Source organism: Pseudomonas sp. UV AK001, assembly GCF_046097675.1.
Lineage (GTDB): Bacteria > Pseudomonadota > Gammaproteobacteria > Pseudomonadales > Pseudomonadaceae > Aquipseudomonas > Aquipseudomonas kribbensis.
The window spans coordinates 398,640-452,245 of sequence record NZ_JBJUVZ010000001.1 but is presented as its reverse complement, the minus strand read 5'-3'; the positions used below and the strand labels follow the sequence as shown (position 1 = coordinate 452,245).

At 60.7% G+C, this 53,606-nt stretch carries 59 protein-coding genes and 1 pseudogene (2 of these 60 cut by a window edge); 34 read left to right on the top strand and 26 right to left on the bottom strand.

The genetic code is table 11. The features are described 5' to 3' along the window. The 3 genes from ACKLNA_RS02100 to ACKLNA_RS02090 all read left to right on the top strand — a co-directional run. On the top strand, positions 1-250 hold the 3' portion of the coding sequence (locus ACKLNA_RS02100; RefSeq protein ID WP_408984699.1) for a DUF3592 domain-containing protein. It extends 236 nt beyond the left edge of the window; the window shows 250 of its 486 coding nt (coding positions 237-486); its start codon lies beyond the left edge, outside the window; the stop codon is at positions 248-250. Positions 251-377: 127 nt separating this feature from the next. Beyond that, complete coding sequence (locus tag ACKLNA_RS02095) at positions 378-704, top strand: YXWGXW repeat-containing protein (RefSeq protein ID WP_085711572.1); 327 nt, start codon at positions 378-380, stop codon at positions 702-704. A 42-nt stretch (positions 705-746) separates the two neighbouring features. Continuing rightward, positions 747-959, top strand: a complete 213-nt coding sequence (locus ACKLNA_RS02090) for a YXWGXW repeat-containing protein (protein ID WP_085711573.1) — start codon at positions 747-749, stop codon at positions 957-959. Between the two features lie 6 nt (positions 960-965). Here the strand turns inward: ACKLNA_RS02090 and ACKLNA_RS02085 are convergent, their stop codons facing one another. Further along, positions 966-1,523, bottom strand: a complete 558-nt coding sequence (locus tag ACKLNA_RS02085) for a YceI family protein (protein ID WP_408984698.1) — start codon at positions 1,521-1,523, stop codon at positions 966-968. Between the two features lie 54 nt (positions 1,524-1,577). Next, complete coding sequence (locus tag ACKLNA_RS02080) at positions 1,578-2,483, bottom strand: LysR substrate-binding domain-containing protein (RefSeq protein ID WP_408984697.1); 906 nt, start codon at positions 2,481-2,483, stop codon at positions 1,578-1,580. Positions 2,484-2,603: 120 nt separating this feature from the next. Between ACKLNA_RS02080 and ACKLNA_RS02075 the strand changes: the two genes are divergently transcribed. After that, the gene (locus ACKLNA_RS02075; protein WP_408984696.1) at positions 2,604-4,034 is read left to right on the top strand and encodes an amidase; all 1,431 of its coding nucleotides are present in this window, start codon (positions 2,604-2,606) and stop codon (positions 4,032-4,034) included. A gap of 54 nt (positions 4,035-4,088) precedes the next feature. On the opposite strand, the gene ACKLNA_RS02070 is transcribed toward ACKLNA_RS02075, so the two are convergent. Beyond that, positions 4,089-5,444, bottom strand: coding sequence for an MATE family efflux transporter (locus ACKLNA_RS02070; protein ID WP_408984695.1), 1,356 nt, complete (start codon positions 5,442-5,444; stop codon positions 4,089-4,091). A 128-nt stretch (positions 5,445-5,572) separates the two neighbouring features. On the opposite strand from ACKLNA_RS02070, the gene ACKLNA_RS02065 reads away from it, so the two are divergent. From ACKLNA_RS02065 to ACKLNA_RS02055, 3 genes are all read left to right on the top strand, one after another. Beyond that, positions 5,573-6,139, top strand: coding sequence for a chorismate mutase (locus ACKLNA_RS02065; RefSeq protein WP_408984694.1), 567 nt, complete (start codon positions 5,573-5,575; stop codon positions 6,137-6,139). A gap of 124 nt (positions 6,140-6,263) precedes the next feature. Then, the gene (locus tag ACKLNA_RS02060; protein WP_408984693.1) at positions 6,264-6,743 is read left to right on the top strand and encodes a phage infection protein; all 480 of its coding nucleotides are present in this window, start codon (positions 6,264-6,266) and stop codon (positions 6,741-6,743) included. A gap of 119 nt (positions 6,744-6,862) precedes the next feature. Beyond that, the gene (locus ACKLNA_RS02055; protein WP_408984692.1) at positions 6,863-7,264 is read left to right on the top strand and encodes a hypothetical protein; all 402 of its coding nucleotides are present in this window, start codon (positions 6,863-6,865) and stop codon (positions 7,262-7,264) included. Between the two features lie 87 nt (positions 7,265-7,351). Here the strand turns inward: ACKLNA_RS02055 and ACKLNA_RS02050 are convergent, their stop codons facing one another. The 3 genes from ACKLNA_RS02050 to ACKLNA_RS02040 form a co-directional block, all read right to left on the bottom strand. Next, positions 7,352-7,687, bottom strand: coding sequence for a hypothetical protein (locus ACKLNA_RS02050; protein WP_114883948.1), 336 nt, complete (start codon positions 7,685-7,687; stop codon positions 7,352-7,354). A gap of 149 nt (positions 7,688-7,836) precedes the next feature. After that, positions 7,837-8,226, bottom strand: a complete 390-nt coding sequence (locus ACKLNA_RS02045; RefSeq protein ID WP_408984691.1) for a c-type cytochrome — start codon at positions 8,224-8,226, stop codon at positions 7,837-7,839. A 55-nt stretch (positions 8,227-8,281) separates the two neighbouring features. Continuing rightward, complete coding sequence (locus tag ACKLNA_RS02040; RefSeq protein WP_408984690.1) at positions 8,282-9,613, bottom strand: PLP-dependent aminotransferase family protein; 1,332 nt, start codon at positions 9,611-9,613, stop codon at positions 8,282-8,284. Positions 9,614-9,703: 90 nt separating this feature from the next. On the opposite strand from ACKLNA_RS02040, the gene ACKLNA_RS02035 reads away from it, so the two are divergent. After that, complete coding sequence (locus ACKLNA_RS02035) at positions 9,704-10,597, top strand: DMT family transporter (protein ID WP_408984689.1); 894 nt, start codon at positions 9,704-9,706, stop codon at positions 10,595-10,597. A 3-nt stretch (positions 10,598-10,600) separates the two neighbouring features. On the opposite strand, the gene ACKLNA_RS02030 is transcribed toward ACKLNA_RS02035, so the two are convergent. Further along, complete coding sequence (locus ACKLNA_RS02030; RefSeq protein WP_408984688.1) at positions 10,601-11,422, bottom strand: cupin domain-containing protein; 822 nt, start codon at positions 11,420-11,422, stop codon at positions 10,601-10,603. A gap of 133 nt (positions 11,423-11,555) precedes the next feature. Between ACKLNA_RS02030 and ACKLNA_RS02025 the strand changes: the two genes are divergently transcribed. After that, on the top strand, positions 11,556-12,074 hold the full coding sequence (locus ACKLNA_RS02025) for a carboxymuconolactone decarboxylase family protein (protein ID WP_408984687.1): 519 nt from the start codon (positions 11,556-11,558) through the stop codon (positions 12,072-12,074). Between the two features lie 19 nt (positions 12,075-12,093). Here the strand turns inward: ACKLNA_RS02025 and ACKLNA_RS02020 are convergent, their stop codons facing one another. After that, positions 12,094-13,539: a SulP family inorganic anion transporter gene (locus ACKLNA_RS02020; RefSeq protein ID WP_248740747.1), complete on the bottom strand. Its 1,446-nt coding sequence runs from the start codon at positions 13,537-13,539 to the stop codon at positions 12,094-12,096. A 158-nt stretch (positions 13,540-13,697) separates the two neighbouring features. Between ACKLNA_RS02020 and ACKLNA_RS02015 the strand changes: the two genes are divergently transcribed. Next, positions 13,698-13,997, top strand: coding sequence for a hypothetical protein (locus ACKLNA_RS02015; protein WP_408984686.1), 300 nt, complete (start codon positions 13,698-13,700; stop codon positions 13,995-13,997). Positions 13,998-14,002: 5 nt separating this feature from the next. Here the strand turns inward: ACKLNA_RS02015 and ACKLNA_RS02010 are convergent, their stop codons facing one another. Next, on the bottom strand, positions 14,003-14,461 hold the full coding sequence (locus ACKLNA_RS02010; RefSeq protein ID WP_408984685.1) for a GNAT family N-acetyltransferase: 459 nt from the start codon (positions 14,459-14,461) through the stop codon (positions 14,003-14,005). A 124-nt stretch (positions 14,462-14,585) separates the two neighbouring features. Here ACKLNA_RS02010 and ACKLNA_RS02005 point away from each other — a divergent pair, with 124 nt between their 5' ends. After that, on the top strand, positions 14,586-15,227 hold the full coding sequence (locus ACKLNA_RS02005; RefSeq protein ID WP_265813974.1) for a TetR/AcrR family transcriptional regulator: 642 nt from the start codon (positions 14,586-14,588) through the stop codon (positions 15,225-15,227). A gap of 9 nt (positions 15,228-15,236) precedes the next feature. Here ACKLNA_RS02005 and ACKLNA_RS02000 read toward each other — a convergent pair whose 3' ends face one another. The 3 genes from ACKLNA_RS02000 to ggt form a co-directional block, all read right to left on the bottom strand. Then, positions 15,237-16,256 carry a lysozyme inhibitor LprI family protein gene (locus ACKLNA_RS02000; protein WP_408984684.1) on the bottom strand — a complete coding sequence of 340 codons (1,020 nt, stop codon included), beginning with the start codon at positions 16,254-16,256 and terminating at the stop codon, positions 15,237-15,239. Positions 16,257-16,365: 109 nt separating this feature from the next. Beyond that, complete coding sequence (locus tag ACKLNA_RS01995) at positions 16,366-16,899, bottom strand: cysteine hydrolase family protein (RefSeq protein ID WP_408984683.1); 534 nt, start codon at positions 16,897-16,899, stop codon at positions 16,366-16,368. Positions 16,900-16,965: 66 nt separating this feature from the next. Next, on the bottom strand, positions 16,966-18,693 hold the full coding sequence (ggt, locus tag ACKLNA_RS01990) for a gamma-glutamyltransferase (protein WP_085711597.1): 1,728 nt from the start codon (positions 18,691-18,693) through the stop codon (positions 16,966-16,968). Between the two features lie 135 nt (positions 18,694-18,828). On the opposite strand from ggt, the gene ACKLNA_RS01985 reads away from it, so the two are divergent. Next, the gene (locus ACKLNA_RS01985) at positions 18,829-19,344 is read left to right on the top strand and encodes a methylated-DNA--[protein]-cysteine S-methyltransferase (protein ID WP_119427051.1); all 516 of its coding nucleotides are present in this window, start codon (positions 18,829-18,831) and stop codon (positions 19,342-19,344) included. On the opposite strand, the gene ACKLNA_RS01980 is transcribed toward ACKLNA_RS01985, so the two are convergent. The 4 genes and pseudogenes from ACKLNA_RS01980 to ACKLNA_RS01965 all read right to left on the bottom strand — a co-directional run bounded on the left by ACKLNA_RS01980 (position 19,341) and on the right by ACKLNA_RS01965 (position 22,417). Further along, positions 19,341-19,931 carry an NUDIX domain-containing protein gene (locus ACKLNA_RS01980; protein ID WP_408984682.1) on the bottom strand — a complete coding sequence of 197 codons (591 nt, stop codon included), beginning with the start codon at positions 19,929-19,931 and terminating at the stop codon, positions 19,341-19,343. The two genes, ACKLNA_RS01985 and ACKLNA_RS01980, sit on opposite strands and share 4 nt — an antisense overlap. A gap of 121 nt (positions 19,932-20,052) precedes the next feature. Continuing rightward, positions 20,053-21,081: pseudogene (locus tag ACKLNA_RS01975) on the bottom strand (chitinase); the annotation flags it as partial. Positions 21,082-21,120: 39 nt separating this feature from the next. Beyond that, positions 21,121-21,756: a lytic polysaccharide monooxygenase auxiliary activity family 9 protein gene (locus ACKLNA_RS01970; protein ID WP_408984681.1), complete on the bottom strand. Its 636-nt coding sequence runs from the start codon at positions 21,754-21,756 to the stop codon at positions 21,121-21,123. A gap of 223 nt (positions 21,757-21,979) precedes the next feature. Further along, positions 21,980-22,417 carry a hemerythrin domain-containing protein gene (locus tag ACKLNA_RS01965; RefSeq protein ID WP_085712365.1) on the bottom strand — a complete coding sequence of 146 codons (438 nt, stop codon included), beginning with the start codon at positions 22,415-22,417 and terminating at the stop codon, positions 21,980-21,982. A gap of 137 nt (positions 22,418-22,554) precedes the next feature. Between ACKLNA_RS01965 and ACKLNA_RS01960 the strand changes: the two genes are divergently transcribed. Beyond that, entirely contained in the window at positions 22,555-22,980 is a 426-nt protein-coding gene (locus ACKLNA_RS01960) for an N-acetyltransferase (protein ID WP_085712366.1), read from the top strand. A 64-nt stretch (positions 22,981-23,044) separates the two neighbouring features. Here the strand turns inward: ACKLNA_RS01960 and ACKLNA_RS01955 are convergent, their stop codons facing one another. Continuing rightward, positions 23,045-23,395, bottom strand: coding sequence for a hypothetical protein (locus ACKLNA_RS01955; RefSeq protein WP_085712367.1), 351 nt, complete (start codon positions 23,393-23,395; stop codon positions 23,045-23,047). 134 nt (positions 23,396-23,529) lie between these two features. Between ACKLNA_RS01955 and ACKLNA_RS01950 the strand changes: the two genes are divergently transcribed. From ACKLNA_RS01950 to ACKLNA_RS01915, 8 genes are all read left to right on the top strand, one after another. Continuing rightward, complete coding sequence (locus ACKLNA_RS01950; RefSeq protein WP_408984680.1) at positions 23,530-23,859, top strand: DUF6388 family protein; 330 nt, start codon at positions 23,530-23,532, stop codon at positions 23,857-23,859. Between the two features lie 25 nt (positions 23,860-23,884). Beyond that, complete coding sequence (locus ACKLNA_RS01945; protein ID WP_119427043.1) at positions 23,885-24,589, top strand: YoaK family protein; 705 nt, start codon at positions 23,885-23,887, stop codon at positions 24,587-24,589. A 77-nt stretch (positions 24,590-24,666) separates the two neighbouring features. After that, positions 24,667-25,059, top strand: coding sequence for a sulfurtransferase complex subunit TusD (gene tusD / locus ACKLNA_RS01940; protein WP_408985542.1), 393 nt, complete (start codon positions 24,667-24,669; stop codon positions 25,057-25,059). A 1-nt stretch (position 25,060) separates the two neighbouring features. Continuing rightward, complete coding sequence (tusC, locus tag ACKLNA_RS01935) at positions 25,061-25,417, top strand: sulfurtransferase complex subunit TusC (RefSeq protein WP_408984679.1); 357 nt, start codon at positions 25,061-25,063, stop codon at positions 25,415-25,417. Beyond that, entirely contained in the window at positions 25,417-25,710 is a 294-nt protein-coding gene (tusB, locus tag ACKLNA_RS01930; protein ID WP_408984678.1) for a sulfurtransferase complex subunit TusB, read from the top strand. The genes tusC and tusB overlap by 1 nt, the downstream gene beginning before the upstream one ends. After that, complete coding sequence (locus ACKLNA_RS01925; protein ID WP_408984677.1) at positions 25,707-26,042, top strand: TusE/DsrC/DsvC family sulfur relay protein; 336 nt, start codon at positions 25,707-25,709, stop codon at positions 26,040-26,042. Before tusB ends, ACKLNA_RS01925 begins: the two co-directional genes overlap by 4 nt. After that, positions 26,039-27,040 carry a glycosyl transferase family protein gene (locus ACKLNA_RS01920; RefSeq protein ID WP_408984676.1) on the top strand — a complete coding sequence of 334 codons (1,002 nt, stop codon included), beginning with the start codon at positions 26,039-26,041 and terminating at the stop codon, positions 27,038-27,040. Before ACKLNA_RS01925 ends, ACKLNA_RS01920 begins: the two co-directional genes overlap by 4 nt. Before the next feature lie 91 nt (positions 27,041-27,131). Further along, positions 27,132-28,133: a glutathione S-transferase family protein gene (locus ACKLNA_RS01915; protein ID WP_408984675.1), complete on the top strand. Its 1,002-nt coding sequence runs from the start codon at positions 27,132-27,134 to the stop codon at positions 28,131-28,133. 42 nt (positions 28,134-28,175) lie between these two features. Here ACKLNA_RS01915 and cysG read toward each other — a convergent pair whose 3' ends face one another. The 6 genes from cysG to ACKLNA_RS01885 form a co-directional block, all read right to left on the bottom strand. After that, on the bottom strand, positions 28,176-29,570 hold the full coding sequence (gene cysG, locus ACKLNA_RS01910; RefSeq protein WP_408984674.1) for a siroheme synthase CysG: 1,395 nt from the start codon (positions 29,568-29,570) through the stop codon (positions 28,176-28,178). Next, positions 29,571-30,851, bottom strand: a complete 1,281-nt coding sequence (gene serS / locus ACKLNA_RS01905; RefSeq protein ID WP_114884003.1) for a serine--tRNA ligase — start codon at positions 30,849-30,851, stop codon at positions 29,571-29,573. A gap of 15 nt (positions 30,852-30,866) precedes the next feature. Then, entirely contained in the window at positions 30,867-31,241 is a 375-nt protein-coding gene (gene crcB, locus ACKLNA_RS01900; protein ID WP_085712376.1) for a fluoride efflux transporter CrcB, read from the bottom strand. Then, the gene (locus tag ACKLNA_RS01895; protein WP_114884005.1) at positions 31,241-32,563 is read right to left on the bottom strand and encodes a replication-associated recombination protein A; all 1,323 of its coding nucleotides are present in this window, start codon (positions 32,561-32,563) and stop codon (positions 31,241-31,243) included. The genes crcB and ACKLNA_RS01895 overlap by 1 nt, the downstream gene beginning before the upstream one ends. Before the next feature lie 24 nt (positions 32,564-32,587). Next, the gene (gene lolA / locus ACKLNA_RS01890; RefSeq protein WP_007958184.1) at positions 32,588-33,208 is read right to left on the bottom strand and encodes an outer membrane lipoprotein chaperone LolA; all 621 of its coding nucleotides are present in this window, start codon (positions 33,206-33,208) and stop codon (positions 32,588-32,590) included. Positions 33,209-33,273: 65 nt separating this feature from the next. Further along, positions 33,274-35,682: a DNA translocase FtsK gene (locus ACKLNA_RS01885; protein WP_408984673.1), complete on the bottom strand. Its 2,409-nt coding sequence runs from the start codon at positions 35,680-35,682 to the stop codon at positions 33,274-33,276. Between the two features lie 475 nt (positions 35,683-36,157). Here ACKLNA_RS01885 and aat point away from each other — a divergent pair, with 475 nt between their 5' ends. The 3 genes from aat to infA all read left to right on the top strand — a co-directional run bounded on the left by aat (position 36,158) and on the right by infA (position 37,935). After that, positions 36,158-36,838, top strand: coding sequence for a leucyl/phenylalanyl-tRNA--protein transferase (gene aat / locus ACKLNA_RS01880; protein WP_408984672.1), 681 nt, complete (start codon positions 36,158-36,160; stop codon positions 36,836-36,838). 58 nt (positions 36,839-36,896) lie between these two features. Continuing rightward, positions 36,897-37,604, top strand: coding sequence for an arginyltransferase (locus tag ACKLNA_RS01875; RefSeq protein WP_114884009.1), 708 nt, complete (start codon positions 36,897-36,899; stop codon positions 37,602-37,604). 112 nt (positions 37,605-37,716) lie between these two features. After that, on the top strand, positions 37,717-37,935 hold the full coding sequence (infA, locus tag ACKLNA_RS01870; RefSeq protein WP_002553999.1) for a translation initiation factor IF-1: 219 nt from the start codon (positions 37,717-37,719) through the stop codon (positions 37,933-37,935). Positions 37,936-38,702: 767 nt separating this feature from the next. Here the strand turns inward: infA and clpA are convergent. After that, positions 38,703-40,973 (bottom strand): ATP-dependent Clp protease ATP-binding subunit ClpA, encoded by a 2,271-nt coding sequence (gene clpA, locus ACKLNA_RS01865; protein ID WP_085712381.1) that lies wholly within the window; start codon positions 40,971-40,973, stop codon positions 38,703-38,705. 30 nt (positions 40,974-41,003) lie between these two features. Further along, positions 41,004-41,366 (bottom strand): ATP-dependent Clp protease adapter ClpS, encoded by a 363-nt coding sequence (clpS, locus tag ACKLNA_RS01860; protein WP_015094394.1) that lies wholly within the window; start codon positions 41,364-41,366, stop codon positions 41,004-41,006. A gap of 224 nt (positions 41,367-41,590) precedes the next feature. On the opposite strand from clpS, the gene ACKLNA_RS01855 reads away from it, so the two are divergent. Beyond that, positions 41,591-41,872: a cold shock domain-containing protein gene (locus ACKLNA_RS01855; RefSeq protein WP_114884011.1), complete on the top strand. Its 282-nt coding sequence runs from the start codon at positions 41,591-41,593 to the stop codon at positions 41,870-41,872. A 79-nt stretch (positions 41,873-41,951) separates the two neighbouring features. On the opposite strand, the gene icd is transcribed toward ACKLNA_RS01855, so the two are convergent. Next, the gene (gene icd / locus ACKLNA_RS01850) at positions 41,952-43,208 is read right to left on the bottom strand and encodes an NADP-dependent isocitrate dehydrogenase (RefSeq protein ID WP_408984671.1); all 1,257 of its coding nucleotides are present in this window, start codon (positions 43,206-43,208) and stop codon (positions 41,952-41,954) included. Between the two features lie 481 nt (positions 43,209-43,689). Here icd and ACKLNA_RS01845 point away from each other — a divergent pair, with 481 nt between their 5' ends. From ACKLNA_RS01845 to aceA, 9 genes are all read left to right on the top strand, one after another. Beyond that, on the top strand, positions 43,690-45,915 hold the full coding sequence (locus ACKLNA_RS01845; protein WP_408984670.1) for an NADP-dependent isocitrate dehydrogenase: 2,226 nt from the start codon (positions 43,690-43,692) through the stop codon (positions 45,913-45,915). A 78-nt stretch (positions 45,916-45,993) separates the two neighbouring features. Next, positions 45,994-46,440, top strand: a complete 447-nt coding sequence (locus ACKLNA_RS01840; RefSeq protein ID WP_103386160.1) for an NUDIX hydrolase — start codon at positions 45,994-45,996, stop codon at positions 46,438-46,440. A gap of 59 nt (positions 46,441-46,499) precedes the next feature. After that, positions 46,500-47,624 (top strand): tRNA 2-thiouridine(34) synthase MnmA, encoded by a 1,125-nt coding sequence (gene mnmA / locus ACKLNA_RS01835; protein WP_007951446.1) that lies wholly within the window; start codon positions 46,500-46,502, stop codon positions 47,622-47,624. Further along, on the top strand, positions 47,621-48,244 hold the full coding sequence (hflD, locus tag ACKLNA_RS01830) for a high frequency lysogenization protein HflD (RefSeq protein WP_064380694.1): 624 nt from the start codon (positions 47,621-47,623) through the stop codon (positions 48,242-48,244). Before mnmA ends, hflD begins: the two co-directional genes overlap by 4 nt. Before the next feature lie 127 nt (positions 48,245-48,371). Beyond that, positions 48,372-49,742 carry an adenylosuccinate lyase gene (gene purB / locus ACKLNA_RS01825; protein ID WP_085712387.1) on the top strand — a complete coding sequence of 457 codons (1,371 nt, stop codon included), beginning with the start codon at positions 48,372-48,374 and terminating at the stop codon, positions 49,740-49,742. Positions 49,743-49,828: 86 nt separating this feature from the next. Then, positions 49,829-51,004, top strand: a complete 1,176-nt coding sequence (locus tag ACKLNA_RS01820) for a cupin domain-containing protein (RefSeq protein ID WP_114884016.1) — start codon at positions 49,829-49,831, stop codon at positions 51,002-51,004. Further along, positions 50,997-51,422 carry a GNAT family N-acetyltransferase gene (locus ACKLNA_RS01815; RefSeq protein WP_096822259.1) on the top strand — a complete coding sequence of 142 codons (426 nt, stop codon included), beginning with the start codon at positions 50,997-50,999 and terminating at the stop codon, positions 51,420-51,422. The genes ACKLNA_RS01820 and ACKLNA_RS01815 overlap by 8 nt, the downstream gene beginning before the upstream one ends. 132 nt (positions 51,423-51,554) lie before the next feature. Continuing rightward, a complete protein-coding gene (locus ACKLNA_RS01810; RefSeq protein ID WP_085712390.1) occupies positions 51,555-52,292 on the top strand; it encodes a secretin N-terminal domain-containing protein in 738 nt (245 codons plus the stop codon). A gap of 476 nt (positions 52,293-52,768) precedes the next feature. Beyond that, positions 52,769-53,606: the 5' portion of an isocitrate lyase gene (gene aceA / locus ACKLNA_RS01805; protein ID WP_039767419.1), read on the top strand. It continues 488 nt past the right edge of the window; the window shows 838 of its 1,326 coding nt (coding positions 1-838); it begins with the start codon at positions 52,769-52,771; its stop codon lies off the right edge, out of view.

Sequence of the window (53,606 nt, the reverse complement as noted above, 5' to 3'; positions counted from 1 at the left end):
GAGCCACGAAGATCAGTTCGTCGACGAGCGCTACGCCGAGCACACGCAATATGAAGTGGGCGGGCCGATCCCTCTGCTGGTTTCACGATGGCTGCCGGAGAAGAACGCCATTGCCGCCGAACTGCACAGCTACCGCCCGGGCTTCTACATCATGACCGGCGGCCTTTTGCTCGGGGTTCTGTTCCTGCTGATCTCGGGCAGGACGTTCTGGCAGATCCAGGCCATGAAAGAAGAAGATCGCTTCTACTGATTCATCCTCTTTTTCCGGCGCCGTTCCTGACAAAAATTTCATCCGGCCGGCGTCGGATCTTTCGCCGATTTGGCGTCCAATTCTTCAGCTGCGTTCACTTTCCCGACGCAGGCCCTGAGGAGTTGTCATGAACGTTCTGCGTTCCCTGTTGAAATGGCGAAAAGCCCTGCTGCTGGTGCCAGTGACGCTGGCCGCGCTGGCCAGTTCCCCCGTGTTTGCCCAACCCGAAATGATCATCCGCGAAGCACCGCCACCGATGCGCATGGAACCGATGCCCGGCCCACGGGCAGGTTATGCCTGGGATCGCGGCCATTGGCGCTGGGAAGGTCGTGGTTATGTCTGGATGCCCGGTCACTGGCAACCGGTGCGTCACCGTGGCGCACGCTGGGAACCGGGCCACTGGCAGGCGCGCGGGCCGAACTGGTACTGGATTGAAGGCCATTGGGTGCGTTGATCGCACAACCGTCCGCCAACGTTACCCACCAGGAACATCACCATGTCAAAAACCCTAAAAACCTTGCTCACCGCCACGCTGGTGGCAATCACCCTGTCGGGTTGTGTCGTCGAACCGGCGCGCCCGCACCGACCACCACCGATTGTCGAAGTGGTTCCGGCGATGCCTGCGCCGGGCTATCACTGGGTCGCCGGGCATTACCGCTGGGCCGGCAACCAGTGGCGCTGGGTGCCGGGCCATTGGCGGGCGTATTGAGTCCGGTCACTGGGCCGGCGCCACGACCTTGAACTTGATCGCGATGTCGTTCGAGACCACGGTGTCGGCCCACTCCCCGGCACCGAGGCCGAAAGCATCGCGCTTGAGCACCAGTTCACCGTCGAAGATGCCGATGCTGTTGTCCGGTTTCAGATGCACCGGCACCTGTACTTCATGGGTGATGCCTTTGAGGGTGAGCCGGCCGGCCACCAGGTAATGGTTTTCATCGACACGGCTGAAACCGGTCGATTCGAACACTGCCGTCGGAAACTTTTGCGTGTCGAACCACGCCGGTTTTACCAGTTCGGCATTGGCGTCCTCGCTGCCGGCGTCGATGCTCGTGAGGTCAATGTGCAACGTGGTGCGGGCGTTGCTCAGATTGGCAGTGTCGAAGTCCAGCGTCGCATCGAACTTGCCGAACGTGCCATACATCCGCGAGCCCATCTGGTTGTAAGTGAAGCTGATCTGGCTGGCGGCGGTATTGACCCGGGTGTACTCCACCGCCTGCGCCGTCGGCATGACGATCAGGCAACACACGGCAGCCAACAACAATCGAATCGACATGGGATGCTCCGGCGCCTCGGTGGGCCTCGATTGACTTAAGCAAACAACCGCCGCTTACGCCACTCCGTCCGGCATGTGCGCCTTCAGGTAACCGATCAACGCCGTCACCTTGGGCGATGGCAGATGTTCGCGAGCCGTGACCGCGTGGAGATCCTGCGGCGGGCCGATCCACTCCGGCAACACCCGGATCAGGCGTCCGGCCTGCACATCGGTTTTCATGCTCTGATCCATCGCCAGGCTCAGTCCCTCGCCTGCCAGTAACGCGTCGTGCAACAGCGCCGGGTCGTTGGCGAGGATGGCGGGCTCGACTCGATAGTCTCTCAGCCGCCCCCCTTCCCGACGCAAAGGCCAGACATAACCGACATCGCGCCGAGCCTGATGCAGCGTCAACGTCTGATGGTGAAGCAATTCTTCCGGGGATTGCAGCGTTCCGTGACGGGCGAGATATTCCGGGGCCACGTAAATGCCAGTGGGGAAACTGGCCAGCCGACGGGCGATCAAACTCGAGTCCGGCAAAGCCCCCAGCCGCAGTGCAACATCGATCTCCTCGCCCACCAGATCCATCGGCACATGAGACGCCAGAATCTCCAGACGAATCTCCGGATACGCCTGACGAAACCCGGCCAACAGCGGCGCAAACCAGCTCACCCCGAATGAAAACGGCACCGTCACCCGCAACCAGCCACGGGGCCCGTCACGCAATTGATGCACCGCCCGTTCGGCGTGCTCGAGGGTGTCGGCGATGGATTTGCACTGCTCGTAATACACCGCGCCGGCCTCGGTCAGGCTCAACTGCCGGGTGGTGCGACGCAGCAGTTGCACACCGATGGCCTGCTCCAGCTCGCGCACCCGGCGGCTGACCGTGGTTTTCGGTATCTGCAAGGTATGGGCGGCTGCGGTGAAACTGCCGAGGCGCACCACGCAGACAAACACCAGCGTGTCGTTCAAGTCACGGATCATTTCGGGCCTGCCTGAGGACAATCAACTGTGCCACTCATGGCACATTTCATGCCGTGATTATGGGCTAATCATCTGAAACCCTGCGACCTAATATCGACGCTCCCTCTCGGAGTGCTATCCATGAACCTCAACGAATACGCCGAACATGACGGCATCGGCCTCGCGCAACTGGTTGCCTCAGGCGAAGTCCACGCCAAAGAGCTGACCGCTCTGGCCATCGAAGCGATACGGCAGGTCAACCCATCGATCAACGCCGTCATCGAGCACTGGACACCGACCGCAACCACGGGCAGCGGCCCTTTGGCCGGGGTGCCGTTTCTGATCAAGGACCTGGCGATCACCGCTGCCGGGCGGCGCAATGAACTGGGCAGCCGACTGGCCCAAGGGCTGGTCGCGCAAAGCGATTCCACGCTGATGCAACGCTTCAACGCCGCCGGGCTGATGACGCTGGGGCGCACCACCACCCCGGAAATGGCGTTCAGCACCGAAACCGACTCCCTCCTGCAAGGCCCGACCCGCAACCCGTGGAACCCACAACTTTCCGCCGGAGGCTCAAGCGGTGGTGCCGGGGCTGCCGTCGCGGCGGGCATCGTGCCGATCGCCCATGCCACCGACGCTGCCGGATCGATCCGCGTTCCGGCCGCCTTCAACGGGCTGGTGGGCCTCAAGCCGACGCGCGGCCGCAGCTCCCACGGGCCATTGATGGACGAGGTGTTTGCCGGGCTCGGCGTGCAATTGGGCCTGTCGCGGACGGTGCGCGACAGCGCGGCGCTGATGGATGTGGTGCAGGGCTGTGCGCCGGGAGATCCTTACTACACGGCGGCACCGGCCGAAGGTTTTCTGGCTCAGGTCGGCCGCGATCCGGGACGCTTGCGTATCGGTTTGCTCGATGCGCCGTGGAACGGGGCCAGCGTCGATCCCGAGATCAGTGATGCCACGGCCCGTGTTGCCCGAGAGCTTGAATCCCTCGGCCATCAGGTAGAAACCGTGCGGGCGCCGCTCGGCCTGTCGTGGGACGCGTTCGTCGAGGCCAACGCGCACATCTGGTGTGCAAGTCTGGTGCGCTGGATCGATCATCTCGCCACCGCTATCCGGCGCCCCGTCGATCGCAGCACCCTGGAGCCGGCCACCCTCGCCTGTTACGCCTTCGGCCAACAATCGCGCGGTACGGATTTCGCCGCCGCGCTGGAAGTGCGCAACAGCGTCGCCCGGCAAGTGGCCGCGTGGTTCGAGTCCATCGACATCCTGCTGACCCCGACCCTGCCGCAACTGCCGCAAGCCATCGGTCTCTACAATCGCGGCGCCGAGACTCTGGACGGCCTGCAATGGACGGCGCGAGTTTTCGAGCATTCGCCCTTCACCCCGGTGTTCAACGTTGCGGGAACACCGGCCATCTCCCTGCCATTGGGCATGTCACACAGCGGCCTGCCGATCGGTGTGCAACTGGCCGCTCGCTTCGGGGCTGACGATGTTCTGTTGCGTCTGGCCGCGCAACTGGAGCAGGCGTTGCCGTGGCATCACCAGCGGCCGCTGATTCACGCTGGCCGCTGAAAGCAAAAAGGGCCGTTCCTCCGGGAACGGCCCTGCGTTTTCTGACGGTCAGCCCTACACCAGCCGTTCGATCTTCTGATGCTGCCAGACCAGTTTGTAATACAGCGTCTGCAGTACCAGCATCCCCAGGTACGCCACCGGGAACGCCATCCACACACCCTGCAAACCAAACTGCCCGTCCAGCCAGTACGCCGCCGGCAATTGCACGCCGACCACGCAAATGATCGCGATGGCCACCGGCACCAGCACCGTGCCGCTGGCGCGCATGATGCCGCCGATGATCGCCTGAAAGCCGAAGATCAACAGGCTCCACAGCATGATGTGCAGCAAGTGCTCGGCCATGGCCCGGGTCGAGTCTTCGGTGAGGAACAGCCCCAGCAACCAGTGCGACAACAGGTAACCGAGCACGATCAGGCCACCGGTCAGGCACACGTTGATCCACAACCCGGTGCGCAGGATCGGCCCCATGCGCTCCAGCCGCCCGGCGCCAATCGCCTGGGCACCGAGGATCGATGCGGTGATTGCAATCGACAGCGCCGGAAACTGTACGTAGTTGACGATCTGCGTCACCGCGCCATAGGCCGCCGTCGCCTGGGAGCCGTGCTGATTGACCAGAGTCAGAATCACCAGCTCCGACAGTGACAGCACGATCATCTGCACCCCGGTCGGCAGGCCGATGCGCAACACCTTGCCGAGAATCTCGCCGTCCAGCCGCAACGACGCAAAGAACTCCCGATCCGGCGCCAGCGGATGGCCCTTGCGGATCAGGCTCCACGCCAGCCACGCCATCGCCGCCAGCGTACCGGCCAGACCGGCGAACGCCGCGCTCTGAATGCCCAGTTGCGGCAAGCCGAACCAGCCGCGAATGAACGCTGGGGTCAGCGCCAGACCGACAACGGTCGACAGCAGCAGAGCGAGCATCGGCGACAGCGTGTCGCTCACCCCGCGCAACAGCTGAGTGAACAACACGTACACCAGCACAAACGGCAAGGTCCACATCATCACCCGGGCGTAGGAAACCGCATCATCCAGCACGTCCGCCGGCGTGCCCAACCCCTGCAACGCCTGACGCGCAAACACACTGCCAAACACCGCCGCGACCAGCCCGATCAACACCCCCAGCAACAGCGTCGCCCCGGCAATCGCCTTCACCATATGCGACTCGCGCGCGCCCCACGCCTGACCGATCAACACCCCTGCCCCGGCCCCCAGACCGATGACCAGCGCGATGAAGAAAAAGATGATCGGAAACATCCCCGACACCGCCGCCAGCGCCTGAGTGCCGAGCATCTGGCCGATGTAGATACTGTTGACCGTGCCCGACATCGACTGCAGGAAGTTCGACAGCACCATCGGGGCGAGGAACAGCAGGTAGGTTTTCCAGAGGGGGTTTTGGGCGGGGGTTTGCATTGAGAGTCCGTCTCGGGAGGAGGCAATGTGGGAGAGTCTAAGGTATGCACAGCCGTTCAGGTCGTACCCCTTTGCATTAAAACTTCGTAATCTCCACCACCTGTCTAAAATGGAAGTGAACCGATCCCATGTCCCGCGTCTCGACCCTGCTGACCTCTACCCTTTTTGCCGTTCTGGCGACGACAGCCAACGCCGCCCCGACACCAGCGCCTGAAGCGCTGCAAAGCCTGCTGAGTACCCTGAACGAACGCCTGAACATCGGCGACCTCGTCGCCCTGACCAAATGGGACAGCGGCAAGCCGATCCAGGACAGTCCCCGCGAAGCCCAGGTCATTGCCAATGCCCGGACGCTGGCCACCGAACGCAAGCTCGACCCGGAAGACGTGGCGCAATTGATCGCCGCGCAGATGGAAGCCAACAAACTGGTGCAATACGGTTTGCTCGTGAAGTGGCAGGCGGCCGGCGCTGCGCCGGACACGCCGCGTCCGGATCTGGGCAAACAGATTCGGCCGCGTCTGGATGAGCTGCAAACCCGTCTGTTGCAGCAATACGCCGACTTCACTCCCTACCGGCACGACCCGAATTGCCCGGTATGGCTGGCCAAGGCGCGTAGCGGTTTGACTCATGATGCGTTGCACGAGCTGGCCCTGACCCGTGCCACCGGGGAGCTATGCATTCGGGCGACGGCCCCGTGAATCGGGGTTCAGGCATCCATCGCTGGCGTCGATAGTCACCATCACGCCAATGAAGTTCTCATAAAAAATCCCGGGCGTAACATCTGCTCCATACCAACCCAACAACACCCCGGAGCACACGATCATGAAACGCCAAATCCTTCTCGGCATCGCTTTCTCGGTACTTGCAGTCAACGCTTTTGCAGCCAAACCCGCGCACACCATGATCGCCGAAGGCGGTTCGGATCGACTGATCGAACAGCGTGTAGCTGAAGGTGGTTCGGATCGTCTGCTGGAACGCCGTGTTGCCGAAGGTGGCTCGGATCGTCTGATCGAACGCCGCGTTGCCGAAGGTGGCTCGGATCGTCTGCAAGAACGCCGCGTTGCCGAAGGTGGCTCGGATCGTCTGCAAGAACGCCGCGTTGCCGAAGGTGGTTCGGATCGCCTGCAGGAACGCCGCGTAGCTGAAGGTGGTTCGGATCGTCTGCAAGAACGTCGCGTTGCCGAAGGTGGTTCGGATCGTCTGCAAGAACGTCGCGTTGCCGAAGGTGGTTCGGATCGTCTGCAAGAACGTCGCGTTGCCGAAGGTGGTTCGGATCGTCTGATCGAACGCCGCGTCGCATGACCTGAAAACGCTTTCGCAAGACAAAGAAAAGCCCGGCCTGATCAGCCGGGCTTTTCTTTGCGCGCGTTTCTTGCGACTGCCGGGTAAGCTGCGGTTACCGCGCCGAGATTCAGGTTTCCATGGACATTGAACGACTACTGAAGAAAAAACAGCTCAACGTACAGGAGCAAAACGAAGTCACCGCCCATCGCCTGATGCTGACGGCCCACGAATGGCGCGAGCGTGGTGTGCCTGCCTCACTGCGCCGATTCGGGGAATCTCAAGGCGTCGATTGGTCCAAGTCAATCGTGATCGAACTGGAAATCGACTTTCCAGGCATGCCTCGGCTCTTCGGGCGCCTGTTGAACCAGGATGAGCGCTTCATCGCGTTTGAAATCGATACGGACGCTTCGCACGAGCGCATTGAATCCGTTGATCGCTGGGAAGACATTTCGGCGTTGCAGAATACCTCGGCATCAAATCCTGGAACCGGCAAGAGCTTCGCCTCGATTGCATTGGCGGTGCGACGCAAACTCATTTGACGGCTCTGTGCCTGCATGGAAAGTCTGCCGCCAACTCAATAAAAAGCCCGGCATCATTCGCCGGGCTTTTTCACATCCAACCGTCGCTTACTGAACGGTTTTCAGCTTGACCACGTCACCGGAGACCTTGGTGGTGTAGCCGCTCAGAACCCATGCCCAGAACCAGTTTTCCTGAACCTGGGTGTTGATCATCGCATCGCCGCCCTTGGCCTGGATGGCGGCCTCTTGCGCACGGACGAAACGGCTGTTCTGCCGGATCGGGATCACGCCGAACAGCATCAGGCCGGTGGCGGTCGCTTCGCTGTGGCCGATCACGGTGTACTGATTGCTGTCGTAGTGTTTGCTGTTCATCGGGGTGCCGGTGCAACCTGCCAGAACCACACCGAACAGTGCGGCGGCGACTACTTTGCTGAGGTATTTCACTGCAAGACTCCATGGGTAAACGCCCGGGATCCATCTCTCGGGCGGCGCACACTTTACTGGAGGCAATGGCACATTGGTATCAATCTGGAAATGTTTCATGAAGCGCGTGGAATACCGGCACTGCTCTCCACAACGCCCACGGCCCTTCGTTATTGCTCAGTGAATGACTGAAGATACGCCAACAAATTATCAATCTTCTCCTCATCACTCAGCCCCCAGAAGATCATCCGCGTCCCCGGCACCACGCCTTTCGGATCTTTCAGATACGCCGTCAGCGTTTCGCGGTTCCAGGTGATGCCGGAGTTCTTCATCGCATCGGAGTACACGTAGTTCGCCGACGTCCCTGCCGGGCGACCGATGATGCCGTTGAGTTGCGGGCCAAATCCGGGGCGGGCGGATTCGCCGACCTGGTGGCAGCCGCCGCACAGGCGCGGGAAGATTTTGCCGCCGGCCTCGGCGTCGCCCGCCGCCAGGGCGGGAGTGCCGAGCAGGCCTGCGTTGAGGATCAGGGCGAGGGTCAGTAACGCGGTGTTTTTCATCGGGAGCATCCAGATCTTCGGCGGCGCCAAGGGTAATCCTGCGGGGAGCGTTGCGCTACAGGTAAGCCGCGATCACCTGCCGGACTTTGAGCAAGGCTTGACGCAGGACAAGCATGTCCACCGAGCCCAGCGCCAGCCGGATCGCGTGGGGCACATGGGCCGATACGGTGAACGGCTCGGCGTTGGTGACCGAGATCTGCTCCTTCATCAGCTCGATCACCACCTGATCGGACCTTGCGTCTTCCGGTAGCGGCAGCCACAGGAAATACGAAGACGGATGACCAACCATCGGCAAGCCTTGCAGGATTTCCGCGGCCAGCACCTGACGGGCCCGGGCGTCATCGCGCTTTTGCGCCTCCAACAAAGTAACGGTGCCGTCGTCGAGCCAGCCGCAGGCCATCGCGGTCATCACCCCCGGCGTATTCCAGGTGGTGGCGCGGATGATGCGATCCAGTGCCGGGACGATTTTCAGCGGCGCCGCAATGAAGCCGACGCGCAGGCCCGTAGCGATGTTTTTCGAAAGCCCCGAGACGTACACCGTGCGCTCCGGCGCAAGATCCGCCAGCGGTGGCGGCGGGTTATCGACCAGAAAGGCGTAGGCAGCGTCTTCGATGATCGTCAGATCATGCTGTCGGGCAATCGCTACCAAGTGTTCACGCTGCGCCAGCGGCATCACCCAGCCCAGCGGATTGTGCAGGGTCGGCATGCTGTAGACGGCACGCACCGGGCGACTGCGGCAGAGCCTGTCGAGCGCCGCCAGATCCGGGCCGTTTGCCGTCACAGGAATCGCCACCACTTCAAGGTGCAACGCTTCGGCGAGCACCTTGAAACCTGAATAGGTCAGCGCATCGGCCGCGATCACATCGCCGGGATTGAGCTGTGCCATCAACGTCACCGCCAGACCTTGCTGGGCGCCGTTGACGATCAACACCTGCTCGGCGTCGACACTCAGGCCTCGGGCCTGCAAGTGCCGGGCAACCGATGCCCGCTCATGCTGGCGACCGGCGTGAGGCTGGTAACGCAGCAGCGCTTCGAGGTCGCCGGACAGCGCTAATTGCCGCAAAGCGGTGCGCAGCAGATCGGCCTGTCCCGGCAGCGACGGATAGTTGAAGTTGAGGTCGATCATGCCGACGGCAATGTCTTTCTGATCGATCCCCTGCCCTGGCAATAACGAAGTTTCCCGGACAAACGTGCCCCGCCCGGTTTCGCCGCTGACCAGCCCCATCGCCTCAAGCTCCGCATACACCCGCGACGCTGTGACCAGCGCCAGTCCTTCGCTCGCCGCCAGTTGTCGATGGGTCGGCAAACGCGTGCCGGGCAACAGGCGACCGCTGCGAATGTCGGCGGCATAGGTATCAACGAGGGTCTTGTAACGGGAACGCGGCATGTCGGGATGTATCCATGACAATTCTTTGATTGTGCTGATTCTCAACCCTAGGATGAGCCACAAGCAACCCCACTCTTGAGCGTGACCGACATGGAACAAACCACGAATCTGCCCGCCCCGGCCCTGGAAAAAACCAGCGGCTGGATCAACGGTTTCATCGGCGTCGTGATTTTCAGCGGTTCGCTTCCGGCCACGCGACTGGCGGTGCTGGAATTCGACCCGGTGTTCCTCACCGTCATCCGCGCCACCATCGCCGGGGTCTTGGCGTTGTGCCTGTTGTGGCTGTTTCGCGAACGACGTCCGCCGCGGAATCAGTGGTTTTCGTTGTTGATCGTGGCACTGGGCGTGGTCGTGGGTTTCCCGCTATTGACCGCCCTTGCGCTGCAATACGTGACGTCGGCGCATTCCATTGTGTTTGTAGGATTGCTGCCGCTGGCGACGGCGATTTTCGGCGTGCTGCGCGGCGGTGAACGACCGCGCCCGGTGTTCTGGATCTTTTCGTTACTGGGCAGTTCGCTGGTGGTCGGTTTTGCAATCTCACAAGGGCTGACCGCGTCGCCCACCGGCGATCTGCTGATGCTGGCGGCGATTCTTGCCTGCGGCCTCGGTTACGCCGAAGGCGCCAAACTGTCGCGCAGCCTCGGCGGCTGGCAGGTGATCTGCTGGGCGCTGGTGTTGTCGCTGCCGGTGATGGCCGTGCTCAGCGTATGGCGGGCGCCCGCCTCGTTCAGCGGCATCAGCGTGTCGGCGTGGGTGTGCCTGGCGTACGTTTCGCTGTTCAGCATGCTGATCGGTTTTGTGTTCTGGTATCGCGGCCTGGCGCAGGGCGGGATTGCGGCGGTCGGGCAGTTGCAGTTGCTGCAGCCTTTTTTTGGCCTGGCGCTGGCGGCGACGTTGCTGCATGAACACGTCAGCGTCGGCATGCTGGTGGTCACGTTGGGCGTGATCCTGTGCGTGGCCGGGGCGAAGAAATTCGCGAGATAAGCTTCAGTTCGCTCCCGCTTTCCACTCCCGTGGACTGAGCCCGGTCTTGCGTCGAAACGCCCGGGCCAGCGCCGAAGGACTTTCATAGCCGACTTCTTCGGCGATCAAGGCAATCGGCCGCCCTTCGCGCAGACGTTTCTGCGCGAGGCTGATGCGCCAGCTCACCAGATAATCCACCGGTGTCTGCCCCACCACTCGCCGGAAATGCTCGGCAAAACCGGCACGGGACAAATGCACGGTCGCGGCCAGTTCGGCGACGCTCCAGGCCTTGGCCGGTTGGTCGTGCATCAGGCTCAATGCACGGGAAATCTTTGGGTCTGCCAACCCCGCCATCATGCCCGGCTGCTGATTGCGACTGCTGATCAGATGGCGCAGCAGCAGAATCACCAACAGTTCGAACAGCCGATCCATCACCGCTTCGCGCCCGCAATGACCATCGAATGCCTCCTTGAACAGCCATTCCAGAGTGCTGGTCATTTCCGGCAGGTCGGCGAGTTTCAGCACCAGATAATCCGGCAGCGCCCCCGCCAGCGCATTGCCTGCGCCGCCATCGAAGGTCAGCGAGGCGCACACCAGTTGCGTGTTCATGGCCTCGTCGGCGAACAGTCGGTGAGCAAACGGTCGGGGGAAGAAAATCAGGGTTGGTTCACTGAGGGTGAGTTCGGGGTCATTCCCCGGTTTGAGCAGCACTTGCCCGGCCTGCAACAGATGCACATGGCCGCAGACCTGATCGCCACCATAGGCGCTGATGCCGCAGAAAGTACCGCTGTGGAAGGTGCCGGCATTCACGCCGAAGTGGCTGAGCAACGTGGACAAGCGATCCATGGACGAATCCTCGACGACAGGTTTGGACGATCTGTCGCATATCCTCGACGATTTGCACCCAAGGCACCAGCCTCGCTCAATAACATGACCTCCATCCCCGGCGCACTTCGCACCGGACTTTCGGAGAATCACCATGAGCCGCATTGCCCCGATCACCCTTGAAAACGCCACCGACGCCACCCGCCCGACCCTGGAAGGCGTGCAGAAAAAAATCGGTTTCCTGCCGAACCTGTTCAAGACCCTGGCGGTTGCCCCCGTTGCACTGGATGCCTACGTGCAAGTCTCCGCCACGCTGGGCAAAACGTCCCTGAGCGCCAAGGAAAAAGAGGCGGTTTACCTTGCCACGTCGCAGGTCAACGGCTGTGATTACTGCCTGGCGGCGCACACCTTGTTTGCCAGCAAGACCGGGCTGGCAGCAGAAGAAATCATCGAGGCCCGTCATGGTCGGCTGAATGCCTTCGCCACCCTCGCCCATCAACTGACGGAAACCCGTGGCCATCTGAGCGATGAGCAGATCGCCGCCGCGCGCGCTGCCGGCATCGACGACAAGAAGATCATCGAAGTGATCGCCATCGTCGCCGTGCAGACCCTGACCAACTACCTCAACAACGCCGCACTGACCGACATCGATTTCCCGGCTATCGATGCCTGATCCGTGACCGGGGTCGATCTCAGTCGTGGTCGACCCCGGCGCGTTTCAGCAGTTTTTTGCAGCGCTCGGACAGGTGAAACACCTGCAACTGCTTGCCGGCCTTGGCGTAGCGTTCGCGCAGGGTTTTCAGCGCGGCGATGGCCGAATAGTCGACAAAGCTCAGATGCCGGCAGTCCAGCGTCACGCGCTGTGGATCGTTGGCCGGGTCGAACTGATTGAGGAACGGCGTGGTCGAGGCGAAAAACAGCGTGCCGTGCAGGCGATAGAGTTTGCTGCCATCGGCTTCCAGATGTTCATCGGCGTACAGTTCGCGTGCCTGCTGCCAGGCAAAATTCAGCGCCGCGATGATGATCCCGCACAGCACCGCCGTGGCCAGATCGGTAAACACTGTGATGGTGGTGACCGCGATGATCACCAGCACATCGTTGAGCGGCACTTTGTTCAGCACCCGTAACGAGGCCCAGGCAAACGTCTGCTGCGACACCACGAACATCACGCCCACCAGCGCCGCCAGCGGAATCCGCTCGATCAGCGGCGACAGAAACAGAATGAACAGCAGAATCAGCACGCCCGCTACCACCCCGGACAATCGCCCGCGCCCGCCGGAGCTGAGGTTGATCACGGTCTGGCCGATCATCGCGCAACCGCCCATGCCGCCAAACGCACCGGAGACCATGTTCGCCGCGCCCAGCGCCACACATTCGCGATCCGGGTAGCCACGGGTTTCGGTGATTTCATCGGTGAGGTTGAGGGTCAGCAGGGTTTCCAGCAGGCCGACCAGTGCCATCAGGATCGCGTAGGGCGCGATGATGCGCAGGGTTTCGAGGTTGTACGGGATGTCCGGCAGCGCGAACGTCGGCAGACCGCCAGCGATGTGCGCCATGTCGCCGAGGGTGCGGGTCGGCAGGCCCAGCAGATAGACCAGCGCCCCGACGCCGAGGATCGCCACCAGTGCCGGCGGCACGGCGCGGGTCAGGCGCGGCAGAATGTAGACGATGGCCATGGTCAGCAGCACCAGCCCGGTCATCAGGTACAGCGGGGTGCCGCTGAGCCACTGCTCGCCGCTCTTGAAATGCTCCAGTTGCGCCAGCGCAATGATGATCGCCAGACCGTTGACGAACCCGAGCATCACCGGGTGCGGCACCATGCGCACCAGTTTGCCCAGGCGCAACAGCCCGAACGCCATCATGATCAGGCCGCCGAGCAACACCGTCGCCAGCAGATACTGCACACCGTGCTGCACCACCAACGCGACGATCACCACCGCCATCGAACCGGCCGCACCGGAAACCATGCCCGGCCGCCCGCCGAACAGCGCGGTCAGCGTGCAAATGATGAAGGCGCCGTACAGGCCCATCAGCGGATTGAGGTGGGCCACCAGCGCAAACGCAATGCATTCGGGCAACAGGGCAAACGAGGTGGTGAGTCCGGCCAGGACATCGGCGCGCAGACGAATCGGTTTCATGGCTTACCTGACAGCGCGGCCGCGACTGGCGGCCGCTGTATTCGCGGGAAAAAGAGGGTGCGGATGTTACGCAATTGCCCGGACACGGGCCAGCGATCGCTGACAGGGACGGCCCGGCGCTTTATGCTTGCGCGCTTCGTTGATCGACGGGTTTGAACATGTCACCGCTATCCACCCGCGAAGTCTGCCAGCGCCTGCGCGATGCGGCATTGGGCGTTTGCGCATTACGGCGTATTGCACAGGAATCCGGGGCCGGCCAGATGTCGGTCGAGATCGACGGCTGGTTCCTGTCATTCGACTTTGACGGCCAACGCCTGCACCACTGCCTGCAATGCCGGTCCCCGGAAGGTCGCGTATGGACACTCGACACCACTCAACGTTTCGGCACCGACCCGGTCAGCCTGCTCAGCACCTGGGAACTGGCGCAGATCGAACGATTGCTGGCCCGGGCCGACTGACCGAATCAGCCCTGTCGCAAGTCCAGGTTGTAGGTGTAATAGCCTGTGTCACGCACCCAGCCAAGGGATTCGTACAACCCTTGTGCCGTGAAATTGTCGGTGGCGGTTTCCAGTACCAGGCCCTTGGCGCCGGTTTCCACGGCGAAGTCGCGTGCGGTGTTCATCAGCAATCGCCCGACGCCACGGCCTCTAGCGGCCCGCGTGGTGAACAGGTCGCTGAGCAACCAGGTCCGGTGGGCGTCTATCGAAGAAAACGTCGGGTACAACTGTACGAATCCCAGCGCTTCGCCGTTTTCATCTTCAACCAGAAAAATCGCCGATTCATTGCCGGCCATGCGTTCGGCGATGAAGGCCCGCGATTGCTTGAGATTCGATGGCTGACCGTAAAAGCCGCGATAACCGTCGAACAGTTCGGCCACCGCCTCCAGATGTTCCGCACTGGCGCGTATTGCCTGAAGACTCATATCCCCTCCCCGATCCCGTCAAATGATTGCAGCAGCATAGCGCTGTCCGTCGAGTTCGCTGGCTTAATCGCTATATAGTTTTGTATATTTCGATACCGAAATCGCCAGACTTTCAACGCCTTCCATGAGCAGCATCCGCGAACGCAACCAGCAACAGATTCTCAAGGCCGCCAGCGAAGAGTTCGCCGCCAACGGCTTCGACGCGACCCAGACCCGCGACATCGCCGCCCGCGCCGGGGTGCCCAAGGCCAATCTCTATTACTACTTCCAGAGCAAGGAAAACCTCTACGGCAAAGTGCTGCTCGGCTTCGTCGAGCCGCTGCTGGAAGCCTCGGCGGTGCTGCGCGAAAGTGACGACCCGTTGATCGGCCTGCGTGCCTACGTCGCGGCACGCATCCGCATCGCCCGCGAGCATCCGGCGATTGCCAAGGTGTTCAGTGGTGAACTGCTGCTGGGCGGTCGCCAGCTACCCGATGAATGCCGCGACCTGCTGCACGCCGAAGCCCGGCGCAATGTCGAGTGCCTGCGCAGCTGGATCGAGCGCGGCTTGCTGGCCCCGGTGGATCCCGAGCACCTGATGCTGTTCATCTGGTCGGCGACGCGCACCTACACCAATATCGGCTGGCAGATGGGGCGCATCACCGGGCGCGAAGTGCCGCAGGATGAGGATTATGAAAGGGCGGCGGATACCATCACGCGGCTGGTGCTGGGCGGCGTGGTGTCCGAGCCGGTGAGTGATGTTCGCAGGTTGATGTTTGCGACTTGAACGGGAGGGTCAGGGCATGATGTCCAGAGGTAGTGCGCGGTCACCTTCCATCCGCTCGTACCATGCCTGGAACTGAGCAGGCAGGCGCTTTTTCCATTCCGGTACATTGGTGTAATAACGGGCTCGCGTATGTCCCCCATTCTCAGGCACCAACATCAGCACCCAGAAACGGTTACTGGCCCCACGCATCAGAATGGCCGCGTTCATATTGCCCAGTCCACGCACCCACATCTCGATGACCTCTGCATCAGGCACATCAACCGCCGGGTCGCCGACAGTCATGGTGCTCGTACGGTCCACCAGCTTCTGATAATCACCCTTGAGCAGTTTATGCAGCGCCTGATCCTCTTGCTGCGTACGAGCAAGTCCAAGGCTTAACAGGTTGTAATTCAGCGAAACCGGCTTATCGGACGCCACATAACGACCTGAGTAAAAGACCCCCATACCGCCGCCGCAATCAACGTCATCGCCATTCTGTGTGACGTCCAGAACACCATTGATCGCTCGAAAAACAAGCGTGCAACTACCCTCTTCGAAACGGGCTTCGCCACCGTTCAACACAGCAATACCTTCCAGATCACCAGAGTTGGCGCCCTCCTGTGCTGAAACCTCAAAGCGGATGTGTGTAGCGTCCTGACGCTTGATGATCACTTCAGACCCCGAGTTCACCCCGTGAGGAATCAACTGCCATGTGGCATCCCAGTTGAACGCTCTGGTCGCATATTGCAGCTCAGTCAGGCGCATCAGATATTCACGACGCAAGCACGCCGGTTCAGCGCCACAAAGGCTGCGGTTCTTCAACCATGCTCTTTGATCGGCCTTGAGCGCTTGCGAGTCAGCCACCTGCGCCAACGTTGTCCGCCAAAGCACCCCAAGTTTCTCATCAAGACTCGAGGTATACGGATCCGCACAAATGGCTTTTTCAACCGGGCTGGAAGCGCCGGCGCAGTCGAAACTGGCAGCGTAGGTGTTGGCAGCAAAAACGAGGGACGTCAGCAGCAAGGCGTGACGGAGATTGAAAGCGAGCATCGACAGATTCCATTCCTGAGGCGGCGGCAGTATGCCGCGCTCCGGCTATCGATGCTCTGGAAATTTCACCGGTTGCGCGCAGACAACCGAAGGCTTCGGCAAACGACCATCAGAACGCAATGTCAGCCGCCGGCTTCACATCGATCCGCGCCACCGAACCGGTCAGGTGCGCCCAGTCCTTGTTGTGCTCGGCGATGATGTCTTCGGCGCTCATGTTGCCGTTGTCGACGGTGGAATGCGCGTCGGCCGCCAGCTCCACGTCATAGCCCAGTTGATGGGCCTGACGCACGGTGGCGTTGACGCAGTAATCGGTTTGCAGGCCGCAGATCACCAGGCGGTCGAAGTCTTCCCGGGGGATCAGTTTCTGCAGGTTGGTCTGGTAGAACGAGTCGTTGGCGGTCTTGTCGACGCGCAGATCGCCCGGCGCGGTGGCCAGGCCATCAGCCAGTTGCCAGCCCTCGGCGCCGTGGGCGAGCGGACTGTCTTTTTCGTTGTGCTGGATCAGCACCACCGGAATGCCGGATTTGCGCGCCCGGGCGCTGAGGCCGTTGATGGTGTCGATCACCCGTTTGATGTCGTGGCATTCGTATTCGCCTGTGCACAGGGCGCGCTGGACATCGATGATCAGCAATGCGGTGGTCATGGTGAGCCTTCCTTGATCGGTCCTTGAGACAGGGGCGGACGTGTGCCCGCCCCCTTTTTACCCTTCTCAGTAACCCAAAGACAACCCGGTGTTGCGCCGTGGATCGTTGGCGCCGTAGAAGCGGTTCTTGCCCACCGGTTTACCGCCCAGCGACGGCGCTCCGACCAGAATCGCAGCGATATGGTTGGCGTCCTGCGGGCCCGCAAACTTGTGACCCCAGCTCTCGAGAATTTTCTTGGTGTCGGGGCTGGCGGCGTAGTCCTCGAGGTTGGTCTGCTCCGGCATCCACTGCTGATGGAAGCGCGGCGCATCGACCGCTTCCTGCAGGCCCATGCCGTAGTCGATGACGTTGAGCATGGTCAACAGAGTCGCCGTGATGATGCGACTGCCACCCGGCGTGCCCACCACCATCACTACTTTGCCATCCTTGGTCACGATGGTCGGGCTCATCGACGACAGCGGCGCCTTGCCGGGGGCGATGGCATTGGCTTCACCCTGCACCAGACCGTACATGTTCGGCACGCCGACTTTCGAGGTGAAGTCGTCCATTTCATCGTTGAGGATCACCCCGGTCTTGCTCGCCATCACGCCCGCGCCGAACCAGTCGTTGAGGGTGTAGGTAACCGAAACCGCGTTGCCCCACTTGTCGACGATCGAATAGTGCGTGGTGTTGCTGCCTTCGTGCGGCGCAACGCCAGGTTTCAGCTCAGCCGAGACACCGGCCTTCTGTGGCTGGATCGCATTGCGCAGCTTGGTCGCGTAGTTCTTGTCCAGCAGGTGCTCGATCGGGTTTTTCACGAAATCCGGGTCACCCAGATAGCTGTTGCGATCCACATAAGCGTGGCGCATTGCCTCGATCTGGTAGTGCATGCCCTGGGCCGAATGGAAGCCCAGATCCTTCATCGGATAACCTTCGAGGATGTTCATGATCTGGCAGATCACCACCCCGCCGGAGCTTGGCGGCGGCGCCGACACCACGTGGTAACCGCGATAGTCGCACTCCACCGGGGCCAGTTCGCGGGTCTTGTACTTGTCGAGGTCGGCCTGGGTGATGATGCCCTTGTTGGCCTGGCTGGAGGTAACGATGGCGTCGGCTACCCAGCCTTTATAGAAACCATCGGCGCCTTTCTCGGAAATGGTACGCAGGGTCTTGCCCAGATCCTTCTGCACCAGTTTCTGCCCGACCTGCATCGGCTCGCCGTTATGGAGGAAGATCGAGCCGGAATCTTTCATGTCCTTCTTGAACACGTCGGTGGCGTAGTCCAGCAGATCGACGTCACCCTGCTCCAGCTCGAAGCCTTCTTCCGCCAGTTTGATGGCTGGCGCGATCATGTCCTTGCGCGGCTTGGTGCCGTACTTGGTCAGCGCCAGCTCCATGCCGGAGACCGTGCCCGGAACGCCCACCGCGAGGTGGCCACGGGTACTCAGGTCAGGAATGACGTTGCCATCCTTGTCGAGGTACATATTGGCCGTCGCGGCCAGCGGGGCTTTTTCCCGGAAGTCGAGGAAGGTCTTGCGTCCGTCCGCCAGTTGAATGGTCATGAAACCACCACCACCGAGGTTGCCCGCTGCCGGGTAAACCACCGCCAGTGCGTAGCCCACGGCGACCGCCGCATCCACCGCATTGCCACCACTTTTCAGAACATCGACACCCACGTGGGTGGCCAGGTGCTGGGCGGTGACCACCATGCCGTTTTCGGCGGCGACCGGGGCAACCGAGGCGGCATGGGCCATGAGGCAGCTGAGCGCCAATGAGGTCGCGATCAGCGATTTGGCAAAAGGTTCGTACTTCATGAGTCGGTCTCTTCTTTTTATAAGGTAGGAAAGCGCTTCAAGAGCATCAGCCAGTATGGTCGCGATTGCGGTTTGCGCCTCCCCGATCCGGCAGTATGCTGGGCGCTGTTGCCGACCCGACCCGGAGTTTTCCCCATGGCCTACACGTTCATCACCCTGCCCTCGCCCGTCGGCGAGTTGAAGCTGGTCGCGAACGGTTCACGACTGGCCGCCATCCTCTGGGAAAACGACAAACCAAACCGGGTGCGCCTCGGGCCGATGACCGAAGCACCCGACAACCCGGTATTGGTGAAAACCGCGCGACAGCTGGAAGAATATTTTGCCGGAACGCGAAGTGCGTTCGATCTGGAGCTGGACTTTGCCGGCACCGAGTTCCAGAAAAAGGTCTGGGCCGCGTTGCTGACCATTCCGTTCGGCGAGACCCGCACCTACAGCCAGATTGCCGAACAGATCGGCCATCCCAGCGCGGTACGCGCCGTCGGCGCGGCGAACGGCAGAAACCCGATTTCGATCATCGCGCCCTGTCACCGGGTGATTGGTGCTTCGGGAAAACTGACCGGGTTTGCCGGCGGCCTTGAAGCCAAGGAGCGCTTGCTGACACTGGAAGGTGGCCAGTGGTCAGACATCGGCAAAACCGGTGAGCTGTTTTAAGCGCCGAAGAAGTTATTCATCGCCGCGTACTGCAACAGCATGATGGTCTTGGCATCGCAGATTTCGCCACGTTGAAACGCTGCCATTGCATCGTCGAAGCGCCACTCCAGAACCTCCAGTTCTTCGGTTTCCTCCTCCAGGCCACCACCGTCGCTGACCTTTGACGCCGCGTCGTATTCGGCAACGAAGAAGTGCAGCTTCTCGGTCACCGAGCCCGGACTCATGTACGCCTCGAACACCTTCCTTACATCGTGCACGCGGTAACCGGTTTCTTCCTCGGCCTCGTCGCGGATACGCTGCTCCGGCGCCGCGCCTTCCAGCAGTCCGGCAGCCACCTCGATCAACAGACCGTCATGACCGTTGACGAACACCGGCAAGCGGAACTGACGAGTCAGTACCACCGTGCGCTTATCACGGTTGAACAACAGAATCGCCGCACCATTGCCACGGTCATAGACTTCGCGGGTCTGGCGTTGCCATTCACCGTTATTGCGCAGGTAGTCGAAGGTGATTTTCTTCAGCAGGTACCAGTCGTGGGACAACACCTGAGTGTCGACGATGTTGATCCGCTCGGCGGTGTTGGGCATGACGCTTCATCCTCTGTCTTGACCGGAAAAGCCCCATGTTAGGCGAAAAAAAGCCCGGCAGCGCTACCGGGCTTTTTCATTCGATTTACCGCTGACGGGCCATGTCGGCCATTGCGACATCTGGCACCTGCGTGGCTGCCGCCACGCCGTTGATCAGCGGTCCATAACGCCGGCTGAACTCCCAGTTGTACGGCACACGATCCTTGCTGGTGCCGTTGTCCCAGTTTACCGACCAGGTCATCAGACCCTTGATCGGATGCCCTTTGACCGCCAGGCGTTTCATCGCGTTGCCGACCGCATTCTTGTCGATCACATAACCGGTGGCAGCAGCGTCAACGTTGGCTGGCAGGCCGATGACGAACTTGTCCGCAGGGATCTTCGTGAACCCGCGAGTGCCGGTCACCAGACTTTCGGTCAGGTAATAGAGGAAGTCCTCTTTCATCGCATCGTTGTTCTGCGCGATCCACGCCCCGTTGCCGTTATTGGCCTCGGGGACCCAGACACCGTCACCGCCCTGGTTGTAGAACTGCGGCGCGATGAAGTCGTAATAGCCTTCCAGTGCCTGCAGGTAGCCGACGTATTTGCCGGAGGTGGTCAGGTACGGAAACTCCGGCGCCATGCTGATGATGAAATGCTTGCCCTGGCCTGCGTAGTGATCCTTGACCAGTTTCAGGGCGGCCGGAAGCACGGTCTTGTTGGCAGCGAAATCAATCGCGCTCTGTTCAAGATCGATGTCCAGCCCGTCGAAACCATAGGTTTCCACCAGACGGATGATTTCGTTGGCCAGCGGTTGCTCCTGACCGGCACGCAATTCGATGTGCGCATCGGCGCCGCCGAGGGAAATCAGCACCGCCCGGCCCTGACTGTTGAGTACGCCAACCTGACGGCGGAACTCGGCATCGGAGACGTTGAACGGCTTGAAGGTCGGAATCCCGCTTCCCTTCATGAACGCGACCGCAACCACGTTGTAGTCCTTGGGCACGTTTTCCAGAGCGATGTTGGCGAACTGACCGCGCTGGTAGCCATCGCTCGGGCCCGCGGGCCAGTTGTGCCAGAAGCCCATGAGGATCTTCTTGCCGGCGATGCTCGGCATCAGCGAAGCCGCGTCGCTCGCCTGGTTTTGCATTAACGTGAAGTCGATATTTGACATGTTCTAATCCTTCAGAACGTGTAGGTAGGTGTTGCGGACTTATTTGAAGTCCACATCGAAGGCCTGATAGAAGGCGTTGCCGGTGTTGGCGACGATCCACATCAGGACGATGACGTGACGACCTTGCTTGTTGGCCGGAAGTTTCACCGCGTGATTGACCTTGGCCTTCAGCTCCGCCGAATGACTGTAGTACGGCACTTGCGGATAGAAGTCCTCGGCGAACGGTTTTGTTTCCAGTTGCGCACGAGTGATGCGTTGTTTCGGGTCCCAGCCATCCTTGGTGATCAGCCAGCGGTAACCGCGAGTGGTGTGCGGCGCGGTGTATTCCCATTTCACTTCGAGGGTCTGGCCAGGGGTGACGTTGAGCAGCGGCCAGGTGAACGGGCGACCGAGCTTCTTGCTCATTTCCTCGTCGGTGAAGTTCACACAGTCACGGGCGTCGTCCTTGCCGCCGCTGAGAATGTGACCGTCAGTCGGAGGCACGACACTCGGGTTGTCCGACTCGAAAGGTGCCGGGAACGGGCCGGCCACCAGTGCCGGGAAGTTCTTGCCGCCTTCCATCTCGTTGACCTGCCAGCCACCGAGCAATCCTTGTTCGATGGCCACCGCACCGCGGCTTGCAGGGGAAATGACGCGACCGTGTCGTAGTTGGGTTTGAGCTTGTGGTTGATTCATGTTTTTCACTCCATTGATTTAAGAACTCTCCTTTCCGGGGAGAGGTCTTCAAGCTAACGGAGGGGGATTTTTTGTCCATCGGCGGTTTTGTCGCAGCCTGCCGCAGTGATATCCGTAAAACACCGAAAATACTGGATATAAATACAGTACATTGCGACGACGCTCACCCAACGCATGGCAAAAAGCCTACACGGCGTCATTACAAAAACCTGCATTCAAGCACTCAGGGAAGTTGCGCCTTGAACTCCTTTTCATACTGCCCGGCGAGCTGTTCTTTCTGTTTGTCGTCGAGCAGCTTGCCGGCCATCTGGAAGAACTTCTGCTCCTCTTCCTTCAGGTGGTGATGGACCTTGTCCGAGAGCTTTTTCGCTGTGGCCAGCCAGGCTGGACTGGACATTTCGGTCTCGTCGAGCTCCTCCATCATTTCGTCCATTTCATGGTGTTCGGCGATGGCGTGGCGACTGAGATCGACCCCGTTGTCGAACTCCATCAACGGAATGTAGAAGTGACGCTCTTCAGCGGTCTCGTGGGCTTGCAGCTCGGCCTTCAGTTGCTTGTAGGCTTCGACGCGTTCCGGGGTGTCGCCGCTGGTCTTGATCAAGGTCTTGGCATAGCCGCGCTGGCGGTCGTGGCTCTCGCGAAGGGCTTCGAAAATATTCATGGACTCTCCCAGGCAGACGCATTCGGAATGAACGCCTTCAAGGGCTAGACCCCGGCGCGGGAGCAACGGTTCCGGGCGATTGCTTCAATCGACTGCCGCACGATAGGCTGGGGGTTCATTACTACAAGGAAGACAACATGACGTTGCGGATCGAGCTGTCACAGGACCCCACCGAAGAACAGCGCGCAGCCATCCTGGCGCCCCTGCGTGCCTATAACATCGCCAAGGCCGGGCCTTCGCTGTACGAGCCGGTCGCGCTGCTGGTGCGCGACGATAACGACGCGATCCTCGGTGGCCTTTATGGGCACACGTTCTATCGGTGGCTGTTCATCGAGTTGCTGGCCGTGCCGGAAGAAGGCCGGGGCCAGGGTATCGGCTCGAAACTGATGCAGATGGTCGAGGAATTTGCGCGAGAAAAAGACTGCGTGGGAATCTGGCTCGACACCTTTGAGTTTCAGGCGCCCGGGTTCTACAAGAAGCTTGGCTATGTCGAGTGTGGCGAGATCAAGGATTATCCGCTGGGGCACAAGCGGCATTTTTTCCAGAAGCGCTTGATTGATTGAGTTCAGCGTCCCCCTCGCCAGCTAACTGGCGAGGGTCAGACACTTCAGCGCACTCAACCGCTCGTTACAGACAGGTCGCCAACGCTGCCAACCGGCGCTTGGCGACAAAGTCGTCCTTCTGCGCGTAGTAGTTCAGCACCGTGCCGGACGCATCAGTGGTCAAGTCGACGAACGACTCCGCCGAACGGGTGTAGACCGTCGAGCCGCCCTTCTTGCCCGGTTGCAGGTACGCCGCCGCATCCACGCCGAACACTGCTTCGTCCTGCCAGGCGAACTGCACACATTCGGCCACGACTTTTTCAGGCTTGTCCGAATTCAGGACCTTATAAGGAGTTTGAGTGCGGGCGTCTTCCATCACCGAACCCGCGCAACCGGCCAGCAGGGTTGCCGCCAGTGCCACCATCAGCATTCGCATTGCATTCGCTCATTCGGAAAAAAGCGGACTGTATCACCGCAATGCGCAAAATCGTTCTGCTTTACTGCATTTAGCGCGCGACACCCGCCGACAGCTGCGGCACATTAAGGTCATCAGCCCCACAAGGAACCCCCATGGCGCCTACCGACCAGCGACATGAACATGCTCTGAAACTGTTTCTCGACGCACGCCCCGAGCTGCGCGAAACCCTCGACCATCTCAATCCGTTACTGGCCCAGGCCAAGGGCGAAACCCCGGCACAGTACCGCGAGGAGCGTCTGCACGAGGCCTTTGAAGCCGAGGCCGAAAGCCAGGGCTTGTTCGCCTGGGAACTGACGCTGCAACTGACTGCAGCCACTCCCGAGGAATATCAGGCGCGCCGCCTGGAAGTGCACCGCGAAGTCGCGGAGATGGCCGGGATGGACTGGTTGGAATATTGCGACCTTTATGGCATAGAACCCTGATCTCTACGCAAGGACATCCGCGCCAATGCTGCCAACCGCCTCGACTCACCGCGCCAGCCCCGGCCACTTGCACACGCAAAAATGGCGCGGTCGCATAGGCCTGGCGATGGTGGCCGCGCTTTCGGTGCTGGCGGGGATGACCGATGCCATCGGCTTCATGGCCAGTGGCGACTTCGTTTCATTCATGAGCGGCAACACCACACGGTTGGCAGTAGCGATCAGTGATGGCGATGTAAGTCTGACGCTGCGGCTGGTGATCCTGGTCGCCACGTTCATCGTCGGCAACGCCCTCGGTGTGGTGATCGGTCGCCTCGGCGGGCGCCGCGCACTGCCGTTGCTGCTGTGCATCGCGACGCTGCTCTGCGGGGCCGCCGCCTGGCCGTCCGAGGTGCAATTGCCGGCCCTGCTGGCAGCGATCATCGCCATGGGCATGCTCAATGCTGCGGTGGAGGAAGTGAACGGTCTGGCCGTCGGGCTGACCTATGTAACCGGTGCGCTTTCACGGTTCGGCCGCGGCCTGGGGCGCTGGATCATGGGCGAGCGACGCAACGGCTGGCGTGTGCAACTGGTGCCGTGGAGCGGGATGTTCATCGGCGCCATCCTCGGTGCCGTGCTGGAACATCACCTGGGGCTCAAGGCGCTGTACGCCAGCGGTTTGCTGGCTGCGTTGATTGGCCTGGTCTCGCTGAAAATCCCCCGGCGCTGGCAGTTGGGATACATGCCGCGCTGACGTCTGCGGCAACATCGACTTCGCCGCCCCGCCGAGAAAGCTTTATCATGGCCGCAGTTTTGCTGATCGAGTCCGTCATGAAGTTCGCCATTGCGTTGTTTTCCGCCGCCCATGCGCCCTCCTCGCGCCGCGCCCTGCTGTTCGCGCAGGCTGCTCTGGCCGGCGGGCATGAAATTGTCCGGCTGTTTTTCTATCAGGACGGGGTCTATAACGCGTCCGACGCCGTGGTCACGCCGCAGGACGAACTGGACCTGCCCAAACAGTGGCGCAATTTCATCACTGACCAAAACCTCGACGGCGTGGTGTGCATAGCCGCCGCCCTGCGCCGTGGCGTGTTGAATGCCGAGGAAGCCGGGCGTTATCAGCGTGATGCCGTGGCCGTCAGCGCGCCGTGGGAATTGTCCGGTCTCGGTCAGTTGCATGATGCTGTGCAGGACGCCGACCGCCTCATCTGTTTCGGAGGTGCATGACATGGCCAAATCCCTTCTGATCATCAGCCGTCAATCGCCATGGTCCGGCCCCGGCGCCCGTGAAGCGCTGGACATCGTGTTGGCTGGCGGTGCCTTCGATCTGCCGATCGGCCTGCTGTTTCTCGACGACGGCGTGCTGCAACTGGCCGCCGGGCAGAACGCCAGGGCACTGCAACAAAAAGACCTGAGCGCCAACCTGCAGGCACTGCCGATGTTCGGCGTCGAAGAGCTGTTCTACTGCGCCGACAGCGCCAGTGTTCGCGGCCTCGGCGATCGTTCACTGGACGAAGCTCAACCCTTGAGCGCCGAACAAATCACCGCCCTTATTGACCGTTACGACCAGGTGATCACCCTCTGATGTCGACTTTGCATGTGTTGTCTCATTCCCCGTTCGGCGACGAACGCCTGACCAGTTGCCTGCGCCTGCTCGGCACTGCCGACGCGCTGCTGCTGTGTGGTGATGCCGCTTACGCGCTGCAACCCGGCACTGCGCCGTTCATTGCACTGGAATCCCGCAAGGTGAAATTGTTCGTGCTGGCCGAAGATGCGCAAGCCCGTGCCGTTCAGGTTCCGGACTGGGCCGAGGCTATCGATTACCCGGCCTTCGTCGAACTGTCGATCCACCACGACAAGGTCAACACCTGGCTATGAATGCGCTGACCGTCGGCGCCCGCGCCATCGAACTGGACAAGGACGGCTTCCTGGTCGACCTCAACGACTGGTCGGCAGAAGTCGCCAGCGCCCTCGCCGCCGTCGAAGACATCGAACTGAGCCCGGAACACTGGGAAGTCCTCGAACTGCTGCGCAGCTTCTATGCCGAATTCCAGCTGTCGCCGGCCACCCGGCCGCTGATCAAGTACACCGCGCTCAAGCTCGGCGCGGAGAAAGGCAACAGCCTGCACCTGAACCGACTGTTCAAAGGCACCCCTGCCAAACTCGCCGCGAAACTGGCGGGCCTGCCCAAACCGACGAATTGCCTATGACCGACTATCCAGCGCTGACCCTCGAAACGCCCGCCGAGCATCCGTTCGCCCAGTTCGTGCGCATCCTCGGCAAAGGTAAGCGCGGCGCCCGTGACCTGACCCGTGAAGAAGCCCGAGAAGCCATGGGCATGGTCCTCGACGAAGCCGTCGAAGAAACCCAGCTCGGCGCCTTCCTGATGCTGCTGCGGCACAAGGAAGAAAGCGCCGAGGAAATGGCTGGTTTCACCGAGGCCCTGCGCGAACGCTTGCAGGCGCCAGCACTGAAGGTCGATCTGGACTGGCCGACCTATGCCGGCAAGAAGCGTCACCTGCCGTGGTATCTGCTGGCGGCCAAGTGCCTGGCGCAGAACGGCGTGCGCATCTTCATGCACGGCGGCGGCGCGCACACCGCCGGGCGTTTGTATTCCGAACAACTGCTGGGCGAGCTGAACATCCCGCTGTGCCGCAACTGGCAACAGGTCGGCGCGGCGCTGGACAACGGTGGCCTGGCGTTCATGCCGCTGATGGACTGGGCGCCACAGCTGCAACGGATGATCGACCTGCGCAACACCCTCGGTTTGCGCTCGCCGATCCACTCGCTGGCACGGATTCTCAATCCGTTGGGCGCGCGTTGCGGTTTGCAGAGCATTTTCCACCCCGGCTACCAAGCGGTGCACCGCGATGCCAGCGGTCTGCTCGGCGATACGGCGATCGTGATCAAGGGTGACGGCGGCGAAATCGAGATCAACCCGGATGCCGACAGTCACTTGTACGGCACCACTGGCGGCGAGAGCTGGGACGAGGAATGGCCGCAGTTGTCGGCGCAGCGTCACGTCAAACCCGCGTCGCTGGATGTCGAGCATCTGAAAGCTGTCTGGCGCGGCGATGTAATCGACAGCTACCCGCAAATGGCACTGATTTCGACCATGGCACTGGCGCTGCGTGGTCTTGGCCAAAACCGGGAACAGGCGTTCGAAACCGCCGAGCAATACTGGGCCGCGCGGAACAAATCGATTTAACCGATCATTCACGCCCGATCTTTGCGCTTTTTGTTCGAACTCATCGGAATAGACTCCACTCCAACGATTATTGGTTTCTGGAGTCTTGATCATGGGTTTACTCGTCGACGGCCGCTGGCAGGACAAGTGGTACGAAAGCAGCAAGGACGGCGCGTTCCAGCGCGAACAGGCGCAGCGCCGCAACTGGGTCACTCGCAACGGCGAGCCGGGCCCGAGCGGAGAAGGCGGTTTTGCCGCCGAAGCCGGGCGTTATCACCTCTACGTCTCCCTTGCCTGTCCGTGGGCTCACCGTACGCTGATCCTGCGCAAGCTCAAGGGCCTGGAAAGTCTGATCGACGTTTCCGTCGTCAGCTGGCTGATGCTGGAAAACGGCTGGACCTTCGACCAGAACCTCGGCTCGACCGGCGACAAACTCGACCATTTCGACTTCATGCACCAGCGCTACACCGCTGACACCGCCGACTACACCGGCCGCGTCACCGTGCCGGTGTTGTGGGACAAGAAACTCAAGCGCATCGTCAGCAACGAATCGGCGGAAATCATCCGCATGTTCAACAGCGCCTTCGATGACTTGACCGGCAACGATCTGGACTTCTATCCGGCGCCATTGCGCAGCGAGATCGATGCGCTGAACGAGCGGATCTACCCCGCAGTGAACAACGGCGTATACCGCGCCGGGTTTGCCACCTCGCAGCAGGCCTATGAAGAGGCGTTCGACGATGTGTTTGCCGAACTCGATCATCTGGAGCAGGTACTGGGCGCCAACCGTTATCTGACGGGCGAATACCTGACCGAGGCGGACGTGCGGTTGTTCACCACGCTGATTCGTTTCGACGCGGTGTATCACGGGCACTTCAAATGCAATCTGCGGCGGATCAGCGATTATCCGAATCTGTCGAACTGGCTGCGTGAGATGTACCAGTGGCCGGGCATTGCCGAGACCGTGGATTTCCAGCACATCAAGAACCACTACTACGGCAGCCACAAGACCATCAACCCGACCGGGGTTGTGCCGAAGGGGCCGGAGCAGGACTTTACTGTTGCCCATGACCGGGACCGGTTGGGCGGAAAAGGGGTTTGGCACAGAGGTTGAGAGCAGGATCGTTCCCACCGCGCGGGAACGATCCCTTCAGAGTCAGACCTGACCCTGAGCGCCCTCGAACCACGCCAGTTTCTCGCGCAGTTGCACCACTTCGCCGACGATCACCAGTGTCGGTGCATGCACTTCATGCTCCGCCACCAGACGCGGCAGATCGGCCAGCGTACCGGTGAAGACCCGCTGATTGACCGTGGTGCCTTGCTGGATCAGCGCCGCCGGGGTATCGGCTGCACGACCATGCTTGATCAACTGATCGCAGATGACCGGCAACCCCACCAGACCCATGTAGAACACCAGCGTCTGCGCCGGCGCGACGAGGTCGGCCCACGGCAGATCGGTGGAACCGTCCTTCAGGTGCCCGGTGACGAAACGTACCGACTGCGCGTAATCGCGATGGGTCAGCGGAATCCCGGCGTAGGCCGCACAACCGCTGGCCGCCGTGATGCCCGGCACGACCTGGAACGGGATGCCATGGGCCGCCAGTTCCTCGATCTCCTCGCCGCCACGGCCGAAGATGAACGGATCCCCGCCCTTCAACCGCACCACACGCTTGCCGGCCTTGGCCAGATCCACCAGTTGCTGGTTGATCTGATCCTGCGGCACGGCGTGATCGGCGCGACGCTTGCCGACGTAGACACGCTCGGCATCACGACGGCACAGCTCAAGAATCGCCGGAGCCACCAGGCGGTCATACAGCACCACATCGGCCTGCTGCATCAGGCGCAAGGCACGGAAGGTCAGCAGATCCGGATCGCCCGGCCCTGCGCCGACCAGATACACCTCGCCGGTGGCCACGGTCGCTTCGCCGTCGATCTTCGCCTGTAACAGACGCTCGGCCTCGGCGCCCTGCCCGGCCAGCTGCCGGTCGGCAATCGGCCCCTGAAACACGTCTTCCCAAAAACCGCGACGCTGCTGCACATCGGGGAACAGGCCTTTGACCTGATCGCGAAACCGCGCGGCCAGACCGGCCAGATGGCCGTAGGTCGACGGAATCCAGGTTTCGATCTTGGCGCGGATCAGCCGGGCCAGCACCGGCGCATCGCCGCCGCTGGAGACTGCAATGATCAGCGGCGAACGATCGACGATCGCCGGGAAGATCACGCTGCACAACGCCGGAGCGTCGACTACGTTGACCGGCACGCAACGCCGATGAGCATCAGCGGAGACTTGCGCGTTCAACGCTTCGTCGTCGGTGGCGGCAATGATCAGCCCGCAACCGTCCAGATCCGTTTCGACGTAGCCACGCAACAGGCATTCGCCACCGCTGGTGGCAACCAGTTCGCGCAGTTGCGCTTCGATTTCAGGTGCGACCACCCGCAGCAGCGCACCGGCATCGGCCAGCAGGCGGGATTTGCGCAAGGCAATCTCCCCCCCACCGACAACCAACACACGACTGCCGCGCAGGTTGTGAAACAGCGGCAGATATTTCATTTAGCCGATGACCTCGAGGCCACCCATGTACGGCTTCAGCACGTCCGGTACGCGGATCGAACCGTCGGCCTGCTGGTAGTTTTCCAGCACGGCCACCAGGGTACGACCGACCGCGAGGCCGGAACCGTTCAGGGTGTGCACCAACTCAGGCTTGCCGGTTTCCGGGTTGCGGAAACGCGCCTGCATGCGGCGGGCCTGGAAGTCGCCGCAGTTGGAGCACGACGAGATTTCACGGTATTTGTCCTGGCTCGGGATCCACACTTCCAGGTCGTAAGTCTTGACCGCGCTGAAGCCCATGTCGCCGGTGCACAGCGCCAGGGTACGGTAAGGCAGACCCAGCAGTTGCAGGACTTTCTCGGCGTTGGCGGTCAGGCTTTCCAGCGCGTCCATCGACGTCGACGGCTCGACGATCTGCACCATCTCGACCTTGTCGAACTGGTGCTGGCGGATCATGCCGCGAGTGTCGCGACCCGACGCACCGGCTTCGCTGCGGAAGCACGGGGTGTGGGCGACGAACTTGATCGGCAGTTGTTTCGAGTCGACGATTTCACCGGCCACGATGTTGGTCAGCGACACTTCTGCGGTCGGAATCAGGTACAGATCGGCTTCGCCTTCACGACCGATCTTGAACAGGTCTTCTTCGAACTTCGGCAGTTGACCGGTGCCTTGCAGCGCCGGGGCCTGAACCAGATAAGGCGTGTAGGCCTCTTCGTAGCCGTGCTCGGTGACGTGCAGGTTGATCATGAACTGCGCAAGTGCGCGGTGCAGACGGGCAATCGGGCCACGCAGCAGGGCGAAACGTGCGCCGGACAGCTTGGCGGCGGTTTCGAAGTCGAGCCAGCCGAACTTCTCGCCCAGGGCTACGTGGTCCTGAACCGGGAAGTCGAAGGCAGTCGGGGTGCCCCAGCGGCGGACTTCGACGTTGCCGTCTTCGTCTTCGCCGACCGGTACCGATTCGTGCGGCAGGTTCGGAATACCCAGCAGGATCGAGTCCAGTTCGGTCTGGATCGCGTCCAGCTCGACTTTACCGGCGCTCAGTTCGCCCGCCATGCGCTCGACGTCCGCCATCAGCGGCGCGATGTCTTCGCCGCGCTGCTTGGCCTGACCGATGGATTTGGAACGCGCGTTACGCTCAGCCTGCAGTGCTTCGGTGCGGGTCTGGACGGTCTTGCGCTGTTCTTCCAGCGCTTCGATGCGCGCGACATCCAGGGCAAAGCCACGGGAAGCCAGGCGGTCCGCTACGTCCTGGAGGTTGCTACGTAACAGTTTGGAATCGAGCATGTCGGTTTCTCGTTATCAAAGTTTGGTCAGGGACAGGCCGGCCCACGTCGCGAGCAGCCCGCCGAATACGCTGATAGCCGCATAGCCCAGGGCCAGCGGCACTTGCCCGCTTTCCAGCAGGCGCACCGTATCCAGTGAAAAGGATGAAAAAGTCGTCAGCCCCCCGAGGAAGCCGACCATCAACCCGGCACGTACCTCGATGGGTACTTCCGGGCGTATCAAAAACAGGCCGTACAACACGCCGATCAACAGGCAGCCCACGATATTAACGGCCAGCGTCGCGGTATAGAAGTGCCGCGGCCAATTGGCGTTGACCCAATTGCCGGTGGCGAAGCGCAACAAGGTGCCGGCAACCCCGCCGACGGAGACTGCAACGATCAATGGAACCACTATTTTCTCCGCTGCCGGGGGCTTAAACGATCGAGTTGGGCAAGATGGTTGAGCTTCTCGCCGATCTTCAACTCCAGGCCACGGGGCACGGGCTGATAGAACGGAATCGGGTCGAGTTCTTCCGGGAAATAGTCTTCGCCGGCGGCATAGGCGTCCGGCTCGTCATGGGCGTAGCGGTATTCGTCGCCGTAACCCAGTTGCTTCATCAGTTTGGTCGGTGCGTTGCGCAGGTGCAGCGGCACTTCCAGCGAGCCATGCTCAGCGGCGGCGCGCAGCGCAGTCTTGAAACCCATGTATACCGCGTTGCTTTTCGGCGCGCAGGCCAGGTATGTGATGGCCTGTGCCACGGCGAGTTCGCCTTCGGGGCTGCCGAGGCGCTCCTGCACTTCCCACGCGGCCAGACACAAACTCAGGGCGCGGGGGTCGGCATTGCCGATGTCTTCGCTGGCCATGCGCACTACGCGACGGGCCAGGTACAGCGGATCGCAGCCGCCGTCGATCATTCGCGCAAACCAATACAGCGCGCCGTCCGGATTGGAGCCGCGCACTGATTTGTGCAGCGCGGAAATCTGGTCGTAGAACGCTTCGCCGCCCTTGTCGAATCGTCGGCGAGTGTCGCCGAGCAGACTTTGCAGCAGCTCGGTGCCCATCTCGCTGTTGTCTTCGGCCAGATCCGAGGCGTTTTCCAGCAGGTTGAGCAAACGTCGGCCATCGCCATCGGCGGCGGACAGCAGCATCTGGAAGCCTTCATCGCTGAGGGTCAGATGACGCTTGCCCAGGCCACGGTCTTCGGTGAGGGCGCGGTGCACCAGTTTGCGCAACGCCGCTTCGTCGAGGCTCTTGAGTACGTAGACTCGCGCCCGCGACAGCAATGCGTTGTTCAATTCGAAGGAGGGGTTTTCGGTGGTCGCGCCGATGAAGATCAGCGTGCCGTCTTCAACGTACGGCAGAAACGCATCCTGCTGGGACTTGTTGAAGCGGTGCACTTCATCGACAAACAGGATCGTGCGCTTGCCGTACTGGCCGGCCTGCTGCTTGGCGATTTCCACCGCCTGACGGATCTCTTTGACGCCGGCCAACACCGCCGAGACCGTTTCGAAGTGCGCATCCGAGACTTCCGCCAGCAGCCGAGCCAGGGTGGTCTTGCCCACGCCCGGCGGGCCCCAGAAGATCATCGAATGCAGGGCGCCCTGCTCCAGCGCTTCGCGCAGTGGTTTGCCGCGAGCGAGCACGTGTTCCTGACCGACGTACTCATCCAGATTGGTCGCCCGCAAACGGGCAGCCAGTGGCTGGGCAATCGGTGCACTGCGAAACAGATCCATCACGTACCGTTGAAACCTCTGAGGTTATTCCTGGATCACATCGGCACCCTTCGGGATGTCGAACTTGAACTTCGAGGCCGGGACCGCTTCGTTGGCCTTCACCCCGGTGAACAGGATGTTGGTGCGCTGGCCGACGCTGTCGATCAGTTGCATGTCATTGACCAGACCGTTGCGGAACGACAGGCGCAGGCTGTCGAACAGGGTGTCCTTGGTTTTCGGCTTCAGGGTGAAATCGATCACACCGCCCGCCTCTTTCGCGCTGATGTCGAAGCTCTGGCTGATCTTCGATACGTCACCGGACAGCAACAGGGCTGGAGTCTGGGTCAGGCGCTCATCAAGCTTTTTGATGGTGGCCTGTTCCAGATCCGGGTCCCACAGGGTGACCTTCTTGCCGTCGGACACCATGGTCTGCTCGGCTGGCGCGTTGGTGTGCCAGTAGAACAGGCCCGGACGCTGCAGGGTCATGTCGCCAGTGGTTTCCTGCAACTGGGTGCCGCTGCCGTCGAGGGTCAGCTGGGAAAAATTGGCGGTCAGGGTCTTGGATGTTTCCAGCAATTGGGTCAGGCGAGCCACATCCTTGTCATCGGCGTGAGCCGTGAGGGTGGTCAGAGCCAGTACCGGCAGCAGCATGCGGATAAGACGCATGGGAGTCCTCTTGAATACGCGTGGGAAAGTGGACGGCGCTTCATGCACCGCCCATTGCATTTGAATCAGTCGCGCACCGGGCCCGGGGCCAGGACTTCGCGGGAACCGTTGGTGTTCATGGACGTCACGACCCCGGCCATTTCCATGGCTTCGATCATGCGCGCCGCACGGTTGTAACCGATCTTCAGCTTGCGCTGTACAGCGGAGATGGAGGCGCGGCGGCTTTCCAGTACAAACTGCACGGCTTCGTCGTACAGCGCGTCGGCTTCCGGATCATCGCCGTCACCGCCGCCGCTACTGCCTTCGAAACCACTGCCCGCCTCTTCGACACCGTTGAGGATGTCGTCGTTGTATTCCGGCGCACCGCGCAGCTTCCAGGCTTCCACCACCCGGTGAACTTCATCGTCGGACACGAAGGCGCCGTGAACCCGGATCGGCAGGCTGGTGCCCGGCGGCATGTAGAGCATGTCACCGTGGCCAAGCAGTTGTTCGGCGCCACCCTGGTCGATGATGGTCCGGGAGTCGATCTTGCTCGATACCTGGAACGCCATGCGCGTCGGGATGTTGGCCTTGATCAGACCGGTGATCACGTCAACCGACGGACGCTGGGTCGCGAGGATCAGGTGGATACCGGCAGCCCGCGCTTTCTGGGCGATACGGGCGATCAGCTCTTCAACCTTCTTGCCGACGATCATCATCATGTCGGCGAATTCGTCCACGACCACGACGATGGTCGGCAGCTTCTGCAGCAGCGGCGCTTCGTCGTGGATGCTTTCGCGCTTGTACAGCGGATCGCTCAGGGGCTCGCCGGCGTCCTGGGCTTCCTTGACCTTGGCGTTGAAGCCGGACAGGTTTCGCACGCCCATCTTCGCCATCAGCTTGTAGCGACGCTCCATCTCGGCAACGCTCCAGCGCAGGGCGTTGGCGGCGTCCTTCATGTCGGTCACGACCGGGCACAGCAAGTGCGGAATGCCTTCGTAGATCGACAATTCCAACATCTTCGGGTCGATCATGATCAGCTTGGCGTCTTCCGGGCCGGACTTGAACAGGATCGACAGGATCATCGCGTTCACGCCCACCGACTTACCGGAACCGGTGGTACCGGCCACCAGCAGGTGCGGCATCTTCGCCAGGTCGGTGATGACCGGTTTGCCGCCGATGTCGTGACCCAGGGCCAGAGTGACCGGCGACTTGAAGTTGTCGTACTCGGGGGTCGACAGCACTTCGGAGAAGCGCACGATCTGGCGGTCTTCGTTAGGGATTTCGATACCGACTGTGGTCTTGCCCGGAATCACTTCCACCACCCGCACACTGGTCACGGCCAGCGAACGTGCAAGGTCTTTCGCCAGGTTGGCGATACGGCTGACCTTCACACCGGCAGCCGGCTGGATTTCGTAACGGGTAATGACCGGGCCCGGATGGATCGAGTCCACGGTGACTTCGACGCCGAACTCCTTGAGCTTGATCTCCAGCAAGTGGCCGACCGCAGCCAGGGATTCGGGCGAATAATTGAGTTGTTTCTTTTCCGCAGGATCGAGGATCGAGATCGGCGGCAAGGTGCCTTCCACGGCGCTGTCGACGAACAACGGCACCTGCTTCTCTTTCTGTACGCGCTTGCTCGGCTCCGGCGCCTTGACCGGGGCCGGGGCGATGACCGGCGGAACCTGTTTCTCGCGCTCGGACATGTGTTTGCTCAGGGCCTGCTCGCGCTCGATCAGGCGTTCCTTGACCTTGGCCTGCTCGCGCTTGTCGGTAACGGTCGGCGCGACCACGTCGTGCACCCGGTCATCGACTTCACGCAGTTGCGCCACCAGTTGCTTGCGCTCGGTACGTGCCGACCACCAGCGATTGACCGCGCCCTGGAACAGTTCGAACAGATCGAGGGTGATCTTGCCGGTGACGTCCATCACCTTGAACCACGACAGGTCGGTGAATACGGTCAGGCCGAACAGGAACAGTGCGATGAACAGCAATGTGCTGCCCTGAATGTTCAGGGCATTGCGGGCCAGGTCACCGAGACTTTCGCCCAGCGCGCCACCCGCACCGGCCGGCAGCGCGGTGGCGGCATGGAAATGAATGTGCGCCAGCGCGGCGCCGGACAGCACCAGAAACACCAGGCCGATCAAGCGCCAGGAAAACAGCCAGCCGCTCCACTGCCACGGCTCGTGGCGCTGACGGAAGATCTGATACGCCTTGATCGCCAGCAGCAACGGAAAGATGTACGCGAAGTAACCCAGCACCATGAACAGGATGTCGGCACTGTAGGAACCCGCCGGGCCGCCGAAATTCTGCACGTCGTCGATCTTGCTGTTGTGGCTCCAGCCCGGATCGTCCTTGCCGTAGGTCAGCAAGGCCATCATCAGGAACAGGCACAGAGCGCCGATGGCGATCAACGCACCTTCCTTGAGCCGGTAGTGCAATTGCTGGCGCCAAAGCGGAACGACTGTTTTTGGTGCTTCCGTGGATTTCTTCAAAACGCTTCTTTTCCTGCGCCAGCGGCGCGTCCATCTATTGAATGACGATAAAAAACTGCCCAATCCAGGCAGGTAAAAAATTGACGGGCGCAACTGAGACTACTTTTAACACTGCGCCCGGTCTTTTATAAACACGGCACGCTGCGAATATTCTGTAACAGCCCGGCATTGTACGGGTTTGCGCGTTCGATGCCATGCTTCGAACCCCATGTTCAAGCATAGCCAAGCAGACCAAACCTGCGACGCAATTTGAGCATGCATTGTCTTTTGTGACAAAGGCTTATGAGGTGTATTTGATGAACGTAGCGAAGCATGCGCCCTCAAGCTTGTCGCCCGTCTACGACCGCATCCCGGAAGGCAAGTTGCAGCAGCGTCGACTTCGCGCAGGTTCGGGAGGACATTCGCGCCATTTAACGGCACACTTTGCAACGGGCCCCGCTGCCCACCGCCCTCCCCTTCTGCAAGCCTGGACGCCATGCTGACTTGGTTACAACGCAACTCACTGACTTTCCCGCCACTGGAAAAGGCCATGCGCGATCCCAACGGATTGCTGGCGGCCGGCGGCGATCTGTCCGCCGATCGCCTGATCCAGGCCTATCGCCACGGTTGCTTTCCGTGGTTCTCCGAAGGACAGCCCATCCTCTGGTGGTCACCGGATCCGCGCACCGTATTGTTTCCCGACGAACTGCATGTCTCGCGCAGCCTGGGCAAGTTGCTGCGTCAGCAACGCTATCAAGTGACCTTCGACAAGGACTTCGAAGCGGTTATCCGCGCCTGCGCCGCGCCACGGGATTACGCCGATGGCACCTGGATCACCGAGGCCATGCAGGATGCCTACATTGAACTGCACCAGCGGGGCTTCGCCCACTCGGTGGAAGTTTGGGACCAGGGCGAACTGGTCGGCGGACTGTACGGCCTGGCGATGGGACAACTGTTTTTTGGCGAATCAATGTTCAGTCGTGCCGACAATGCCTCCAAGTACGGCTTCGCCACGCTGGTGCGACACCTCAAAGACTCGGGCTTCGTGCTGATCGACTGCCAGATGCCTACCGATCATCTGCACAGCCTGGGCGCCCGGGCAATTTCGCGCCCCGCATTTGCCGAATATCTGGCTCGACACCTCGACCAACCCAACCTTGCCACCTGGGTTTGCTGAGCGACTTTTGCGCGCGTGGCTTACACTTAATTCACCAGCTTACCCCTGAGGGTTGATCATGACCGAGTTGGCGCGGTTGAAGTTTTATGCCACTCAGCCTCATTCCTGCAGTTATCTGCCCGAGGAACAGGCCACTACCCTGTTTCTCGATCCGAGCCAGCCCATGGATGTGCATGTCTACGCAGACCTGTCGGAAATGGGCTTTCGTCGCAGCGGCGATCATCTGTACCGCCCGCATTGCCAGAACTGCAATGCCTGCGTGCCTGCGCGCATTCCGGTGGCGCAGTTCAACCCGAATCGCCAACAAAAGCGCATTTTCAAACGCAACGCCGACCTGCAGGTGCGCCCGGTCAAACCGGCCTTCAGCGAAGAGTATTTCGATCTTTATCAGCGCTACATCGAACAGCGTCATGCCGATGGCGACATGTACCCGCCAAGCCGTGATCAATTCTCGACTTTTCTGGTTCGCGACCTGCCCTTCTCACGCTTCTACGAGTTTCGGCTCGACGGACGGTTGCTGGCCGTTGCTGTCACCGACCTGCTGCCCAATGGCCTGTCGGCGGTCTACACCTTTTACGAACCGGATGAAGAGCGTCGCAGCCTGGGACGCTACGCCATCCTCTGGCAGATCGGCGAAGCCCAGCGGCTGGGCCTCGAAGCGGTGTACCTGGGTTACTGGATCAAAAACTGCAAAAAGATGAACTACAAGACCCAATATCGGCCTATCGAACTGCTGATTAATCAGCGCTGGGTCATCCTGAACTGAATGCAAGCCCTAAACCCCTTGGCGTAAACCCCATTTTTCGGGCACAATGCACGCCGCTTTTGCCTGGCGCAGTTGCACCGGGCCATTCATTGGATACCGAGGGCTTTACTGCATGTCGAAAGAAGACAGCTTCGAAATGGAAGGCACTGTCGTCGACACCCTGCCCAACACCATGTTTCGTGTGGAGTTGGAAAATGGGCACGTCGTAACCGCGCATATTTCCGGCAAGATGCGCAAGAACTACATTCGTATTCTTACCGGTGACAAAGTGCGCGTCGAGCTGACGCCCTATGACTTGAGCAAAGGGCGTATTACTTACCGCGCTCGCTAATCAAGTCAATACAAGACGCCCGGCTTAATGCCGGGCGTTTTTGTTTGTCTGGGATTTGGTTCTTTGGGTTTGTGCTTGAGTTTTGGGTGTATATCCGTTGCTTCGGGTGCTGCCGCTGGCGGTTTCGCTCTTACAGCGAGTCACTTTTGACAAACGCCTCAAAAGTAACCAAAAAGTCTTGGCCCCGGCGTACGGCACTTCGCTTAGGCTCAGTGTTCCCTCGCTACGGTGTCCATCAGGGGGCATCGCCTACGGTTTGCTTCGCTGCACCTCCTCTCGATGTATGCGGCTTCGCCGCACGGCGCTGCGCGCCTACCCCCTGATGGACACCTCCGTTCGGCCTGCCGAAGGGGCAAAAAATCAAAAGCCAGAGCCAGAGCAAAAGCCAGATCAAGAGCAACTCACCACGATGAGCGTTAGCTCGAGTAAAGCTTTTGATCTCAAGGCCCGTCGGCAGGCTGAGTGGAGGGATTGATCCGGGGGTGGGAGCGCAGCGACCGTTTGGCGAAGCCAAACACATCGAGAGGAGGTGCAGCGAAGCAAACCGTAGGCGATGCGCCCGGATCGATCCCGGAGCGAAGAAACCCGAGCCACAGCGAGGGCCGAACGTCAGGGTAAAGCCTTTTTGGTTACTTTTTCGGCGTTTGGAAAAAGTGACCCGCCGTAAGGGCGGAACCCCAAGAAGCCGTTACCGCAGCAACGGATATTCACACCAAACAAACAGACAACAAAAAGGCGCCCGAAGGCGCCTTTTCATTTACCAGCCATCAGGCCATTTCCGCCGTAGTCTCGAAGTCAAACGTCAGCTCACCATCCTTGATGTCGATGTGCACCACACCGCCATGCTCGGCCAGTTCGCCAAACAGTATCTCCTCCGCCAGCGGACGTTTGATCTTGTCCTGGATCAGACGCGCCATCGGGCGAGCGCCCATTGCCGAGTCGTAGCCACCGGCCGCGAGCCAACTGCGCGCAGCGTCGGTAACTTCCAGCAGCACCCGCTTGTCTTCCAGCTGCGCCTGAAGTTCGGTGAGGAACTTGTCCACCACGCTTTTGATGACCTCATGACTGAGGCGACCAAATTGAATGATGGTGTCCAGGCGGTTGCGGAATTCCGGCGTGAAGCTCTTCTTGATCACTTCCATCGCATCGGACGAGTGGTCCTGATGAGTGAAACCGATCGAAGCACGCGCCGCGGTTTCGGCACCGGCGTTGGTGGTCATGATTACGATCACGTTGCGGAAATCCGCCTTGCGCCCGTTGTTGTCGGTCAGCGTACCGTGATCCATCACCTGCAGCAGCAGGTTGAAGACTTCCGGATGCGCCTTCTCGATCTCATCGAGCAGCAATACGCAATGCGGTTGCTTGGTAATCGCCTCGGTCAGCAGACCGCCCTGGTCGAAACCGACATAACCCGGAGGCGCACCGATCAGACGCGATACGGTGTGGCGCTCCATGTACTCGGACATGTCGAAACGAACCAGCTCGATCCCCAGCGCCTTGGCCAATTGCCGCGCGGCCTCGGTTTTACCGACACCGGTAGGCCCGGCGAACAGGAACGAACCGACTGGCTTGTCCGGCGACTTGAGGCCCGCACGGGACAGCTTGATCGCGGTCGACAGCGAATCGATCGCCGCATCCTGACCAAACACTGTCAGTTTCAGGTCGCGCTCCAGGTTACGCAGCAGCTCCTTGTCGGAACTGGTGACGTGTTTTGGCGGAATCCGTGCGATCTTCGCCACGATGTCCTCGACCTGCGGCACGTCGATGCGCTTCACGCGCTTGTCGACCGGCTGCAGACGCTGGTAGGCGCCCGCCTCGTCGATTACATCGATGGCCTTGTCCGGCATATGCCGGTCATTGATGTAGCGCGAAGCCAGTTCCGCAGCGGCGCGCAACGACTCATCGCTGTACTCGATGTTGTGGTGCTGCTCGAAACGCCCTTTCAGACCACGCAGGATGCCGATGGTGTCTTCCACCGACGGCTCGACCACATCGACCTTCTGGAAACGACGCGCCAGGGCACGGTCTTTTTCGAAGATGCCGCGGAATTCCTGGAACGTGGTCGAACCGATGCAGCGAATGTCACCAGACGACAGCAGCGGCTTGAGCAGGTTCGAGGCATCCATGACGCCACCGGACGCAGCACCCGCACCGATAATGGTGTGGATCTCGTCGATGAACAGGATCGCCTGCGGACGTTTTTTCAGCTCACCGAGCAGCGCCTTGAAGCGCTTCTCGAAATCGCCGCGATATTTGGTGCCTGCGAGCAAGGCGCCCAGATCGAGGGAATAGACGACGCTGTTGGCCAGCAGGTCCGGCACCTGGTTGTCGACAATGCGCTTGGCCAGGCCTTCGGCAATCGCGGTTTTACCCACGCCCGCCTCGCCAACCAGCAGCGGATTGTTCTTGCGCCGACGCGCGAGAATCTGCGCGACACGCTCGACTTCCGTTTCACGCCCGACCAGCGGATCGATCCGGCCCTGGCGTGCGAGTTCGTTGAGGTTGCTGGCATACGCGTCCAGCGGATTGCCTGAAGAAGAAGACTCACCGCCCTCGTCGTCCTGCATATCTTGTTCACCTTCAGAGTGATCGCCATGCCCCGGCACCTTGGAAATGCCATGGGCGATATAGTTGACGACATCGATTCGTGCAACGCTCTGCTGTTTCAGCAGGAACACTGCCTGACTCTCTTGCTCACTGAAGATTGCAACCAGCACATTGGCGCCGGTTACTTCGCGCTTGCCCGAGCTCTGTACATGAAAGACAGCACGTTGCAGCACACGCTGGAAGCCCAGGGTTGGCTGGGTTTCGCGATCTTCGTCATGGACGGGGATCAGCGGCGTGGTGGAGTCGATGAACTCCTGCAGGTCGTGCTTGAGTTTGTCGAGGTTTGCGCCGCAGGCACGCAATACGGTGGCGGCAGCCTCATTGTCCAATAGGGCCAGCAGCAGGTGTTCGACGGTCATGAACTCATGACGCTTCGAACGAGCCTCCTTGAAGGCAAGATTGAGGGTGACTTCGAGCTCGCGGTTTAACATAGCTTCACCTCATACCCAAGTGGTCGGCGATTAACCGTCCTTCTCGATTTCACAGAGTAGCGGATGCTGGCTTTCCCTGGCGTACTGGTTGACCTGCATGGCCTTTGTCTCGGCGATGTCGCGGGTAAACACTCCACATACTGCCCGCCCTTCTGTGTGGACGGCCAGCATGACCTTGGTCGCCAGCTCGCGATTCAGGTTAAAAAACACCTCGAGCACTTCGACGACGAAATCCATCGGTGTGTAGTCATCATTAAACAAAACCACCTTGTACATCGGCGGCGCCTGTAACGCAGGCTTTGCTTCCTGAACAGCAATACCCGCTGAATCGTCGTCGTGTAAATCAGGGCGATCCTGATTGAATGTTAGTCGAATCTGGCTGATTGCATGCATGGAAAGAAAGGTTCGTCAGTTGTGCAAATACAGTGGTGGGGGCGGCTTGACACGTTTTCAACTCCGACTGCCCGGTCACCTTGACTATCGGGAAAACGGTGTTACAACCAATAGAACCCACAGTGGGTAAAAAAGATCCGCGGAGTCAATCTTTTTAACGGATTCGACTGCGGATGAATTGGATGATACTCCAGCGATGGAGACTGTTGCAGAGGGATTTGAGCATGGTTGTCGGCAAGGTGAAATGGTTCAACAATGCCAAGGGGTTCGGTTTCATCAACACCGACGCCCGCGAGGGGAAAGACGAGGACGGCAAGGAAATCGATTTCTTTGCGCACTACTCCGCCATTGAAATGGACGGGTACAAAACCCTCAAAGCCGGGCAAATCGTCAAATTCGAGATCGTGCAAGGGCCCAAAGGCCTGCACGCCACAAAAATTCAGAATGTCGAGGCCGCAAAAGACGCCGTCTCGCCAGCAGCTCATCACCAGTCAGTGACCAGCTGAAGCAACCAGAACACCTGCCAGAAAACAAACCGCCCGGCTCGATCACTCGAGCCGGGCGGTTTCGTTGCAGCAGCCTTTCTTACATGTGCTTGACGATCGCCTCACCGAAGCCCGACGACGACACCAGCGTGGCGCCTTCCATCAGACGTTCGAAGTCGTAGGTCACGGTCTTGGCCTTGATCGCGCCGTTGGTGCCCTTGATGATCAGGTCGGCCGCCTCGGTCCAGCCCAGGTGGCGCAGCATCATCTCGGCCGACAGAATCACCGAACCCGGGTTGACCTGGTCCTTGCCGGCATATTTCGGCGCAGTACCGTGGGTTGCTTCGAACATGGCCACGGTGTCGGACAGGTTGGCACCCGGCGCAATACCGATACCGCCCACTTCCGCCGCCAGGGCGTCGGACAGGTAGTCACCATTAAGGTTCAGGGTAGCGATCACATCGTATTCGGCCGGGCGCAGCAGGATCTGCTGGAGCATGGCGTCGGCGATGGCATCCTTGACGATGACTTCGCGACCGGTTTTCGGGTTCTTGAATTTCATCCACGGGCCGCCATCCAGCAGTTCGGCGCCGAATTCATCACGCGCCACCTCGTAGCCCCAGTCCTTGAAGGCACCCTCGGTGAATTTCATGATGTTGCCCTTGTGCACGATGGTCAGCGACTTGCGGTCGTTGTCCACCACGTATTGCAGGGCCTTGCGCACCAGACGCTTGGTACCTTCTTTCGAAACCGGCTTGATGCCGATACCGCAATCCTGGTCGAAACGGATCTTGGTGACGCCCATTTCTTCTTTCAGGAACTTGATGACCTTGGTGGCCTCGGGGGATCCGGCCTTCCATTCGATACCGGCATAAATGTCTTCGGAGTTCTCGCGGAAGATCACCATGTCGACGTCGCCGGGCTTTTTCACCGGGCTCGGCACGCCTTCGAACCACACAACCGGGCGCAGGCACACATAGAGATCGAGTTGCTGACGCAGGGCAACGTTGAGGGAGCGAATACCGCCACCGACCGGGGTGGTCAGCGGGCCCTTGATGGAAACGACGTAATCTTTGACGGCGTCCAGGGTCTCCTGGGGCAGCCAGGTGTCCTGGTCATAGACTTGAGTTGCTTTTTCGCCAGCATAAACCTCCATCCAGGAAATCTTGCGCTTGCCCCCGTAGGCCTTGGCCACGGCAGCATCAACCACTTTGATCATCACAGGGCTGACGTCGACGCCAATGCCGTCACCTTCAATGAAGGGAATGATCGGGTTATCAGGGACATTGAGAGAATGGTCTGCGTTGACGGTGATTTTGTCGCCGACGGCTGGAACCTGAATCTTCGTGTAACCCATGCTGAACTCCATTGTTTGGATTGAACATCTGGCTTGGTTCGAGCGTAACCCAGTTGAATCAACACGCAAACCCTCTGTTCCGGGCGCGACCACATCTAGTTTCGTACAAGCCTGAAAGCAAAGGGAAAAGCGCCAATCTCAAGCATTCACGACGACTCTACGCCCCACCCCGCCCTGCGACCTTTAGACCAATGGACGAGAATCGTTGCATATGAACCATCGGCAGATTGCCAGCTACCTATGTATAATGCCGCCCGCTGACCAAAGGGTCACGACGGCTGGCCTCTCTAGCACGAGACTTTCCGCCTGATTGGTCGGGTTGTTACCGCAGTCCGACTGCTTGACGCTCTACTGATGCACCCAACATCACCGCGAAGATTCTCGACATTCGGTTCATGGATGACTTTGAACGAACGCGCTTACCCGGCGCCCCTCGAGTTTCTGCGCACGCTTTAGCAAAGAAGAGAGAGTTAATCCGAATATGCCCACCCGCTCGAAGATCATCTATACCTTCACCGACGAAGCTCCAGCCCTCGCCACCTATTCCCTGCTGCCGATCATCGAGGCTTACACCGCCTCGGCCGATATCGCCGTGGAAACCCGCGATATCTCTCTTGCAGCACGCATTCTGGCCAGCTTCCCCGAGCAACTGGGCGACAAAGCCGTAGCCGACCACCTCGCCGAACTGGGCGACCTGGCCGTTACGCCTGAAGCCAACATTATCAAGCTGCCGAACATCAGCGCCTCGGTTCCGCAACTGCAAGCCGCGATCAAAGAACTGCAAGCCCAGGGCTACAACCTGCCGGACTACCCGGAAACCGTGACCAGCGACGCCGACAAAGACGCCAAGGCGCGTTACGACAAGGTCAAGGGCAGCGCCGTGAACCCGGTTCTGCGTGAAGGCAACTCCGACCGTCGCGCTCCGCTGTCGGTCAAGAACTACGCGCGCAAGCACCCGCACAAGATGGGCGCCTGGGCCAAGGACTCCAAGTCCCACGTCGCTCACATGAGCACCGGCGATTTCTACGGCAGCGAAAAAGCTGCCCTGATCGACGCCGCTGACGCCGTGAAGATCGAGCTGATCGCCAAAGACGGCACCGCGACCGTCCTGAAAGAAAAAACCACCGTTCAGGCGGGCGAGATCCTCGACTGCTCCGTGATGAGCAAAAAGGCCCTGCGCGCGTTCATCGCCGCTGAAATCGACAGCGCCAAGCAACAAGGCGTGCTGCTGTCGGTTCACCTGAAAGCCACCATGATGAAGGTCTCCGACCCGATCATGTTCGGCCAGATCGTTGCCGAGTTCTACAAGGACGCCCTGACCAAGCACGCCGACGTGCTGGCAGAAATCGGCTTCAACCTGAACAACGGCATCGGCGACCTGTACGCCCGCATCAAATCCCTGCCGGCCGAGCAGCAAGCGCAGATCGAAGCTGACGTGCAAGCGGTCTACGCCGTTCGTCCGTCCCTGGCGATGGTCAACTCCGACAAAGGCATCACCAACCTGCACGTGCCGAGCGACGTTATCGTCGACGCCTCGATGCCGGCCATGATCCGTGACTCCGGCAAGATGTGGGGCACCGACGGCCAGCTGCACGACACCAAGGCCGTGATCCCGGATCGTTGCTACGCCACCATCTACCAGGCCGTGATCGAAGATTGCAAAGCCAATGGCGCTTTCGATCCGACCACCATGGGCAGCGTGCCAAACGTTGGCCTGATGGCCAAAAAGGCTGAAGAGTACGGCTCCCACGACAAGACCTTCCAGATCAAGGCCGACGGCGTGGTTCGCGTAACCGACAGCAAAGGCACCCTGCTGATGGAACAGGCTGTTGAAGCCGGCGACATCTTCCGCATGTGCCAGACCAAAGACGCGCCGATCCAGGACTGGGTCAAACTGGCTGTCAACCGCGCTCGCGCAAGCAGCACCCCGGCCATTTTCTGGCTGGACCCGATGCGCGCCCACGACGGCGTGGTGATCGAGAAGGTTCAGGCTTACCTGAAGGATCACGACACCGCCGGTCTGGACATCCAGATCATGGCGCCGGTCGACGCGATGAAGTACACCCTGCAGCGCACCCGCGACGGCAAGGACACCATTTCGGTGACCGGCAACGTACTGCGCGACTACCTGACCGACCTGTTCCCGATCATGGAACTGGGCACCAGCGCCAAGATGCTGTCGATCGTGCCGCTGATGAACGGCGGTGGCCTGTTCGAAACCGGTGCCGGCGGTTCGGCTCCGAAGCACGTGCAGCAACTGGTCGAAGAGAACTTCCTGCGCTGGGATTCGCTGGGTGAATTCCTGGCCCTGGCCGCTTCTCTCGAGCACCTGGGTGTGAACTACAACAACCCGAAAGCGCTGGTTCTGTCCAAGACCCTGGATCAGGCCACCGGCCAGTTCCTGGATAACAACAAGTCGCCATCGCGCAAAGTCGGCAACATTGACAACCGCGGCAGCCACTTCTACCTGGCCATGTACTGGTCTCAAGCCCTGGCTGCCCAGACTGAAGACGCTGCACTGCAAGCGCAGTTCGCAACCCTGGCCAAGACCCTGACCGAGAACGAAGCGACCATCGTCGCCGAGCTCAATGCCGTTCAAGGCAAGCCAGTGGACATCGGCGGTTACTACCACGCCAATGCCGAGCTGATTAGCAAGGCCATGCGCCCGAGCGCAACCCTCAACGCGGCGATTGCTGCGCTGGTATAAGGTTGTAAAGGGAACATCACAAACCCCGGCCATGCGCCGGGGTTTGTGTTTCTGCCTTCCGCCCAGGAGATTCAATCAATGCAATGGCTCCCCCACATCACCGTCGCCACCATCGTCGAGGACAACGGTCGTTTTCTGATGGTCGAGGAACACAAGGCCGGCCGTAACGTACTCAATCAGCCCGCCGGTCATCTGGACCCGGACGAAACCCTGATCGAAGCCGCCGTGCGCGAAACTCTCGAAGAAACCGGCTGGGACGTCGAACCCACCAGCGTGATCGGCATTTATCTGTACACCGCACCGAGCAACGGCGTGACTTACCAGCGCGTATGCTTCAGCGCCAAAGCCGTGAAACACCACCCGGATTACCAACTGGACGACGGCATCGTCGGCGCCAAGTGGCTGACCCGCGACGAATTATTGGCCCAGCGAGACAACTGGCGCAGCGAGCTGATCATCCGCTGCATCGATGATTATCTGGCCGGCAATCGCTTCGGTCTCGAACTGATCCGCCCTTCCCTTTAGCCTTGAGGCCGTGAGCCTGATAGAATCGCGTCCTTTTTCAAGACACTCATTGAATCCCTATGCGTGATCCAGCCCCTTCTGACACATCCAAGAAGCGCGTCATTGTCGGCATGTCCGGCGGCGTGGACTCTTCCGTTTCCGCTCTCCTGCTGATCGAGCAGGGTTATGAGGTGGAAGGCCTGTTCATGAAGAACTGGGAAGAAGACGACGGAACGGAATACTGCACCGCCATGGACGACCTGGCGGATGCCCAGGCCGTGTGCGACAAGATCGGTATCAAGCTGCACACCGCCAACTTCGCCGCCGAGTACTGGGACAACGTGTTCGAGCATTTCCTGGCCGAATACAAGGCCGGACGCACGCCGAACCCGGACATCCTGTGCAACCGCGAGATCAAGTTCAAGGCGTTCCTCGACTACGCCATGATGCTCGGCGCCGACCTGATCGCCACCGGCCACTACGTGCGCCGCCGCGACATCGATGGCCGTACCGAACTGCTCAAGGGCCTGGATCCGAACAAGGACCAGAGCTACTTCCTGCACGCCGTCGGCGGCGAACAGATCGCCAAGACCCTGTTCCCGGTCGGCGAGCTGGAAAAGCCGGAAGTCCGCGCCATTGCCGAGAAATACGAGCTGGCCACCGCCAAGAAGAAGGATTCCACCGGAATCTGCTTCATCGGCGAGCGTCGTTTCAGCGATTTCCTCAAGCAATACCTGCCGGCGCAACCGGGCGAGATCAAGACCACCGAAGGCGAAGTCATCGGCCGTCACCATGGCCTGATGTACCACACCATCGGTCAGCGTCAGGGCCTGGGCATCGGCGGCCTGAAAGACGCCGGCGACGAGCCGTGGTATGTGCTGCGCAAGGATCTGGACACCAACGAGCTGATCGTCGGCCAGGGCAACAACCATCCGTGGCTGTTCTCCAGCGCCCTGCTCGCTTCGGAAATCTACTGGGTCAACCCGATCGATCTGAGCCAGCCGCTGCGCCTGACCGCCAAGGTCCGTTATCGCCAGAGCGACCAGGCCTGCACCCTGGAAAAAACCGCGACAGGCTATCGCGCCGTGTTCGACGAGCCGCAGCGCGCGGTCACGCCGGGCCAGTCGGTGGTGTTCTATGACGGCGAAATCTGCCTCGGTGGCGGCGTGATCGAAGTCGCCGAGCCGTGGAGCGGCCAGGCATGAGCCCGACGCAGGAGCAATTGACGGCCCTGGGCGGCGTGTTTCTCGCCGCCGTGCTGGTGGACCGGATCGCCAAGACCGGCCAGACCAACGAGGCCGGCCTGAGCTGCATGCTCGGCAGCCTGCTGGTTCGCGACCCCAAAGACACGCTGGACGTGTACGGCGGCGACGACATCAACCTGCGCGAGGGTTACCGCGCGCTGATCGGTGCCCTCGAACGCGACCCGAGCACCTTGCAACGCGAGCCATTGCGCTACGCCCTGTCGATGCTCGGCCTTGAGCGGCAACTGGCCAAGCGCAACGACATGCTCGACGTGATCGGCAAGCGTCTGCCGCAGATCCAGTCGCAGGTCGAACATTTCGGCCCGGCCCACGAAAACGTGATCGCAGCCTGCGGTGCGTTGTATCAGGACACCCTGAGCACGCTGCGCCAACGCATTCAGGTGCACGGCGACATGCGCAACCTGCAGCAGCCGAGCAACGCCTCGAAGATTCGCGCCCTGCTGCTCGCCGGCATTCGTTCGGCACGCCTGTGGCGTCAGCTCGGCGGTCATCGCTGGCAGTTGGTGATCAGTCGTCGCAAGCTGCTCAAAGAGCTGTATCCGTTGATGCGCAGCGAGTAAATCGCCGTGCAATAAAAGCTTTGTAGTCTGTAACGCGTAATACGCCGGTCAGTTGGCGACGGACCGGCGGATTTTTTCATGTATGATACGCGCCCCATTTCGTTGCCCGACTGTCCGAGAACACCCCATGCAGCTCTCTTCGCTCACTGCGGTTTCCCCTGTTGACGGCCGCTACGCCGGCAAAACCCAGGCCCTGCGCCCGATTTTCAGCGAGTACGGCCTGATCCGTGCCCGCGTTCTGGTTGAAGTGCGCTGGCTCCAGCGCCTGGCCGCTCACGCCGGCATCCCGGAAGTACCAGCCTTCTCCGCCGAAGCCAACGCCGTTCTGAACGAACTGGCCGAGAACTTCTCGCTGGAGCACGCCGAGCGCGTGAAAGAGATCGAGCGCACCACCAACCACGACGTGAAAGCGATCGAGTACCTGCTCAAGGAGCAGGCGGCCAAGCTGCCGGAACTGGCCAAGGTCAGCGAATTCATCCACTTCGCCTGCACCAGCGAGGACATCAACAACCTGTCCCACGCCCTGATGCTGCGCGAAGGCCGTGACGACGTGATGCTGCCGCTGATGCGCCAGACCGCCAACGCCATCCGCGAACTGGCCCTGCGCTTTGCCGACGTACCGATGCTGTCGCGTACCCACGGTCAGCCGGCTTCGCCGACCACCCTGGGTAAAGAGCTGGCGAACGTGGTTTACCGTCTCGAGCGTCAGATCGCTCAGGTCGCTGCCGTTCCGCTGCTGGGCAAGATCAACGGCGCTGTCGGCAACTACAACGCTCACCTGTCGGCCTACCCGCAGATCGACTGGGAAGCCAACGCTCGCGCCTTCATCGAAGACGAGCTGGGCCTGGCCTTCAACCCGTACACCACGCAGATCGAGCCGCACGACTACATCGCCGAGCTGTTCGACGCCATTGCGCGCTTCAACACCATCCTGATCGACTTCGACCGTGACATCTGGGGCTACATCTCCCTGGGTTACTTCAAGCAGCGCACCATCGCCGGCGAAATCGGTTCGTCGACCATGCCGCACAAGGTCAACCCGATCGACTTCGAAAACTCCGAAGGCAACCTGGGCATCGCCAACGCGCTGTTCCAGCACCTGGCGAGCAAACTGCCGATCTCCCGCTGGCAGCGCGACCTGACCGACTCCACCGTTCTGCGCAACCTCGGTGTCGGCTTCGCTCACAGCGTGATCGCGTACGAAGCCAGCCTCAAAGGCATCAGCAAGCTCGAACTGAACGCTGACAAGATCGCTGCCGATCTGGACGCTTGCTGGGAAGTCCTGGCCGAGCCGATCCAGACCGTAATGCGCCGCTACAACATCGAAAACCCGTACGAGAAGCTGAAAGAACTGACTCGCGGCAAGGGCATCAGCCCTGAAGCGCTGCAGACTTTCATCGATGGCCTGGACATGCCGGCCGCAGCGAAAGCCGAGCTCAAGCAACTGACCCCGGCCAACTACATCGGCAACGCTGTAGCGCAAGCCAAACGCATCTGATCGACTGCTTGACCCGTTTGAGACGCCCGGCCGCGCCGGGCGTTTTTATTCCCGTCTGAAAAATGCTTTTTTTCAATAGGTTACATATGAATCCCGATATTCCTCTTCAACTTCTGGGTGGTCTTACGGCGCGCGAGTTCATGCGCGATTACTGGCAGAAAAAACCACTGCTGATCCGTCAGGCGATTCCTGATTTCGAAAGCCCGATCGACGCCGACGAGCTCGCCGGCCTGGCCCTGGAAGAAGAAGTTGAATCGCGACTGGTGATCGAGCACGGCGAGCGCCCTTGGGAACTGCGTCGCGGCCCGTTCGCCGAAGACGAATTCAGCAAACTGCCAGAGCGCGAGTGGACGCTGCTGGTGCAGGCTGTCGATCAGTTCGTACCGGAAGTCAGCGAACTGTTGGAGAACTTCCGCTTCCTGCCGAGCTGGCGCGTCGACGACGTGATGATCAGCTTCGCCGCCCCGGGTGGCAGCGTCGGCCCGCACTTCGACAACTACGACGTGTTCCTGCTGCAAGGCCACGGCAAGCGCAACTGGAAAATCGGCCAGATGTGCGATTCCGAGAGCCCGCTGTTGCAGCACGCAGACCTGCGCATCCTCGCCGAATTCCACGAGACCGAAGAGTGGGTCCTGGAACCGGGCGACATGCTCTACCTGCCGCCGCGCCTGGCCCACTGCGGCGTGGCCGTCGATGACTGCATGACCTACTCGGTCGGCTTCCGCGCACCAAGCGCCGCTGAAGTGCTGACCCACTTCACCGACTTCCTCAGCCAGTTCCTGACTGACGAAGAGCGCTATACCGACGCAGATGCAAAGCCGGTCAGCGATGATCCGCACCAGATCCAGCACGACGCTCTGGGCCGCCTGAAGGCACTGCTCGCCGAGCACATGAGCGACGAGCGTCTGCTGCTGACCTGGTTCGGCCAGTACATGACCGAGCCGCGCTATCCGGAGCTGGTAGTCGGCCCGGAAGAAGTCGAAGAAGAAGACTTCCTCAGCGCCCTCGAAGACGGCGCCATCCTGATCCGCAACCCGAGCGCACGCCTGGCGTGGTCGGAAGTCGATGACGATCTGCTGCTGTTCGCCAGCGGTCAGAGCCGTTACCTGCCGGGCAAGCTTCGCGAGCTGCTGAAGCTGATCTGCTCGGCTGACGCCCTGCACACCGACAACCTCGGCGACTGGCTGAGCGACGAAGATGGTCGTGGCCTGCTGTGCGAACTGGTCAAACAGGGCAGCCTGGGGTTCGCCGACGATGAATAAGATTCGCGTACGTGTTGCAGACTGGCAAAAGGACAACGCCGAGATCCGCCGCATTCGCGAAACGGTGTTCATTGCCGAACAATCGGTTCCACCCGAGCTTGAGTGGGACGCCGATGACGCCACGGCGGTGCATTTCCTGGCCTTCGAAGGCGATTTTCCGATCGGTACCGCCCGCCTGCTGCCCGACGGGCACATCGGCAGGGTTTCGGTGCTCAAGGACTGGCGCGGACTGAAGGTCGGCGATGCGCTGATGCAAGCGGTCATCACAGAAGCCGAAACTCGCGGGCTGAAGCAGCAGATGCTCAGCGCGCAGGTGCAGGCCACGGCGTTCTATGAGCGCCTGGGGTTCAATCTGGTCAGCGAAGAGTTCCTGGAAGCCGGGATTCCGCATGTCGACATGGTTCGCCATTCTGCATAACGCTTGATGAGCACCACAAAACGCCCCGCCATCGACCGATGCCGGGGCGTTTTGCTGTCTAGGATTCAACTTGCCCCACCCCGGGCCGACAAACTGGCAATATCAAGCCTTTCGAAAGCGGAGATAACGGACATGTCCCTACGCACACTGCTCACCACCCTGCTGCTCGGTTGCAGTTTTTCGGTGCTGGCAGCCACAGAAATCGTGCCCCTCAAGTACCACACCAGCGCCGACATGCTGCCGGTAGCTCAGGACTTCATCGGCAAGGACGGCCAGGTCAGCGCCTATGGCAATCAACTGATCGTCAAGGCTGAACCGGACAAGATCCAGGAATTGAAAGCCCTGCTCACCCAGCTCGATACCGCCCCCAAGCGCCTGCTGATTACCGTTGACACCAACGAAAACAACCAGCAGAACACCGGCGACCAGCAAACCAGAATCATCAACTACAGCACTGCCAGCCGTGACGGCGGCATTCAGCAGATTCAGGCCAGCGAGGGCGCGCCCGCCCTGATCCAGGTCGGCCAGAGCGTGCCGATCACCAGCAGCCAGACCAACTCCTACGGCGATTACAGCAGCCAGACCCAATATCGCAACGTCACGCAAGGCTTCTACGTCACCGCCAGCGTCACTGGCGACACCGTTCACCTGGCCATCAGTACCAACCGTGACCGCATGAGCCAGGAACGTCCCGATGTAGTGAACGTGCAGAGCACCGACACAACTGTCACCGGACGCCTGGGCGAATGGATCACCCTGGCCGGCGTGAACCGTGAGACTCAGGCTGACAAACAGGGCCTGGCCCGCAGCTACTCGACTCAAGGTCGGGATGACATGACGTTGCGGGTGAAAGTCGACACGCTGGACTAAAGCACCGAAAACTGACTGATTAGTCGTATTAGACGAAAGATGTAGTGCTTGAAAAAAAGCACTACAAAACGTTTGACGAGCCAAAAAAGCGAAGGCATGATGGCCTCGCTCCCGCTAATCAGAGGCCCTGGCAAGGGCCTTCGAAGCGATGCTCGCACCCATCCCCGCGAGCCGTTTCGTGTCTGTACCGCCCACAAGGTGTGTTTGACGAGGTTGCCGACTGGAACGAAGTTGTCCCGAGGGACGGAAGCGTAATTAGGTAACCCGGCTTTACACTGTAGTTCGTATAAAGGCCCACGACGCCCGAATGCGCCCGCCAGTTCGCCTTTACCTGCTCACTTCCCCTCGAGCCCATCGTTCATCCCGTCGCCTGCCCCGCCGAACCCGACCTGACCACCTAAGCTTCTGGTCAGCGAGCGCAAGGAATTTTCCACCGCAGAACAACTTTTCATAAAGACGCGACGAGGTTTATCTCCATGGCACTGACACGCGAACAGCAAATTGCAGCCCTTGAAAAAGACTGGGCTGAAAACCCGCGCTGGAAAGGCGTGACTCGCAATTACTCCGCTGCTGACGTCGTCCGTCTGCGTGGCTCGGTTCAACCAGAGCACACTTTTGCGAAAATGGGCGCCGAGAAGCTGTGGAACCTGGTCACCCAGGGTGCCAAGCCGTCCTTCCGCCCAGAGAAAGATTTCGTCAACTGCATGGGCGCCCTGACCGGCGGCCAGGCTGTGCAGCAGGTTAAAGCCGGTATCCAGGCGATCTACCTGTCGGGCTGGCAAGTCGCTGCGGACAACAACTCCGCCGAATCGATGTACCCGGACCAGTCGCTGTACCCGGTGGACTCGGTTCCGACCGTAGTCAAGCGCATCAACAACTCGTTCCGTCGTGCCGACCAGATCCAGTGGAAAGCCGGCAAGAACCCGGGCGACGAAGGCTACATCGACTACTTCGCGCCAATCGTGGCTGACGCTGAAGCCGGTTTCGGCGGCGTACTGAACGCCTACGAGCTGATGAAGAGCATGATCGAAGCAGGCGCCGCCGGCGTTCACTTCGAAGACCAGCTGGCTTCCGTGAAGAAATGCGGTCACATGGGCGGCAAGGTACTGGTGCCAACCCAGGAAGCCGTACAGAAGCTGACTGCTGCTCGTCTGGCTGCCGACGTTGCCGGTGTACCGACCATCATCCTGGCCCGTACCGACGCCAACGCTGCCGACCTGCTGACTTCCGACTGCGACCCGTACGACCAGCCGTTCGTAACCGGCACCCGCACTCAGGAAGGTTTCTACAAGGTTCGTGCAGGTCTGGACCAGG

Excerpts from the sequence above, each read along its gene's own strand:
- ACKLNA_RS01980 (WP_408984682.1), bottom strand. The coding sequence starts at position 19,931 with ATGCCCAACACCGCCGAGCGGATCAACATCGTCGACACTCAGGTGTTG.
- ACKLNA_RS02055 (WP_408984692.1), top strand. The coding sequence starts at position 6,863 with ATGGACATTGAACGACTACTGAAGAAAAAACAGCTCAACGTACAGGAG.
- purB (WP_085712387.1), top strand. The coding sequence starts at position 48,372 with ATGCAGCTCTCTTCGCTCACTGCGGTTTCCCCTGTTGACGGCCGCTAC.
- ggt (WP_085711597.1), bottom strand. The coding sequence starts at position 18,693 with ATGAAGTACGAACCTTTTGCCAAATCGCTGATCGCGACCTCATTGGCG.
- ACKLNA_RS01895 (WP_114884005.1), bottom strand. The coding sequence starts at position 32,563 with ATGGATCTGTTTCGCAGTGCACCGATTGCCCAGCCACTGGCTGCCCGT.
- ACKLNA_RS01840 (WP_103386160.1), top strand. The coding sequence starts at position 45,994 with ATGCAATGGCTCCCCCACATCACCGTCGCCACCATCGTCGAGGACAAC.
- ACKLNA_RS02000 (WP_408984684.1), bottom strand. The coding sequence starts at position 16,256 with ATGCTCGCTTTCAATCTCCGTCACGCCTTGCTGCTGACGTCCCTCGTT.
- ACKLNA_RS02005 (WP_265813974.1), top strand. The coding sequence starts at position 14,586 with ATGAGCAGCATCCGCGAACGCAACCAGCAACAGATTCTCAAGGCCGCC.
- ACKLNA_RS01855 (WP_114884011.1), top strand. The coding sequence starts at position 41,591 with ATGGTTGTCGGCAAGGTGAAATGGTTCAACAATGCCAAGGGGTTCGGT.
- ACKLNA_RS02085 (WP_408984698.1), bottom strand. The coding sequence starts at position 1,523 with ATGTCGATTCGATTGTTGTTGGCTGCCGTGTGTTGCCTGATCGTCATG.
- ACKLNA_RS02020 (WP_248740747.1), bottom strand. The coding sequence starts at position 13,539 with ATGAAACCGATTCGTCTGCGCGCCGATGTCCTGGCCGGACTCACCACC.
- clpA (WP_085712381.1), bottom strand. The coding sequence starts at position 40,973 with ATGTTAAACCGCGAGCTCGAAGTCACCCTCAATCTTGCCTTCAAGGAG.
- ACKLNA_RS02025 (WP_408984687.1), top strand. The coding sequence starts at position 11,556 with ATGAGCCGCATTGCCCCGATCACCCTTGAAAACGCCACCGACGCCACC.
- ACKLNA_RS02065 (WP_408984694.1), top strand. The coding sequence starts at position 5,573 with ATGTCCCGCGTCTCGACCCTGCTGACCTCTACCCTTTTTGCCGTTCTG.
- ACKLNA_RS01920 (WP_408984676.1), top strand. The coding sequence starts at position 26,039 with ATGACCGACTATCCAGCGCTGACCCTCGAAACGCCCGCCGAGCATCCG.
- ACKLNA_RS01925 (WP_408984677.1), top strand. The coding sequence starts at position 25,707 with ATGAATGCGCTGACCGTCGGCGCCCGCGCCATCGAACTGGACAAGGAC.
- ACKLNA_RS02040 (WP_408984690.1), bottom strand. The coding sequence starts at position 9,613 with ATGCCGCGTTCCCGTTACAAGACCCTCGTTGATACCTATGCCGCCGAC.
- ACKLNA_RS01845 (WP_408984670.1), top strand. The coding sequence starts at position 43,690 with ATGCCCACCCGCTCGAAGATCATCTATACCTTCACCGACGAAGCTCCA.
- tusC (WP_408984679.1), top strand. The coding sequence starts at position 25,061 with ATGGCCAAATCCCTTCTGATCATCAGCCGTCAATCGCCATGGTCCGGC.
- ACKLNA_RS02045 (WP_408984691.1), bottom strand. The coding sequence starts at position 8,226 with ATGAAAAACACCGCGTTACTGACCCTCGCCCTGATCCTCAACGCAGGC.
- ACKLNA_RS02030 (WP_408984688.1), bottom strand. The coding sequence starts at position 11,422 with ATGGATCGCTTGTCCACGTTGCTCAGCCACTTCGGCGTGAATGCCGGC.
- ACKLNA_RS02035 (WP_408984689.1), top strand. The coding sequence starts at position 9,704 with ATGGAACAAACCACGAATCTGCCCGCCCCGGCCCTGGAAAAAACCAGC.
- tusD (WP_408985542.1), top strand. The coding sequence starts at position 24,667 with ATGAAGTTCGCCATTGCGTTGTTTTCCGCCGCCCATGCGCCCTCCTCG.
- ACKLNA_RS01985 (WP_119427051.1), top strand. The coding sequence starts at position 18,829 with ATGGCCTACACGTTCATCACCCTGCCCTCGCCCGTCGGCGAGTTGAAG.
- ACKLNA_RS02060 (WP_408984693.1), top strand. The coding sequence starts at position 6,264 with ATGAAACGCCAAATCCTTCTCGGCATCGCTTTCTCGGTACTTGCAGTC.
- hflD (WP_064380694.1), top strand. The coding sequence starts at position 47,621 with ATGAGCCCGACGCAGGAGCAATTGACGGCCCTGGGCGGCGTGTTTCTC.
- serS (WP_114884003.1), bottom strand. The coding sequence starts at position 30,851 with ATGCTCGATTCCAAACTGTTACGTAGCAACCTCCAGGACGTAGCGGAC.
- clpS (WP_015094394.1), bottom strand. The coding sequence starts at position 41,366 with ATGCATGCAATCAGCCAGATTCGACTAACATTCAATCAGGATCGCCCT.
- ACKLNA_RS01965 (WP_085712365.1), bottom strand. The coding sequence starts at position 22,417 with ATGAATATTTTCGAAGCCCTTCGCGAGAGCCACGACCGCCAGCGCGGC.
- ACKLNA_RS01810 (WP_085712390.1), top strand. The coding sequence starts at position 51,555 with ATGTCCCTACGCACACTGCTCACCACCCTGCTGCTCGGTTGCAGTTTT.
- ACKLNA_RS02010 (WP_408984685.1), bottom strand. The coding sequence starts at position 14,461 with ATGAGTCTTCAGGCAATACGCGCCAGTGCGGAACATCTGGAGGCGGTG.
- ACKLNA_RS01815 (WP_096822259.1), top strand. The coding sequence starts at position 50,997 with ATGAATAAGATTCGCGTACGTGTTGCAGACTGGCAAAAGGACAACGCC.
- cysG (WP_408984674.1), bottom strand. The coding sequence starts at position 29,570 with ATGAAATATCTGCCGCTGTTTCACAACCTGCGCGGCAGTCGTGTGTTG.
- ACKLNA_RS01945 (WP_119427043.1), top strand. The coding sequence starts at position 23,885 with ATGCTGCCAACCGCCTCGACTCACCGCGCCAGCCCCGGCCACTTGCAC.
- ACKLNA_RS02095 (WP_085711572.1), top strand. The coding sequence starts at position 378 with ATGAACGTTCTGCGTTCCCTGTTGAAATGGCGAAAAGCCCTGCTGCTG.
- ACKLNA_RS01950 (WP_408984680.1), top strand. The coding sequence starts at position 23,530 with ATGGCGCCTACCGACCAGCGACATGAACATGCTCTGAAACTGTTTCTC.
- aat (WP_408984672.1), top strand. The coding sequence starts at position 36,158 with ATGCTGACTTGGTTACAACGCAACTCACTGACTTTCCCGCCACTGGAA.
- ACKLNA_RS02015 (WP_408984686.1), top strand. The coding sequence starts at position 13,698 with ATGTCACCGCTATCCACCCGCGAAGTCTGCCAGCGCCTGCGCGATGCG.
- ACKLNA_RS01915 (WP_408984675.1), top strand. The coding sequence starts at position 27,132 with ATGGGTTTACTCGTCGACGGCCGCTGGCAGGACAAGTGGTACGAAAGC.
- ACKLNA_RS02070 (WP_408984695.1), bottom strand. The coding sequence starts at position 5,444 with ATGCAAACCCCCGCCCAAAACCCCCTCTGGAAAACCTACCTGCTGTTC.
- ACKLNA_RS02075 (WP_408984696.1), top strand. The coding sequence starts at position 2,604 with ATGAACCTCAACGAATACGCCGAACATGACGGCATCGGCCTCGCGCAA.
- lolA (WP_007958184.1), bottom strand. The coding sequence starts at position 33,208 with ATGCGTCTTATCCGCATGCTGCTGCCGGTACTGGCTCTGACCACCCTC.
- ACKLNA_RS01820 (WP_114884016.1), top strand. The coding sequence starts at position 49,829 with ATGAATCCCGATATTCCTCTTCAACTTCTGGGTGGTCTTACGGCGCGC.
- mnmA (WP_007951446.1), top strand. The coding sequence starts at position 46,500 with ATGCGTGATCCAGCCCCTTCTGACACATCCAAGAAGCGCGTCATTGTC.
- ACKLNA_RS01875 (WP_114884009.1), top strand. The coding sequence starts at position 36,897 with ATGACCGAGTTGGCGCGGTTGAAGTTTTATGCCACTCAGCCTCATTCC.
- infA (WP_002553999.1), top strand. The coding sequence starts at position 37,717 with ATGTCGAAAGAAGACAGCTTCGAAATGGAAGGCACTGTCGTCGACACC.
- ACKLNA_RS01960 (WP_085712366.1), top strand. The coding sequence starts at position 22,555 with ATGACGTTGCGGATCGAGCTGTCACAGGACCCCACCGAAGAACAGCGC.
- ACKLNA_RS01995 (WP_408984683.1), bottom strand. The coding sequence starts at position 16,899 with ATGACCACCGCATTGCTGATCATCGATGTCCAGCGCGCCCTGTGCACA.
- ACKLNA_RS02090 (WP_085711573.1), top strand. The coding sequence starts at position 747 with ATGTCAAAAACCCTAAAAACCTTGCTCACCGCCACGCTGGTGGCAATC.
- tusB (WP_408984678.1), top strand. The coding sequence starts at position 25,417 with ATGTCGACTTTGCATGTGTTGTCTCATTCCCCGTTCGGCGACGAACGC.
- icd (WP_408984671.1), bottom strand. The coding sequence starts at position 43,208 with ATGGGTTACACGAAGATTCAGGTTCCAGCCGTCGGCGACAAAATCACC.
- ACKLNA_RS02080 (WP_408984697.1), bottom strand. The coding sequence starts at position 2,483 with ATGATCCGTGACTTGAACGACACGCTGGTGTTTGTCTGCGTGGTGCGC.
- ACKLNA_RS01955 (WP_085712367.1), bottom strand. The coding sequence starts at position 23,395 with ATGCGAATGCTGATGGTGGCACTGGCGGCAACCCTGCTGGCCGGTTGC.
- ACKLNA_RS01970 (WP_408984681.1), bottom strand. The coding sequence starts at position 21,756 with ATGAATCAACCACAAGCTCAAACCCAACTACGACACGGTCGCGTCATT.